The organism is Mesorhizobium koreense, assembly GCF_031656215.1.
Lineage (GTDB): Bacteria > Pseudomonadota > Alphaproteobacteria > Rhizobiales > Rhizobiaceae > Mesorhizobium_L > Mesorhizobium_L koreense.
In genome coordinates this window covers 3,623,683-3,680,156 of the sequence record NZ_CP134228.1, presented here as the reverse complement: position 1 = coordinate 3,680,156, position 56,474 = coordinate 3,623,683, and the positions used below count along the sequence as shown (strand labels likewise).

Genomic DNA, 56,474 nt, shown 5'->3' with positions numbered 1-56,474 from the left:
CACCGGCGTCGATTTCGATATCCTGCCGGACTGAAGCGCCTCGAAGGTGAGATAGAGCGTCATCATCTTGGTCAACGACGCGGGATAGCGCAAAGCATCCGCGTTCGATTCGTAGAGCGTCCGGCCCGTCTTCGCGTCGATGACGATCGCCGCATGGCGCGTCGATGCCTGGGCCACGCCGGACCACGCCATCATCGCGACGATGAAGGAGAGGATGACTGCTTTTGCCGTGAGCGAGGCGAATTTCGACACAAACACAGAAGCCACTACTACCTTGCCCACAGCCTTGCCCTTGGATTTGTTACCGCATTCGGGCCGCCAAAGGCCCACGAGATATCGAGCGGGAAATCTATTGGAGGCGGCGTTACCAATCCGTTTATGGTAACCGTAACGTTCATAAATTCTTTCGCGTTTGAGCCGATCACGGCGGGTGGTCCTGTGGCTCCGGGAGCGCCGCCGGCTCGGATGCATTGACAAATTGTGCAATGCATCTACATTTTGTGCATCGCGAAAATTCCGGACTTTCAGTTGAATGGAAAGGTTCATGGCATGACGCATACATTCGAGGAGGCCGACGCCCTCGGCAAGGAATTCATCGATTCCGGTCTGAAGAGCTTTGCCTCTTGGTCCAAGAGCATCCAGGCGATCGCGCTCGACGCGACCGAGTACACCAAGAAAAGCTACGAGGACGGCAGCGCCGCGTTCCAGAAGCTCGCCGCGGCGAAGTCGCCCGAGGCGGCTTTCGAGGTGCAATCGAGCTACGCTAAGAGCGCATATGAAGGTTTCATCGCCGAAGCCACGAAGATGATCGATCTCTACGCGGAACTGGCACGCGATGCCTACAAGCCGTTCGAAGAGATCGCGCCGAGGGCGAAATAGGCTTTCGACCGGCCTTTCATCTAAAGGTCCACGTGAACCCGGTCGCGATAGCGGCCGGGTTTTTTGTTTTCCCGCCGCATCGCTGACGGAACCGGGGCTGACGAAATACGGGTGCCTCTTGTGAAGACCGTATTGTCAGCGCGCCAGAAGGTCTTAAAATTACGTGATGGATACCTACATGTCGGGCTCTCGATCAAGCTCGGCGAAAGGAAGGCAACGATTGACGATCGGCCGGGAACCAGTGCGGTGTCGCGCCGTTACCATGCAGGCGGGCCAGGACCGAGGAAATGGCACCGGGCGTGGTACGGCTGTCATTGCCCGGCCCAGGCAGAAAACGAAGAAGCCGAGCCTTTACCGCGTACTGATCCTGAACGACGACTACACGCCGATGGAATTTGTCGTCCACGTACTGGAGCGTTTTTTCCAGAAAGACCGCGACGCCGCCACCCGCATCATGCTGCATGTTCACAATCACGGTGTCGGAGAGTGCGGGGTATATACATTCGAGGTCGCCGAGACCAAAGTGACGCAAGTCATGGACTTTGCCCGTCAGCATCAGCACCCGCTGCAATGCGTGATGGAGAAGAAGTGAGGAATGAATGCCGGCTTTCTCCCAAGGCCTAGAACGAGCGCTGCATCAAGCGCTCACCTATGCGAATGAGCGTCACCACGAATACGCGACGCTCGAACATCTTCTGCTCGCCCTGATCGACGATGCCGACGCCGGTGCCGTCATGCGGGCCTGCAATGTCGATCTCGACGAACTGAAGCAGGTTCTCGTCACCTATATCGACACGGAACTGGACAATCTCGTCACGGGGTATGACGAGGATTCCAAGCCGACCGCCGGCTTCCAGCGCGTGATCCAGCGTGCCGTCATCCACGTGCAATCGTCCGGCCGTGAGGAGGTGTCGGGCGCCAACGTGCTCGTCGCCATCTTCGCCGAGCGCGAGAGCCACGCCGCCTATTTCCTGCAGGAACAGCAGATGACCCGTTACGACGCGGTCAACTACATCTCGCACGGCATCGCCAAGCGGCCGGGCGCGGGCGATTCGCGGCCGCCGCGTGGAGCCGAGGAAGATCAGCCCGGAGCGGGTGGTGGCGGCGAACCGGAAGAAGGCGGCAAGAAGAAGCAGCAACAGGATGCGCTGACCGCCTACTGCATCAATCTGAACGACAAGGCGCGGGCTGGCCGTATCGATCCGCTGATCGGCCGCGAATCCGAGATCGCCCGCACCATCCAGGTGCTATGCCGCCGCTCCAAGAACAACCCGCTTTACGTGGGCGATCCCGGCGTCGGCAAGACCGCCATCGCGGAAGGCCTTGCCAAGCGCGTCGTCGAGGGCGACGTGCCGGACGTCCTGATGAACGCGACAATCTTCGCGCTCGACATGGGCACGCTGCTTGCCGGAACCCGCTATCGCGGTGATTTCGAGGAGCGGCTGAAACAGGTCGTCAAGGAACTGGAAGAATATCCGGGTGCGGTCCTGTTCATCGACGAGATCCACACGGTGATCGGAGCCGGCGCCACGTCGGGCGGCGCGATGGACGCTTCGAACCTCTTGAAGCCGGCGCTGTCGTCCGGCGCGATCCGCTGCATCGGCTCGACCACGTACAAGGAGTTCCGCCAATTCTTCGAGAAGGACCGCGCACTGGTGCGGCGCTTCCAGAAGATCGACGTGAACGAGCCTTCGGTGGACGACGCTATCGCCATCATGAAGGGTCTGAAGCCCTATTACGAGGACTTCCACAAGGTCCGCTACACCAATGAGGCGATCAAGGCGGCGGTCGAGCTTTCGGCACGTTACATCAACGACCGGAAGCTGCCCGACAAGGCGATCGACGTGATCGACGAGACGGGCGCCTCGCAGATGCTGCTGCCCGAATCCCGCCGTCGCAAGACCATCAGCGTCAAGGAGATCGAGGCGACCATCGCCACGATGGCGCGCATCCCGCCGAAGACGGTGACGACCGACGACGAGAAGGTGCTGGCGACGCTGGAGGAAGAATTGAAGCGCGTCGTCTACGGGCAGGAGACGGCAATCTCCGCTCTTGCCTCCGCGATCAAGCTGGCCCGGGCCGGCCTGCGCGAGCCGGAAAAGCCGATCGGCAGCTATCTGTTCTCCGGCCCGACCGGCGTCGGCAAGACCGAGGTCGCCAAGCAGCTTGCCGCCTCGCTCGGAGTGGAACTGATCCGCTTCGACATGTCGGAATATATGGAGCGGCACACGGTGAGCCGGCTGATCGGCGCGCCTCCGGGCTATGTCGGCTTCGACCAGGGCGGTCTGCTCACCGACAGCGTCGACCAGCATCCGCATTGCGTGCTGCTTCTCGATGAGGTCGAGAAGGCGCATCCGGACTTGTTCAACATCCTGTTGCAGGTCATGGATCACGGCAAGCTGACCGACCATAACGGCAAGAAGATCGACTTCCGCAACGTCATCCTCATCATGACGACGAATGCGGGTGCGGCCGACATGGCGAAGGCCGCTATCGGCTTCGGCTCCTCCAAGCGCGAAGGAGACGACATGGAGGCGATCAACCGGCTCTTCTCGCCGGAGTTCCGCAACCGCCTCGACGCGATCATCCCGTTCGGCGCATTGCCGGTGCCGGTCGTACATCAGGTCGTGCAGAAATTCGTCATTCAGCTCGAGGCGCAGCTTGCCGAGCGCCGCGTCACCTTCGACCTGTCGCCCGAGGCTATCGCCTGGCTGGCGGACAAGGGCTATGACGAACGCATGGGCGCACGGCCGCTCGGCCGGGTCATCCAGGAGCACGTCAAGAAGCCGCTTGCCGACGAGGTGCTCTTCGGCAAGCTGAAGCGCGGCGGCACGGTCAAGGTCACCGTCGTCAACGACGAAGCCGGCAAGCCGGGCCTGAAGCTCGAAGCCATCAGCGACGAGGTGCCGGTGCACCCCAAGAAGGAAGATCCGAAAAAGGCGCCCGCACCGAAGAAGAAGACGGCGAAGAAACCGTCATCGGTGAAGGCGCAGGCAAAGCCCAGGCCTGCAGGCAAGGGACCTGCCGGCCAACCCGACGCCCCCCCGCAAAAGGGCAGGGGTGCGGCCAAGCGGAGTATTGTCCCGCAGCTGCCGCGCAAGTCCTGATGCTCGACAGGCACTGATCGAGGCTTCTCCCGACGCGTTGGGAGAAGCCTTTTCCTTTTTTGGACCACATCTTTTCGAATTTAGCATGTTAACCGCGCCGTGATGCTGGAGCAGACCGAAATTGTTGCTGGGGGAGGTGCCGCGGCCTGGTTCTTTCGCGGTGTGTTCTCGACCCTTTCGGTCCCCTTGCTCATTCTCATAAGCGCTTTTGTCGGCTTCGCCGGTCTCGCCCATGAATCGGGATTGACCATGGCCGAGACCGTTTTCATGACAGGCATCGTATGGGCGCTGCCGGGGCAGGTGGTGCTGGTCGGTTCCGTCCTGTCCGGCAGCTCGCTGGCGGCAACCGCCTTCGCCGTCGCCTTGTCGTCCATACGGCTGATGCCGATGGTGATGGCGCTAGTTCCGGAAATGCGCACACGGTCGACCCGCAACTGGGTGCTGCTCCTGCTTTCCCACTTTATCGCCGTGACGTCGTGGGTACTGGCGGCTGAACGGCTGCCTGACGTGCCGAGGGAGCGGCGCACCGCCTTCTACGGCGGCCTCGGCTCGACGCTGGTGCTGGTCAACATGGTCGTGGTGGTCGTCATCTATCTGGTGGCGCCGCATCTGCCGACAGCCGTTTCAGCCGGGCTGTTCCTGCTGACGCCAATCTATTTCATCACCTCGCTGTGGGGCTCGGCACGGGAACATGCCGCCTACTACGCCATGGGGCTCGGCGTGGCGTTCGGCCCGATCTTCCACATGATCGTGCCAGGCTTCGATCTCCTCGGCGCGGGGCTTGTGGGCGGTTTAGGCGGCTATGCGCTGCATCGCCTTTTCAGGCGAGAGGCGGCGCGATGACCTTTTCCTCGTATGAGGCATGGTGGTGGCCCTTCGCCTTCATTCTGGTCGGCGGCTGGCTGGCGACGGATAGCTGGCGCTATCTCGGCGTCGTCTTCGGCGGCCGGATGGCGGAGGATTCCGAACTGCTCGTGCTGGTCAGGGCTGTGGCGACCGCGCTCGTCGCCGGCGTTGTCGGCAATCTGATCTTCTTTCCAACCGGCGCGCTCGCCACGACACCGGTATGGATCCGCGTTGCGGCGGTCGCGGTCGGGTTTGCCGCCTATCTGGCTCTCGGACGGAAGATCATCGTCGGCATCGTCGTTGCCGAAGCTCTCTTTGCGGCGTTGCTTCTGGCGATATGAGCGCGGCGCCGCGATTGACCGACGCTGCCCCCGGGCATATCTGACCGTTACCCGCGCGGCCGGTGGCTATGAAGCGGGCATAAAATTCGGTTGCAAGCGTTTGATGCACGAAAAGAAAATAGCCATTGCACCCATGATGGACTGGACGGATCGGCATTGTCGGTTCTTCCATCGGCAATTGACGAGCCGGGCTGTCCTCTACACGGAAATGGTTGTGGCCGATGCCGTGATCCACGGCGATCGCGAACGTCTGCTCGGTTTTTCTGGAGCTGAACAGCCTGTGGCGCTCCAGCTCGGCGGCTCGGATCCGGCAAAACTCGCCGAGGCGGCCAGGATCGGCGCGGAATCCGGCTACACCGAAATCAACCTGAATGTCGGCTGCCCCTCGGATCGCGTCCAGTCCGGCACGTTCGGTGCGTGCCTGATGCGGACGCCCGAACTCGTCGGCGCCTGCGTCGAGGCGATGAAGGCGGCCGTGCCCATCCCCGTGACGGTGAAATGCCGGCTTGGCGTCGACGATCAGGATCCCGAAACGGCGCTCGACGAATTGACCGACGCGGTTTTAGCCACCGGCGCCGATGGGCTTTGGGTCCATGCGCGCAAGGCGTGGCTGGAAGGGTTGAGCCCGAAGGAGAACCGAGAGATCCCGCCGCTCGACTATGGCCGCGTCTATCGCTTGAAGGCGCGCTATCCCGATCGTTTCATCGGCATCAATGGCGGCATACGCACGGTCGCCGAGGCACGGGAACACCTCGCCCATACCGACGGGGTCATGTTCGGCCGTGCCGCCTATCACGAGCCGGGAATGCTTGCCGGTGTCGATGAAATCCTGGGGGAGCGGCCATCCGAACCGGTCGATCTCGCCTGTGTTGTCGAGACGATGGCTGACTATGCCGCGAGGCATATCGAACGGGGAGGGCGTCTCGCCCATGTCACGCGGCACATGACCGGCCTGTTCCACGGTTTGCCCGGCGCGCGACGCTATCGGCAGATCCTTTCGACCGATGCGACGCGCCCCGGCGCAGGGCCCGAAGTGCTTCTTGCCGCTTTTGACGCCGTCCGGCTGGCACCCGCAGAGGAAGCCGCCTGAGTCTTTATTTACGCATGCCTTTATCCCGAAACGGTTCTCCACTTTCGGGAGGACATGCCTTAGTCGTAGAGGGTCATCCGGTCGCCGCGCATGTCGAAGCCGGAGAGCGAGTTGATGAAATTCATGCCGAGCAGGCTTTCACCGAGGCTGCCGGGCGCCGCAACCAGCACGGCCATGTGCCGGCGCTTGATTGAGCCCACCGAAAGCTCGTCAACGGTTACGCTTGCTGCTTGCGCCAGGCCATTGGCGGTCATCACCGGCAGATTATAGTTGAGCTTCGAGATGTCGATGCCGGCACGGCTGGCCGCATCGGCGGTCAGCACGGTCCGTGTCGCGCCGGTATCGACGATCATGGATACGCCAGCGTCGTTGACATCGGCGCGCACGCCGAAATGGCCGTTGTCGAGCTTTTGTAGGGTCACCACATTGCGTCCGTTCCCGTCCACCGACGAGAGGGGGCTTCCCGGAATTAGCCCCGCGGTGACGCGATAGGCGACATCCTGCAGTTCATAACGATATTGGAACCCGGCGACGAGCACGAACACGACCGCGATCCATATCGCGACATCGCGCGCGGCATTTCCCATCAGGCGACGCGAGCCGACCACGCCGGCGGCGATCACCAGGCCCCAGAGCGCGAGATAGATGCCGTGGCCAAATTTTTCGTTGCCGATACCGAACGTCGATCCCGCATCGTTGTTGGTGACGAGGAGGACGAGGGCGACCCCGATGGCGCCCAGTATGAACCAGAGCAGCCGATTACGCATGATGTCACCCGACAGAACCTCTTTCGCGCGCCATGCGGGCGCGGCGCGTTTCACGGCGCGGGCGTCGTTCGACGGTTGCGAGACGGGCCGGCAGTTCCGCCATGATCTCGCGCCGTATCTCAGGCGTCATGGTCAACCAGGCGCCGATCTCATCGCGCGTGCGTCCGCAGCCGAAGCAATAGCCCGTTTTCATGTCAATTGAGCAAACGAGGATGCACGGAGATTCGATTGCGGTCATGGAAGTTCCTGTCGCCTTGAGTCACCACATGATATTCCAATCCGCGCTTTGCAAGTGCGCCGAAAGCGACAGCGCGTCACGGCCGAAACGGCTGACCGACGATTGCGGCCGGTGCCGGCTGCCGCTATGCCGCTTTCAGCCCTTTCCATCCTCTCCGGACGAAATCGAAATCCATGACCAGCGGCCTTCCTTTCGATGATTTTCGCACATTGCTCGCCGCGCCGCGTCCGATAGACCAAAAGGCGGCGGACCACGTTGTGCAGGATTTCCGCCGCTACGCCGGGAAGGGCGGTTCGCTCGGCTGCCTGGAGGAGCTTGCCGTCTGGCTGGCGGGATGGAGCGGCCGACCGCGCCCGATGATCCTTCGCCCGCTGCTTGCGATCTTTGCCGGCAGCCATGGCGTGGCGGCGCGCAACATTTCGGCCCTGCCGATCGGTGCAACGGCCGCTATGGTTGAACGGTGCAGTTCCGGCGCTGCGCCTGCCTGCCAGCTTTGCTCGACTTACGATCTCGGCCTGAAGGTGTTCGACCTCGCGCTCGACCTGCCGACCGGCGATATCGCGATAGAGTCGGCACTCGATGAAAAGGCGACCGCCGCGACCATGGCCTTCGGCATGGAGGCGATCGCGGGTGGCACCGACCTTCTCTGCCTCAGCGCTTTCGGCGTCGGCAATTCGACGGTTGCGGCTGCGATCTGCGCGGCTCTTTTCGGCGGGCGAGGGGCGGATTGGGTCGGAGACGAGCCAGGGGCGGACCGTTCAATAAGAGGGCGCAAGGCCGGAATGGTCGATGCCGCCCTTTCCGTTCATTCAGGACGCCTCGCCGATCCACTGGAAGTGCTGCGCCGCCTCGGCGGCCGCGAATTCGCCGCAATCGCCGGCGCAATTATCGCGGCGCGCTCAGAACATATTCCGGTGGTGCTGGACGGCTATCCCGCCGTTGCCGCCGCCGCCGTTCTCCATGCCGTGAATCCCGATGCCATCGGCCATTGTGTGCTTGCCGGGCTTTCGGCCGACGACGGACAGGCGAAGGCGGCAGCGCGGCTCGGCTTCAAGCCGTTGCTCGATCTCGACATCGGGGAAAGCGGCGTTGCGGCGGTGCTTGCCGCCGGGCTACTGAAGGCTGCATCGACCTGCTACGCTTCGGTTGCCGTCTCAGGCGTGCGCTGATAGTCAGCGGCGGGCGGCGCGCTTCGGTTCGGCCGTCGGCATGGCCGGCAGTTCTTCCATCACGCGCGATGCCGGGAAGACCGCCAGAGCCTCGGTCCCTTCGCGCAACTTCGAGATCAGTTCGAACTCGCCGCCATGCATGTGCATCATGCCCTGAACGATCGGCAGGCCGAGCCCGGTGCCTTGCTCGGCACTCTTGATGGCGATGGAGCCCTGGCCGAAGGCGGAAAGAACAACCGGTATCTCTTCCGGCGGAATACCGGGACCGTTGTCCTTGACGGAGACATACTGGCCGCCGCCGATGGTCCAGCCGACGCGTACGCGGATTTCGCCGTTGCTCGGCGTGAACTTCACCGCGTTGGAGAGAAGATTGAGTGCGATCTGCCTCAGCGCGCGCTCGTCGGCATAGAGCCTCGGCAGGTGTTCTTCATATTGCTGGACGATGCGGAGGCTCTTGTTATGCGCTTTCAGTTCCATCATCCTGCAGCAATCCTCGACGACATGCGCAAGCCTGAGCGGCTCCTCGTTCAGCGCATAGCGGCCCGCCTCGATACGGGAGAGGTCGAGGATCTCGTTGATGAGATCGAGCAGGTGCTGGCCTGAATCGTTGATGTCGCGCGCGTATTGCCGGTAGCTTTCGTTTTCGAGCGGCCCCAGCACTTCCTTCGCCATTACTTCCGAAAAGCCGAGGATCGCGTTGAGCGGCGTCCGCAATTCATGGCTCATCGAGGCAAGGAAACGCGATTTGGCGAGATTGGCTTCCTCCGCGCGACGCCTCGCCTCGTCGGACATGGATTTGGCGGTTTCGAGTTCCGCGATGAGCGCGTCCTTCTCCGAGCGGAAGGAAAGCAGCATGGTGGCGGTGCGGTTAAGATGGCTGGCGATATAGGAGAAAAAGGGCAGGGCGAGGAACAGCAGCCCCGCCATGATCGCCTCGACCGGATTGGAGAGGTTTGCGCCGAAGGCCAGATAGGCGGCGACCGGGAGCGCGAAGGTGACAACCAGTGCGTAACGGAGCGACGAGGCAATCAGCGCGGTGGCCGCGATTGCGATCAGGAGCACCACCGCCTTGATGACGGGGAACTGGTCGACGCGGCATTCCGTGCAGCCGAGCCAGGCGAGATAGGCCCAGCCCAGTCCGCTGAAAAAATGGCCGACAAGGAGGTTGCGCGACGCTGTCGCCGTCTCGATGGCCGAGGTCTCGGCCTGGTCGATGCGCCGGGCGGTGACCGCGAGCACGGCATAGAAGGTCACCGTACAAAAGGCCCAGATCAGGATTTCGCCGCTCATACCGGCGAAGAGGCCGGCGGCGGTGACGAGCAGCACCATCAGCGGAATGGCGGGTGCTCCGCCGACGATCGCATGGGCGTGCAGTTTCAGCAGTTCGCGGTCGAAGATGGGGTTGCCCGCTTGCTGGGACAGGCGCTCACGCGTGCGGCGCACCGCACGAGCCACATCGCTGTGGCGATGCGGTTTCCTGCGGTCGACGATGATCTTGTCCGCTGTTTGCGAGCGCTGCAGCACCGTTCCGTTCTTGCCGGTATGTCAAGCTTCGCAAACTACGGTTGAATGATTAAGAGACCCTTTTGGAAAGGGTCCAAACTCTATCCTTGCGATTGCGGTGGGCACCCCTGTAAGCAGGGAGGGGAAGGAAGGCAGCGATGAAGCTTTATGACGGAGGGCGCGCTCCCAATCCGCGCCGGGTGAGGGTGTTCCTGGCGGAGAAGGGCATCGAGGTGCCGCTCGTCCCGGTCGATATGGGAGCGCTCGGCCACCGTTCCGAGGAAGTCGCCAGCCGCAATCCGCTGAAGCGCCTGCCGGTGCTGGAACTGGATGACGGGACGATCATCACCGAGTCGGTCGCCATCTGCCGCTATTTCGAGGAACTTCATCCCGAACCGCCTCTCTTCGGCAAGGGCGTCCTGGGCAAGACGCTGGTGGAGATGTGGCAGCGGCGCATGGAACTGAACTTCATGTTCTGTGTCGCGCAAGCGTTCCGCCACATCCACCCTGCCATGAAGGATTGGGAGGTGCCGCAGATCCCGGAATGGGGAGAGGCGAACAAGCCGCGCACGCTCGAATTCCTTGCCCTGTTCGACCGCGAACTGGCGAGCCGCGAATTCGCCGCCGGCGACGAATATTCGATTGCCGATATCACCGGCCTGATCGGTGTCGATTTCATGAAGCCCGCGCGCATCGCCATGCCGCCGGAATTCACTAACGTCATCCGCTGGCACGCCGCACTTGCCGCGAGGCCTAGCGCGGAAGCCTGAGGCGCAAAAGTGTCTGAATCGCTCGACCGCCTGCTTCGCGAGATCGAAGCATGCCGGATTTGCCTGGAGCATCCGAAAAGGCCGCTCCCGCATGAACCGCGGCCGGTGCTCGTCGCTTCCGACAGCGCGAAGATCCTGGTCGCCAGCCAGGCGCCCGGCACACGTGTCCACGCAAGCGGGGTGCCTTTCGACGACCGCTCCGGTGACAGGCTGCGCGAATGGCTCGGGATGTCGAGGGAAGAATTCTACGATCCCTCGCGGCTGGCGATCGTGCCGATGGGCTTCTGCTTCCCCGGTCTCGACGCGCATGGCGGCGACCGTCCGCCGCGCGCCGAATGCGCCCCGGCATGGCGCGCGCGCCTTCTGGCGCTCATGCCGCAGGTGGAACTCGTCCTCGTCATCGGTCTTTATGCCCAGGCTTGGCATCTCGGCAAAGACAGGGGCGCGTCGGTCGATGCGACGGTACGCGACTGGCGGCGTATCTTCGAGAGGCCCGGCCTGCCGAAGTGCCTGCCGCTTCCGCATCCGTCCTGGCGCAACACGGGTTGGCTGAAGCGGAATCCGTGGTTCGAGCGCGAGGTTCTGCCGGTCTTGCGGGCAGAGGTGTCGCGCCTTGCTGGGTAGGGAATATAGATGAAAAAATTTTATCTGATGGGCAATATCCGGTAGATATTTGTTGAAGTCTCGGAGAGATGGGCTAAAGGCAGCAATAAATTTCTACAAGGAGCCTGTTCAATGGACCGTCTCGACCGCAAGATCCTGCGCCTCCTGCAGGAAAACGCGACGCTTGCCGTTGCCGATATCGCCAAAAAGGTGGGGCTTTCCACCACGCCCTGCTGGCGCCGCATCCAGAAACTTGAGGAGGAGGGCGTCATCCGCCGCCGGGTCGCGCTGCTCGATCCCGTAAAGATCAATGCCCGCGTCACCGCCTTTGTCTCCATCCGCACCGGCTCGCATTCGCACGAATGGCTGCGCCGCTTTTCCGAGGTGGTGCAGGAGTTCCCCGAGGTCGTCGAATTCTACCGCATGAGCGGCGATGTCGACTATCTCCTGCGCGTCGTGGTGCCGGATATCGCCGCCTACGACTCCTTCTACAAGCGGCTGATTTCGAAGATCGATATCCGCGACGTCTCCTCGGCATTCGCCATGGAGCAGATCAAATACACGACCGAGTTGCCGCTCGACTATCTGATGCTGGAGAAGGAGGCTAGCGCATCCGCCGCATAGCCTCCCGGTCTTGCCGTGGGCGGCGCGGTGGCCGCCGCCTGCCTACCGCTCCAGCCGCGCGAGCAGCGACGAGGTGTCCCAGCGCCGGCCGCCCATCTCCTGGACGTCCTTGTAGAACTGGTCGACGAGCGCGGTCACCGGCAGGCGCGCGCCGTTGCGGTCGGCTTCCGAGAGGCAGATGCCAAGGTCCTTGCGCATCCAGTCGACCGCAAAGCCGTAATCGTACTTGCCGGTGTTCATGGTCTTGTGGCGGTTTTCCATCTGCCACGAACCAGCAGCGCCCTTGGAGATGACGTCGACGACCTTTTCGATATCGAGCCCGGCCTTCTTGCCGAAATGGATGCCTTCGGCGAGGCCCTGGACAAGGCCGGCGATGCAGATCTGGTTGATCATCTTGGTAAGCTGGCCCGCGCCCGCCGGTCCCATGAGGCCGATCATGCGCGCGTAGGCATCGATCACCGGCCGTGTCTTGTCGAAAGTATCCTTGTCGCCGCCGACCATGACGGTGAGGACACCGTTCTCGGCGCCCGCCTGGCCGCCGGACACCGGCGCATCCAGAAAGCCGAAGCCGCCTTTTTCCGCCGCCGCCGCCAGTTCGCGCGCGATCGCGGCCGATGCGGTGGTGTTGTCGATGAAGACGGAACCCTTCTTCATCGACTGGAATGCACCGTCGGGGCCAAGCGTGACGGAGCGCAGATCGTCGTCATTGCCGACGCAGGAGAAGACGAAATCCTGGTCCTTCGCCGCCTCTTTCGGCGTCGATGCGCTTTTGCCGCCATGCTCGGCGACCCACTTTTTCGCGCGTGCGGCGGTGCGGTTATAGACGGTGATCTCGTGGCCGCCCTTGTTCTTCAGGTGCGCGGCCATCGGATAGCCCATCACGCCAAGACCCAGAAACGCAACTTTCGCCATTCTCTCATTTCCTCATTCCAATAGTGACAGATACAAATCCTGCGGCGCCGCTGCCGCGCGATGCCGCGCTCAGTCGCCGTAAATATCGAAATCGAAATATTTGTCGTTGATCCTCTTATACGTTCCGTTGGTGCGGATGGCGGCGATCGCCGCGTTGAACCTGTTGACCAGATCGGTGTCGCCCTTGCGCACCGCGATGCCGGCGCCCTGGCCATGCAACCCGGGGTCGGGCTTGATCATGCCCAGTAGACGGCAGCACTGGCCGGCATCGGTCTTCAGCCATGTGTCGAGCACGATCCGGCCGTCCATCGCCGCGTCGAGTTGGCCTTCCGCAAGGTCGTGCTCGTAGCCCGCAATCGTCGGGTAGGTACGGATATCGCTCTGCTTGTATTTCGCCCTGGCGTATCTGGAATGAATGGTCGATCCCCTGACACCGAGCGTCCGGCCTGTCATATCCTCCGGCGCCACGCCGGCGAGCGTCGAATCCTTCCGTACCACGATTGCCGGCGTCGTCCGGTAATAGGCATGGGTGAAGTCGACCTTCTTTTTGTGTTCGTCGGTGATTGCCATCGATGAAACGATGGCATCGAACCGGCCGGACTGAAGGGCAGGAATGATGCCTTGCCAGTCCTGCGTCACGAAGGTGCAGTCAGCCCCCATCTCCGCGCACAGCGCCTTGGCGATGTCGATGTCGAAGCCGACGAGGCTGCCGTCCGGGCCGACGCTGTTGAAGGGCGGATAGGCGCCTTCCGTGCCGATCGTAAGCTTCAGCTCGGGCGTGGCGGCACTTACCGCGGACGTGAGGGCCGCGATAGCGGCAGCCACCAGACATATGTCTCTGAGGATTCTCATATACGTCCTTTTGAACGCTGCATCGGCACTGGCCGCTCAGGCCGCACCCGGCTAGCGGCGTCACGGTGCGACGGGCGCGGATATTCCCATCGGCTTCGGTGAAAATGCAACCGTAAATCCCTGCATCGAAACGGATTCATGATGCATGGCGGCTCCGCTCATTTGAGCCCAGTCTCCCGTTCGATTAAATCCGCGATCCCGGCGATATCGTGGAGATCGAAAACAGGCACGGTCTCTCCGGGCACAGGATGATCCGCCGCGATCGCCGCGATGTTGGGATCGGTCGCAGTAAGCGGGCTTCTGTCCTTCGCCTCCAGCCGACGGGTCTCGATCTTGCGGTGCGAACCGCGCTTGTAACCCTCGATCAGGACGAGGTCCGCGGGCGAAAGGCGGGAAAGCACGTCTTCGAGCGTCGGTTCTCCTTCCTCTCCCAATTCGTGCATCAGTGCCCAGCGGCGTCCCGAGACGATCGCCACCTCCTTCGCGCCGGCCTTACGATGCCGGAAGGAATCGGTCCCTTCCTTGTCGATGTCGAAATCGTGATGCGCGTGCTTGACGGTCGCCACACGCCAGCCGCGCCCTGTCAATTCGCGCACCAGCGCCTCGACCAGCGTCGTCTTGCCGGAATTCTTCCAGCCGGTGACGCCGAATACGCGCATTGTCATCTCATATTTCCCCTGCCGGCAACTGTTCCGTCTCTTCCATATCCGCCGGTGTGTCGATGTTGAAGAAGGGATCGAGACCGCGCCCGCCGATGTCGGTGGGACCGAAACGAGCCGAACGCCGAAGTCGGGGCTTCCAACTCGGCGAGAGGTGGGTTCGTCATGGTCGTCATACATCCTTCATCGCGTTCGGTTCGCAATACGACGGTTGCCGGCAAACGTCACCCGTTCGGCATAAGCCGGAAGGCTCTCTGCCGCCCGCTTGCGGCAATGCGGGCGAGCGCGTAGCTTGTATTGCCGATTAAAGACAATTGAATTGATGGCCTATCGCCTGCCACCGCTCAACTCGCTTCGCGCTTTCGAGGTCGCGGCGCGGCATATGAGCTTCCAGAAGGCCGCCGAGGAACTCAACGTCACGCCGTCGGCGCTTTCCTACCAGATCAGGCAGCTCGAGGATTTTTTACAGGTTCCGCTCTTCGTGCGCCTGAACCGGGCGGTCAGGCTGACCGATGCGGGCGAGCGCATCGCGCCCGGCGTCCATGACGCCTTCGAGCGCCTCGCCGAGGCCATGGGGCGCCTGAAGGGGCCGGCGCCGGCCAACGTGCTCACCGTATCCACCGGGCCGGCCTTCGCCGCCAAATGGTTGTCGCCAAGACTGCACAAGTTTCTTGAGCGCTACCCGGAGATCGATATCCGTATCTCCGCCAACCTCAAGCTGACCGATTTTCGTTCGGACGAGGTCGATCTGTCCATCCGGTTCGGCGGCGGCAACTATCCCGGCCTCCACGTGGAAAGGCTTGCCGACGAGCATGTCCTGCCGCTCATCAGCCCGCGCCTTCTGGAGCAGTTGGGCGGTCACCTGCGGCCGGAGGATCTGGGCCGTGTCGCGCTGCTTCACGACGATTCGGCAAACTTCATCATCAACGCTGTGAGTTGGGCCGACTGGCTTCGGCGCGCGCGCGTTACCAACGTCGATCCCACGCGGGGGCCGCGCTTCTCTCATGCCGACCATGCGCTCGAAGCAGCGCTCGACGGCGCCGGCATCGTGCTCGGACGGCTGACGCTGTCGATGCGCGACATCGCGTCGGGTCGGCTCGTCGCGCCTTTCGACCTGATGGTGCCGGCCCAGGCCGGCTTCTATTTCTGCTGCCTTCCCGAACGGCTGGCCGAACCCAAGATCCGGGCCTTCCGCGATTTCCTCTTCTCGGAAATCGCGGCCGAACGCGTCATCCTCGACGATTTCAGGCAGGCCAAGCGCAGCGCCTGAAGAAGCATCCCCGCACGGCACCGTCATCCCGATGTAATGCAAACGGCTTATGCGGCGGTCAGTTGGCTGGGCCGGTCGACCGATTGTGGTGCGACCGAGATGCAACACCGGCCTGAAAGAAACCGGTCGTTAATACAACTTCACTAAAAATTAATTCGTGTAATTTGAGTTCATGATAGCGTCCATCAAGGCTTGGGGACGGGAATGTGGTGATTCGGACGCTCAGAGCGGAACTGCATCGGATGCGATCAAAGGGTGGACGGCTATTTGCCTTCGGCGAGAAGTCCGACGCTACTCCTGTATCCTCGATGCGGACGTTCTGGGGGTTGATGCGGGCCTACTGGTTCTCCGACCACTGGAGGGAAGCGTGGACCCTTACCCTGTTCATCGCGGTCCTGACGGCGCTGGTGAGCAAGGCAAGCGTCTGGATCGCCGAATCCTCCGGTGAACTCGTCAACGCCATCGCCTTCTTTCACGACAGGAACAACAGTTCGCCGCTGACCGCGGTCCTTTCCAGTGCGGGCATGCTGCTTCTTCTGGTCGTGATCAAGGATGCCGGTTTCAACGGGGTGCGCGGCTATATTTCCGCGACGCTTCATCGACGCTGGCGCGGCTGGCTCAACGGCCGCTTCAACGAAGCGCTCCTGAGCGACAGCCACACGCATTTCCATGTCCAGCACGGGACGGGCGACGACGACAAGGCGCCGGACAATATCGATCAGCGCGTTCAGGAATCGATCAAGGGTATGACCGGTGGCGCGATCGGCCTCGCCATGGGCGTATTGAGCGTGCTGACGTCGCTGTTCTTCGTCGGCCAGCGCCTGCTCGAAACATCCGCGCCCGTGCACGGGCTCGAATTCCTCGGCATGTATGGCAGCGCAGTCCTCGCCTTCGCCGCCGTCGCCATCTATGTCCCGCTCAACACCTATGTCGCCGTCAGGCTCGGCCGTATCCTCGAATTCATCAACATCGCCATGCAGCAGGCCGAAGGCAGCTATCGCGGCGAGTTGACGACGCTCTTCCGGCGCAGCTTCCAGGTGGCGGCTTCCTGCGGCGAGAAGGTGCAGAAGACGATGCACGACCGGCTCTATGTCGATATCGATCGCAACTGGGCCAAACTCAACAAGGTCAGCGCGGTCTATACCTCCTTCCAGCACGTCTACGACTTTTTCGCCGCGCGCATGGTGGCCTATGCTCCGGGGCTCATCCCGTACATCAACGAGAAGATCAGCCTGCGCTCCTACATCACCGGCGCCGAACTGGTTAATTCGCTGATTTCCCAATGCTCCTGGTTCATCCACGTCATGCCCGCCATCGCCACGCTGCGGGCCAATAGCAGGCGCGTGACGGATCTGGCCGAAGCGATCGAGAAGGTCCGCCATCCTGCCGAGTTCTATCGATCGACGGGGCTTTCGGATTTCCACTACGGCCGCCAGAACGCCCGCTTCGGGCTTACCGTCCGCAAGCTCGAACTCATGCACAAGGGCGACGAGGTAGCGCCGTTCCTGACGGCCACCGGCCTTCGCTTCAAGCCGGGCGAATGGACCTTCATCAAGGGCGATTCGGGTTGCGGCAAGACGAGCCTGCTAAAGGCGCTGAACGGGCTTTGGGCCTACGGGCGAGGGGATATCGTCTACCCGCAGGGCGTCGGCGCCTTCTATGCGTCACAGGACATCAAGCTGCAGGCATTGTCGCTGAAGCAACTCGTCTGCCTGCCGGACGACGACGAACTGTTTTCCGACGCACGCGTCGCAGCCGCGCTCCACAAGGCGGGGATCGGCGACTTCATCGAATTCCTCAGCGACGAGACGTGCGCCGGCAAGCCGTGGGACCAGGTCCTCTCAGGCGGCCAGAAGCAGAAACTGATGCTGGCGCGCATATTGCTGCACAAGCCGGGCCTCCTTTTCCTCGATGAAGCGACCGGCGCGCTCGACCCGGAGGCGCGCATCGCCTTCCATCAGGCGATCAAGGACAATTGCGCCGAGGCGACCGTCATCAGCGTCATGCACGAAAGCGAGCCGCCGCGCTCGCATGGCGGGGTGGAGTTCTACGACAGCGTGCTCCACATCCAGGACGGCACCGCCGTCAAGGCCGGATGGGAAGTGTTCTGGCCGCAGCAGCAGAGCCCGAACCGCGCCGTCGCGCCGGTGCATTGAGACGCGTCGGCCTGAAGGCGCAGCCTGCTCCGAAGAGACATAATGGAGGCTTATTCCAGACCGGCCGCCTTGCGTAGTGCGCTGTTCATGCGCGTTTGCCAGCCTGTGCCGCCGGCCTTGAAGCGTTCGAGCACATCCTCGTCAACGCGCAACTGAATGCGCTGTTTCGGATGGTCGAGCGGCGGCCGGCCGCGCCCACGGCGGGCAATGAGATCATCGGCCGGCGGGTTGTCAGGGTCCGCGTTTGCATCGGCCGTAATCGCCGCGTCCTCTTCCCCGCTCATTTCCGCGAGTGCCTGAAGCGCCTTTCGCCGCGCTTCGTTCCAGTCAGGTCTTTTCGACATATCGCCTGATCTCCCGCTTGTTGGCCTTGCGTAGCGAAATCACGTGGCAGGTACCGCCGCGCATCGTAAAGACGAGGATGTGAAGACGCGGACCGATAAAGCCTGCTGCGACTTCCCTGACCTCGCCATAATCCTTCCGATCATCGACGGCTGAAACCGCCGTTCCAAAATCGAAAGCCTTCGCCCCATGGATCAGATCGATGCCGCGTGCGGTAAGATTGCGAGCGTTCTTGACCGGATCGGCAGTGAAGTGGTGGGGCGCTTTCACGAGGTTTTGTACCCCTATCTAACCGCCTGCACAACAATTTATGTATGTACAGAAATAGGGATTGCGAGGGCCAACGGCGTAAATTCAATTCGCCGCGGGGGAAATGCCGATCAAGCGTGACGCTGTGCCTAGCCGCCGGTGACGCTCATGTGGCGGGCTACTGCGGGGCGGTGCGTATTACGGTCGATGACGAAATCGTGGCCCTTCGGCTTGCGTCCGATCGCCTCGTCGATCGCCCGGGAGAGAAGTTCGTTCCCCTCCGATTGGCGAAGCGGCGTCCTCAGGTCTGCGGCGTCATCCTGGCCGAGGCACATATAAAGGGTTCCCGTACAGGTCAGCCGCACCCGATTGCAGCTTTCGCAGAAATTATGGGTCATCGGTGTGATGAAGCCGAGCCGACCGCCCGTCTCCTTCACCTCGACATAGCGGGCCGGCCCGCCGGTCTTGTAGGGAATGTCGGTGAGCGTGAACCGGCGCTCGAGTTCGGCGCGCAGCAAGGAGAGCGGCAGGTATTGATCGGTGCGGTCGGCGTCGATCTCGCCCATCGGCATGGTCTCGATGACAGTCAAGTCCATGCCGCGTCCGTGCGCCCAGCGCATGAGTTCCGGCAATTCAGCATCGTTGAAGCCCTTGAGAGCGACCGCGTTAAGCTTGATCCTGAGGCCGGCACGGTCCGCGGCCTCGATGCCCTGCATGACCTTGTCTAGATTGCCCCAGCGCGTGACGGCATGAAACTTCGTCGGGTCGAGCGTATCGAGCGAGACATTGATCCGCTTTACCCCACAGCCGGCGAGTTCGTCGGCGAAGCGTGACAGTTGCGAGCCGTTGGTGGTCAGCGTCAATTCGTCCAGCGCGCCGTTTCCGAGGTGCCGGGAAAGCGAGCGCACCAGATGCATCACGTTCTTGCGCACAAGCGGCTCGCCGCCGGTCAGCCTCAGCTTCCTTACGCCCTTCTCGATGAAGACCGTGCAAAGGCGGTCGAGTTCTTCCAGCGAAAGCAGATCCCGCTTCGGCAGGAAGGTCATATCCTCCGCCATGCAATAGGTGCAGCGGAAATCGCAGCGGTCGGTCACGGAGACGCGCAGATAGCTGATGGCGCGCCCGAAGGGATCGATCATGCCGCTCGTGTCGAAACTCATATCCTGCCCCGGTTCTTCACCGACCCGACCGACTTACCATCAGGCCCCATTCCGTTAGGCCCAATTTTGGGGAATGTCGGGCTTCGCCGGAACGGTTTCAAGCCGTACGAAGGTCATGGCCTAGCACCATGTCGGCTGGAAAGGCAACTCGGGCCGTTTATGCCAGAGGATTCGATTACCGCGCCTATTTGGTCGGTACCGCTTCGATCGGCAGGCCGGCCGCCCGCCAGGCGCCGAAGCCGCCTTCTATGTGCTTGACGGGCGTCAGCCCCATGTCCTGGACGGCCTTTGTGGCGAGCGCGGAGCGCAGGCCGCCGGCGCAGAAAAAGATGAAGGTCTTGCCGGAGGAGAATACCTCCTTGTGGTAGGGGCTATCGGGATCGACCCAGAATTCGAGCATGCCGCGCGGCGCATGGATCGCGCCGGGGATCTTGCCTTCTCGCTGCAATTCCCTGACATCGCGTATGTCGACAAGAAGGACGTCGTCGCTCTTGGCGAGGTCGGCCGCTTCGGCGGGCGTTACCGCTTCGATCTCGGCGTTGGCTTCATCGACCAGCGCCTTGGAGCCTTTCTTCATCGTGGGCATATGCGATCCTTTCATTTCGGTTGGCAAAGGATTGCCTGCCTTGATCGCCGAAACAAGGACCATCCTTTCGTTTGTTGGACGGGAACCGCGAAATGCCGCGGGCGGCGTCAACAGATTGTGATCGAAATGGCACGCATCAGGCCCATTGTGGGCCGGGCGCTTAACGTCCCGGCAATGAATCGCTATGCTTAATGGGACGTATCCTGCAATGCTACCCGGACGGATGACGGCCTTGTTTTGTATCGGTGTTCGGGCGGTGACGGGGAGGGCGGGCTTGTGCCCGTTCCGTATCCTTTCAGCCAATTCTGTTCGCGACAGGTGAAATTGTGAAAGTTTTTCGACGCCGCATCGCGGCGCTGCCTTTTCTGGTGCTTGGCGTCACGATTGCGATGGGCACCTCCAGCGCGTCGGCGCAGAATCTTTTCGAGCGGCTTTTCGGCGCTCACCGCTACGAGCGCGGCGAACGTTACGACTCGATGCCCGACCGCGGCCGCTATCAGTGGAACGGCCGCTATGACCGGCGCGATTCCCGGGAGGAGCCCGCCGCTCAGCCGACGGCGCCGCGGAAGCTTGTCAAGATCAGCGGTCCGACCTACCGCGCCTACAAGCCGGATCCGCTTGTCCGCGTCGATTTCACGCCTGTCATCAAGGCGGAGCATGAGACCACGTTCCAGCCTTCCCTCCAGGCAAGCGGGTTCGAGGAGGCGCGTGCGACACTGGCAGACTTCGGTCTTTACGCCACCAAGGACGTAGCCAAGGCGCTGAACGACTACTATTCGAAGAATCCGGATTTCATCTGGGTCAGCGGCTTCGGCCCGAACAGCCGCGCCAAGGAGGCGCTCAGGGTGCTCGGCGAAGCGGCGAGCTACGGGCTCAATCCGGCCGACTATGCCGTCACTGTTCCGTCGACGGCTTTTTCCATCGACGACACGGCCGGCCGCATGCGCGAATTGACGCGCTTCGAGGTGGAATTGTCGGCGCGCGTCCTGCGCTACGTCCATGATGCCTACGACGGCAGGGTCGCTCCTGACCGCATGTCCGAATATTACGACCTGCCGGTAAAGCCGCTCGACATGGTGGCGGTGCTTACCGACCTTTCGCACACCTTCGAGGCGCGCGAATATCTCGAGGCAAAACATCCACAGGCGCCGCAATACCAGCAACTCAGGACCGAGCTTGCCGCGCTTCGCGACAGTTCGGAAAACGACATCGTCGTCCGGCCCGACCTGCTTTTGAAGCCGGGCGGTACCGACCCCGATTTCCCGAAGATCCTGGAACTCATCTCGCAAAAGGCGGATGACGCCTTCAAGACGGAATACGGCACGCTCCTGGAAGAGAACGCGACGAACGAGACCTATTCCGAAGACCTCGTGCCGCTGATCAAGGCGGCGCAGAAGGCCAACGGGCTTGCAGCCGACGGTGTGATCGGTTCGCGCACCGTGAAGGTGCTGGCCGGCGAGACGAAGGCCGACAAGATTGCCAAGGTGACGGTGGCGCTGGAAGAAATGCGCTGGCTGCCGCACACGCTCGGCGATCAATATGTCTTCATCAACGAACCGGCCTATCGCGTGACCTTCACGAAGGATGGCCAGCAACTCCTTTCAATGCGCGCGGTGGTCGGAAGGCCGACCAACCAGACGACTTTCTTCTACGACCAGATCGAGGAAGTCGTCTTCAACCCCTATTGGGGCGTTCCGCAGTCGATCATCGTCAACGAGATGCTGCCCAGGCTCGTCACCGATCCGGGTTACCTCGACCGCGCGGGCTATGAAGTCACCGACATGAAGGGTAATCGCATCCCCTCGGCGGCCATCGACTGGGGCCGCTATGGCACGCACATCCCTTACAACGTCCGCCAGGTGCCGAGCGACGACAATGCGCTCGGCGAATTGAAGATACTCTTCCCGAACAAGCACGCCATCTATATGCATGACACGCCGGCGAAGAGCTTATTCAAGCGGGACATGCGCGCTTTCAGCCATGGCTGCGTGCGCCTGCAGGAGCCGCGCGAGATGGCCGCCGCCGTGCTCGGCACCAGCGTCGATGCGATCGCCGCCAAGCTCAAGCAGGGCCATTCCTCGCAGAAGGTTCCGGTCAAGATACCGGTCTATGTAGCCTATTTCACAGCCTGGCCGGATGCGGACGGCAAGGTGCAATTCTATGACGACGTCTACGGCCGCGACGCGCGGTTGGCCGAGGCCATGCAAAAGACGGACGCCGTGAGGGCTCCGGTTTCGGAGGAAGTGTCCGGCGCCATCGAGAAGGCAGACAGCGGCGCCGATTCGAAATTGTGATATCGACTAGGTCGGAAGGCGCTGAGCCCGGATTGCGGCGCTCTCAGAATGAGCCGTTGCCGTGCGCGCGCTCGGCACGGCGCGCGGCGTCGACCTTGTCCTGCAGAACTTCTTCCTGTGTCTTGGGTGTGCTGTAGCGCTGCTCGACCGTCATGGGCCAACCCCCGCCGCCGCAGGCCGACAGGGCCACGAGCATTCCGCCGAGCATGGACGCGGTAAGAGAGATACCGAGCCCTGCGCGCAGCAGCGCCGCCCATGCTGATCGGTTGCCTGTGCTGATCCTCATCCCATTTCCCCGCCGGCTGCTTCCTTAGGCGATGGTGGGCGATGACGGGCTCGAACCGCCGACATCTTCGGTGTAAACGAAGCGCTCTACCAACTGAGCTAATCGCCCTTCCGGCGCCCGTTTAAGGGTTTCCAGCCTGCCCGGCAAGGGGATTTCCGGCATTGCCTGCCTGCGCGGCAACGCTGAAACGCAATTGCCACATATTGTATGTCGGCTCGATCAACCTCAAGCGGCGCCGTTTCCGCCTCCGGCCAGGCGGCATCTCGCATCGGCCTTGTGCGTCCGCCGTTCCGCACCTTGCCTTACATGCCGGCGCGGTGATCCAGCGTCCGTCGAAGCGCTCCTTTCGAGCATGGTTGGCCGCTTGACACCACATGGGTAACCGCTTAATCACCCGCCACGACGCGGCCGTCTGGCGGCGTCGAAGCGCGGGTGTAGCTCAGTCGGTTAGAGTGCCGGCCTGTCACGCCGGAGGTCGCGGGTTCGAGCCCCGTCACTCGCGCCATATTTCTCAAACACTTGGCGCTTTGTCGCTCTGGAGTTTCAACTTTTCTCCGGGGCCAGTTTCAACTTTTTGTATTTGTTATGTTCATGACCGAGCAATTTCCGCCCCTTGCAGCGTGCTTCGTCGGCAGCGCGATCGGGCAAGGGCAGGGTCGGCCCGGCCGCGAGAACGAACTTCAACGCTTATCATTGCCAGGATTCTGCCAGCCAGATACGCCGAAAGCATAGTGCAATATATACGAAGTGCCGATGGAAGCTTTCTTCCTGAAGCTCGGAATCTATAATAAATATTTGAGCTTAATATTGAATATAATCGTGAGCGAACGGAGCTTGATATCCCCGGGAAATTCTCGGCCTTTCCGAAGGCCGACCGGGGATTTGCGATCCGGGTGTATTCGCGCGAGCTGAAGGGCCAGTCCGCGCATCTTTGGCGACCGTATCGAGAGGTTGAAGGCGAAACCGGGGTTTGACGGGGCGCTGATGGCGCTTAGCCGGAAGCGGTGGGGGCTGTGCTGTCTGCGTTCTACGACAATCTGAAGCAGCATTCCGAAAACGTGGCGCTGGTCGCCGGAGACCGGCAGGTCAGCTACGGCGAGCTCCTGGGGGAGGCGGAAAACTTTGCCGAGCGGCTCGGACCGGCGCGCGCGCTGGTGTTCCTGGAGGCTCTCAACACCGTCGAGTCGATCGCCGCCTATCTCGGCTGTCTGATCGGAGCGCATCCCGTCTATCTTTTTTCAGGGCGCGACTGGCAAAAGACCGCCGCCCTGGCGGAAAGGTACAAACCCAACGTCGTCTGGCGCTGGCGAAGCGGCAGTCTCGAGGAGGATAGGCCTTGCGAAGCGCCTCACGAGCTGCATCCGGACCTGCGCGTGCTTCTGTCGACATCCGGGTCGACCGGAACCCCGAAGTTCGTGAAGTTGTCGGGAAAGAATATCCACGCCAATGCTCTTTCCATCTGCGAATACCTCCGTCTCGATACCCGCGAACGGGCCCTGACGAGCCTGCAGTTCAATTATTCCTATGGGATGTCGGTGGTGAATTCCCATCTGGCATGCGGCGCTTCCCTGGCGCTGACCGATCTATCCGTCATCGAACGCGAATTCTGGGATCTCTTCGGCCAAGTCGGTGCAACCAGTTTCGCGGGCGTTCCCTACACATTCGAAATGCTCGACCGAGCGGCGTTTCCGTGGGCAAAAACGCGGGGGTTGAGATACGCCACGCAGGCGGGCGGCCGGCTCGCGCCGGCGCTCGTCAGCCAGCTTGCCAGGGTCGGCGAAGAGAACGGATGGCGCTTCTATGTGATGTACGGACAGACAGAAGCCTCGCCCCGTATCGCTTATCTTCCCCCGGACCGGGCCGCGGAATTCTCCCATTGCATTGGTATGCCGGTGCCGGGCGGCGAAATCGACTTGATCGACGAGACCGGGAACCCCGTTCTCGTACCCGATATTCCCGGTGAACTGACATATCGCGGCCCGAACGTCATGATGGGGTACGCACACGATAGTTCCGACCTCTCTTCCGACTGCACGCCGGCCCGGCTTTTGACCGACGACATCGCCTGCCGGAACGGAGACGGGCTCTTCTACATCGTCGGCAGGAAATCCCGCTTCGTAAAGCCATTCGGAATCCGGGTGAACCTGGACGAAGTACAGAACCAGGCCAGGCAATGGATACCCGGCTGCGCGCTTGCGGGAACGGATGAAAGGATCGTCGTCGCATTCCCCCGGTCAGTCTCGCCGGTGGAATCCGAGCAGCTCGTGTCAACATTGGCCTCCATGTACCACCTGCCGGCCTTCATGTTCTCAGTGGTCGTTGTTGACGAACTGCCGTTGCTGGAAACAGGCAAGACCGACTACCGACAGCTTTTGGAACTGGCCGCAAGGGACCGGGAGGAGAGTGTCGCGCGCGTTTCAGGAGCCGCGCTGCCCGACTGGCTGTCGGTACTTCTTTCTCCGGATTTCTACAGAGGGGCATTCCTGGAATCCGCACGGATACTCGGCCTCGCCAAGGAGGAATGGGAAGGGGTCGCGCACATTTACCGAACCTTCGTCAGCGCGCAGGGCGTCGATGCCGGCAGCACCTTCTCCTCGTTGTCCGGGGATTCGCTGAGCTATGTACAAACCTATCTTGCGCTCGAGGACTATTTGGGGTGCGTCCCCGACGATTGGGAAAATCTGACGGTGGATGAACTAGAGGGCCGCGCGAATGCATTGGCTCTCTAGGCGCGGCATTTCATCCGACATTGCCCTGAAGGCGATTGCGATTTCCGCTGTCGTCTTCAATCATGCGCATCCCGTGAGGCCATTCGACTATGCCGGCGGGATGACGGTACTCCTGATGCTATCGGGATATTCGTTCGCGCGTTTCGCGCTGCAGAGCGGCGATGCGCAGTCCGTCAGGCGCGCGGTCGCCAGCCTGGCGCTTAAGATATGGTTGCCGTGCGCCGCCATTGTGCTGCTTTCCTTCGTTGTCCGGCAGAAATTCAGCCTTTCCGAGCTCCTTTTTTTCAGCAACCTGTTCTCCAGGGAATTCCTGACTTTCATGTTTGTCTGGTATCCGCAGGTGCTGCTTCAGATCCTTGCTTTTACGTTTCTCCTGTTTTGCATTCCGGCGGCAGCCGACGGCTTCCTGCGAAATCCGCTCCGAGGATCGCTCGTTCTCCTCACTCTGGCGATCGTGACGACGACCTTCTGGCCGGAGGTGCCGCACGCCACATTGCCCTGGCGAGTAGCCTGGAATTTCCTGCTCGGATGGGTCGCTTTCTTTTTGTTGCGCGACCGGAACGCGCATACGCTTGGAATGCGGAAAACTGCTCTTGTCGCGGGAACCGTCGTGTGTGCGGGAGCGGTCTTCGGTCCGGCCGATCCTCAGTTCTGGACCCTTTCGGCGGCCATGACGATACTGGCGCTGAAATCCAGCCTGATCCTGCCCTCCATCGCCGTACGAGTGCTCTACGTCGTCGGTCAGGCATCTTTCACGATCTTCCTGCTGCATACCATCTTCCTGCGGGTACACAGAAAAGTCCTCGGCCTGTATGACCAGGATGGAGCATGGATATTCGCGATGATCGCCAGCACATTGGCCTGGGTTGCCGGGGCGGCGGCCATGAGAGCTTACCGCCGCGTATCGAACGAACGGACGGCAGAATTTGTGGGTGGAGCGAAAAATATGCTCCGGCCCTCGCCGCAAGTCGGGTGACGGCATCGGAGCGGGGAGTTCCAGACAACCTTCGAGGCAAAGGCTGGAGCGGCATGGCGCGTATCGCGACGCGTCATGAGGCAAGCGGGCGCTCAAAAGCGGGCAATGCCCCCTACAAAAATGCCAACCACGAAACCGCGGCTCGCATTCAGCTTCCCCTTGCCGGCTTGGTGGCCCCATCGGCTGGCCACGCACTCAAGACGCGCTTGAGAAAATGCTGCGTTGGCCGCTCAAAGAACGCATATGAAAGTAGTGCAAGCACTACAGCGCCGATCACCGCACATAGATAAACAGCAAATGCCAGCAAGAAGTCCGGCGGGGGGAAGATGTCCAGCAGCCTTTCCACCTTCGAGAGAAAGATAGGATGGATCAGGTAGAGTGAATAGCTGGCGGCGCCGATCGACAAGAGAAGCGGGCCTCTCACGACATATCCGGAGCGCTCCAGCCGCGTCGCGCCATAGACAATGGCAGCGGCCGGAATTCCGTACATAAATACTCTCGCCGACCTGATCTCGCCAAACGCAAGATCTCCGAGGATCAGCCCCACGATGCCGCCGGCGACCATGAAAATCGCCACGCCGACGCTTTCAAGCGGCCACCACCGGAATTTCGGCGGGATGGCTGCGATCGCCATTCCAAAGAGGAATTCGAAGATGATCGGATGATCGTAGTAGCCAAGGTATTGGCTGTGGGTCCAGTCGGCGAGGCTCATCATGACCAGGAAGAACGCGGGCACGACAAGAGGCCAGTATCTGGAGCCACGCCAGTATCTGGAGCCACGGAAGACAAGGGCTAAGGCGAATATCGCGTAGAAGAACATCTCGAAAATAAGAGTCCATCCGACGAAGAGAATGGGAAAATAGGCGCTGGGGAATCTCGCTCCCGCCATGTCTCCTTCGACATGGGGGAGAAAGAGCAATGACTGAACAAGCCACTCCCAGTCAAAATGAGAAGGATTGTGCTCATAGCTCTTGGCCGCCAATGCGATCACCAGGAGCCAATAGAGGGGGGCAATGCGGATCAGCCGCTTGGCAAGAAACGATACGGGACTTGTGTCACGCCCGCGTGTCGTTTCGAACATGATGAAGCCGCTGATCACGAAAAACAGGTCGACGCCGGCCGACCCTACGGTCGTGTTGAACCAATGGGGAAATGTGTTCCCATGACTGTGATGCCAATCGAAGAGGATGTGGTCGCAAACAACCATCAGCGCTGCGACCGCGCGCAATACCTGAATATTAACGATCACGTAAAATGCCCCGCCTGCTAACCCGGTGGAGCAATCATCCGGCAATAGTCAGAGGCAGGACAACATGCACAAAAGGTTGTGATGCGCCATATCGGGCTCCGTGTGAAAGGCTGACCTGAGCGCAATTGTTAGGTCTTCCGCGCTCAAATACCGCTTTCGACCTATGTCCGGCCAACCCGCTTGCCTGACGGGCGCTCGGTTCGACCCGCGCCTTCCTTCCATCTCGAGGAGGACGTATGGCCGCCCTCAGCGGAATGGCGAGGAAAAGTCTTTGCCGGCCACTCGCTCGAGTGAGAATTTGATGTCGTCGGATGAGCACTCGTCAGAGTCGCCGTGCCAGCGGGCTTCGGACCCTGATCCGCCGGTTCACGGTTGCGTGCCATGTCGGGCAGTCGCGAGCTTGCGGCGCTCAACTCAAGCGCATGGATTGAGCCAGGAGGCTTCCGAAGCCCTTCACGCCGGCTGGATATCCAGCAAGCCTGAGCGCATGCCAGAGCGTCATCTGCGATGTCGAAAGCACCGGTTTCCCCAGTTCATCCTCAAGCTCCTGCAGAACCGCCATCGACTGCCAGTTGGTGCAGGCCAGCACCACTGCCTGCGCTTCGGAGTTGTCGACGGCGCGGACCGCGTCGATCGCCGTTTGCGGCGGCAAGCGGCCGACCTGCAGATTGTCCACCATTCCGAGCCCGCTCGAAGCGACGACTTCCAACCCGTTGTCGCTGAGGAACTTGATGGCGATGTCGTTCACTTCCGACTTGAATGCCGTCGATAGCGCCACCTTCTTCAAACCCAACGCGTCCAGCGCCGCCAGGAGGGCTGTTGAAGTTGTCGTTGCGGGTTTTCCGGATGCCTTTGTCAGCCGGGCGATCAGCTCCTGATCGTACCCCTTGCCGCGCAGGAAGCTCGGGGCGGTCGCCCCTAGAACGACGACGTCGACATCCGCGGAAGCCAGATATTCGGCCTCCCGATCGATATCCTCCGTCAGTCTTGCGATCGAGGCGGGCTCGATTTTGGTCAGAAAGCAGCGCGCGACATGGAGCGTCACGTCAGAGGGGAGGGCCCGGTAGAATTCAACCTCGATCGTCGAGTTGGAGGAAGGCACAAGCAATCCGATGCGTTTCGACGTCGGGGGCGACTGATCAGACATGACGGCTCCATTCGGTATGTCGTTAAAGAATCTGATTGAGGAATTCGCGTGTGCGCTCGTGGCGAGGCGAAGCGAAGAATTCATCCGGCGGGCCGTCTTCCACTATCTTGCCGCTATCGGTGAAGTAGATCCTGTTGGCGACCTCGCGGGCAAAGCCCATCTCGTGGGTGACGATCAGGCACGTCATGCCGTCCTCCGCCAGTTCCCGTATGGTGACGAGAACCTCCTTGACGGTCTCCGGATCGAGTGCGGCCGTGACCTCGTCGAACAGCATGACGTTCGGGTTCATCGCGAGTGACCTCGCAATTGCCACCCGCTGCTGCTGGCCGCCGGAGAGCTCTCCCGGATAGGCCATTTCCTTGCCTTCCAGCCGCACCTTTCTGAGCAGCGCGCGGGCCCGCGTCTCGACCGAGGCGCGATCCTGCTTGAGGACATGGATGGGCGCCATCATGACGTTCTGCAGCGCAGTGCGATGCGGAAAGAGATTGTACTGCTGAAACACCATGCCGACCTTGCGGCGGAGAGCCAACTTGTCGAGCCTGGCTCCAGTGACGTCTTGTCCATCGACCATGATCGAACCCTCGTCGACGGGGACAAGCGCGTTTACGCAGCGCAGCAGTGTCGATTTCCCGGAGCCGGAGGGACCGATGATGCAGACGGTGTCTCCGTGCGTTACGTCCATCGAGACACCCCGGAGAACGGGCATGGCTCCGAAGGATTTGTGGATGTCCCTTATGCGAACGATAGGAGGATTTTCTTCGGTCATAAGGCCTCAGTTCCTCACGGCGTATCGACGTTCGAGCCGGATCGTCCAGGCCGATATCGGGTATGAGTAGATAAAGAACAGGGCGAGCAGGAAAAGGTAGAACGGCGTCAGCATGTCGGGACGGCCTACCGCAGAGATCGCGGCACGGGTCAGGGTCAGGCCTTCGTTGACCCCCAGGACGGACGCAAGCGGCGTCGACATGATCATGATCGCGTAGGCGTTCATCCACGGAGGCAGCATCCGCTTGATGCACTGGGGCAGGATGATCATGCGTATCGTCTGCCATCGCGAGAAGGCGAGGGCCTCCGCCGTCTCCCATTGCGCGGACGGGATGGAAGCGAATGCGCCTCTGACGATCTCCGATACGTATGCCATCTTCGACAGCGACAGGCCGAAGATCGCCTTCACCCATGCGGGGAGCGGCACGTCGAACGGGCCGATATGAACCTGGAAGGGTATCAGGTACATGCAGAAAAAGAGCAGCACCAGGGTGGGCGCGTTGCGGAAAAATTCGGTGATCAGCCACGAAATCCGTTTGACCCATAGCGTTTGGGCGCATTGTCCGATGCCGAGCAGCCCGCCCGCCAGGGTGCCCAGCACGACCGCGATGAGGCTCATGGCGACGTTCAGGCAAAACCCGAAAAAGATCAAAGGCGCCCATTTGGCCAGGATATCGAGCCAGCCCTCACTGCCCGGCGCAGCAAGCGCGGCGTCGGCGGTCACCATCAGCGTGAATCCAAGACTGAAGACGAAGAGTACCGCCATCAGGACCTGTGACTTCGACGACGTTGAACCGACGATTTTGTGGGTCAGGTCCAAGACTCAGGCTCCCAGGTTGTAGCCGGGGATGCGCAGGTAGGCCTCGAGCCTATGCATCGCGTAGACCAGCAAACCCACCAGAAAGACGTAGAAGAACAGCACCACGAACATCATCTCGGTGACGTTCAGTTGTTCGCTCCATATCTCGGAGGACACGTAGAGGACTTCTGGAACGGCGATCACATAAGCCAGTGACGTCGACTTCACGAGGCTGACCAGGTTGTTCGCCAATGAGGGCAGGCTGAAGCGTACCGCAAGCGGCAGGACGATATGGAAGTAGATCTGATGCGTGCGATAACCTAGTGCTTCGGCCGCCTGCACCGTGGTATCCGGCACAGCCTCGATGCTGGCCCTGAAGTTCTCGATGTTGAAGCTTCCATAATAGAACGACAGGGAAATGACGGCCCAGGTGAAGTTGCTGAGACGAAATACGCCGCTGTCCGTGTGGATGGTCAGGAACCCGCCCACCACAAAGAAGAAGAAAAAAAGCTGTACGATCGGCGGAGTATTGCGAAACAGGGCGATGTAGGCCCGAATCAACGCATTGGTGATCCGGAACCTCGAGCCTTGGAGCCACGCGCCGATCACGCCGATCGCGATGGAAAGGACGATGCAGGTCAAAGCCAGCTCCAGCGTAAGCTGGATGCCGGCCAAGAATCTCCCACGATCGTAGGAATCGTAGACGAACGACAGATTGATTCCGGTGACGTCATAAAGACGCTCGAACCAACTCGCGATCGTGTCCATCACTATTTCTGGTTCGCCAGCTTCTTATGCTCTTCCTCGAGGAACGTATTGGGGGCAACGCCCCATTTCGCGTTCAGATCGATAAGGAACCCGGATTTGTGCCAATCGGTCACGATGCCCGACAGGGTCTTGCCAAACTCGGTTTCGGCTTCTCCCTTGCGCACTCCGATGGAGTGATACTGGCGGTCTTCGCTGGGGAGAGGCACCTCGTAATCCTTCCACTGAGGCTCCTTGGCAGCCATCTCCAGCAGGAGATCGTTGTATACGAAGGCGACGCAGTTTCCGGCACGGAGCGCCGCGTATCCTTCCTCGATCGTCGGAAGCGACATGGCTTTGGCGCCATATGTCTTCTCGATCCACTTGTTATAGACGCTGCCTTGCTGGCCGCAGACCGGCTTACCGGTAAGGTCCTTCCATTCCTTGAGCTTCGCACTTTTGCGCGCGAGCACATTTGTGGCAGCCGAATAGTAGTGAGGCTGTATCATGTCTATCGCCCGTCGACGCTCCTTGGTGTCGTACATCGTGGCGATAAGCATATCGACCCGGCCCTGGTTCAGGAATTCGATACGGTTCGAGCTCTGGACCACCACGGCTTGCAGTTTCACGCCGAGCCTTTTTGCCACGTCCTGAGCCAGGTCGACTTCCATTCCGATCGGCTTGCCCTGCGGATCGAGATAGCCCCATGGGCGCGAGTCGCCCTTTACGCCGACCACGAGAGTGCCGCGTGACTTGATGTCGGAAAGCTCGTCTGCAAGTGTGGAACCCAAGGTGACGGCTGCGAGCGTCGCCGCGGAAATGGCGGCAGCCGCGAATTTCAGAACAAAACCCTTCATTTCTTCCTCCCTAGCCATTCAATTTATTGGCGAAAGGCATTCCTGACTTCGCCAATTTCGATGACAAGCGGGCAAAATGCCTCGCTGGCGCTGTGTTCCCCACGCAACAAGCATGCCAGCTTGAACGAGCCCGCTCCTCACATGGCCAGCCGGTTGCTGCGATACAGGATACAGTATACGGAAAAGCAGAAGCGCTGGAACCGCAAAATGTCCGGGTTGCTGCTGTGTAGTCCAGACGGACAAAGTGTCTTTCCTATTGCCGTCGATGGCAGCCAGCCATCGGACGGCTCATGGCAAGTTCCAGGAGAAAGATTGCAGACGGATGTTCGCCGGCATTTCCCATGGCATGACATTTGCGTACGAGCGCTTTCAGACACGGTGCCCGTCCGCAAAGGATCCGGCCATGTTCTTGCGCCTCGTGCAGTGAAAGTTGGGCAATCATCGTGAACAGCAGCAGACCCCAGTATGATCTGGTTATCGTCGGTGGAGGTCTTGCCGGCCTCGTGGGGGGAGTGCGCGCGACCGAACTCGGGCTGCGGACGTTGCTGCTGGAGAAGGGAGACGGCGACGATTATCCCTGCAATTCGCGGCAGTCAGGCGGCATTCTTCATATCTTCTTTCACGACCCCTTCCGCCCCGCGCAGGAACTCGTCAATATAGTTGCCAAGGCGACGGATGGCGAGGCAAAGCCGCAATTGGCAGCCGCGCTTGCCGAAAATGGCGGCCGGTTGATTTCCTGGCTGCAGGCAAAGGGCGCGCGCTTCATGCGCTTCAATCCCCAGGAAGGCTATCGCTGGTGCATGGCGCCGCCGCGGGCCCTCCGAGCGGGGATAGACTGGCAGGGGCGCGGTCCGGATGTCGTTCTTCAAGGGCTTGCAAGAGACTTCGTGGCGAGGGGAGGGACGCTCCGCCTGAGGACCCGAGCCACCGCCCTGATCATGGAAGAGGGCGTGTGTGTCGGTGTTCGTGGGCAAAGCGAGAGCGGGGAGGAAGAATGGTATGCCTCGCACTGCCTGATTGCCGATGGCGGATTCCAAGCCGACCCCGAACTGTTCCAGGCCCATATCGGTCCCGGGTTCGATGCCGTTTTCCAACGCGGGGCACGCACGGGGATGGGCGATGGTCTCAAGATGGCCGTGGCGGCCGGCGCGGCGCTCACCGAGACGAACCGATTTTACGGTCATCTGCTTTGCGCGGATGCGCGCAACAACGACAATGTCTGGCCTTACCCGGAACTCGATGCGATCGCGACCGGGGGATTGGTCGTCGACCAGACTGGCCGACGTGTCGTCGATGAAGGACGAAGCGGCGTTTATCTGGCGAATGCCCTGGCAGCGCTGCCCGCGTCATCCAGATTCCATGTCATCTTCGATGGCGCGATCTGGGAAGGGCCCGGCAAATCGGCCCGTATTCCCGCCAATCCACTGCTGGAACGCGCCAACGGCACGGTTCTGCGCGCGGACACATTGGAGGAACTGGCCGGCAAGATCGGCGTGCCGCCGCAGGAACTGCGCGCAACGGTGGAGGGGTATCAGGTGGCACTCGACAATGGCACGCTGGATCGACTGCCGGTGCCGCGCTCCGAGCGCATAAAACCCCATCCAATCGCCAACCCGCCATTCATGGCTATTCCTGCGGTTCCCGGTATCACCTATACGATGGGCGGCATTGCCATCGATGGGCATGCCCAGGTTCTTGACAAACAGGGTTCTCCCATCAGGGGACTTCTGGCTGCCGGCGCCGCGACGGGCGGATTGGAAGGCGGCAGCAACGCCGTCTACATCGGAGGCTTGATCAAGGCCGGTTCCTTCGGCCTGATAGCGGCGGAACGGGTAGCCGAACTGGTAAAAGGTGCCGGCGTTGCCGGAAAGAATCCTCTTTCTTCGGCTACCACGCCAGCTTTGGAGAGTACCGGCGCGCCTGTTCCCCATGGGCTCGACCGTTTCCCGGTGCTTCGGGCCACGATCCGGTTCGGCAACGCGGCCGCGTTGATCGCCGGGTTGCTGGCTGCGGTGCTGACTTTGTGGATTTCCTGGCCATCTTGGGGAACTCCCCAGATCGTACTCGCTGCGGTGTTGGCGCTCGGCGTCGCCTTAGCAATACGCAGCTATACCGAACTGGTCAGGCTGATCACGGAACTTCTGATCCCCGATTGACGCCCAACGAGGGCGACCACCTCGGGAAGCGCAAACCTCCGATCGTGGCTTGCACTCAGGTCGAAAGATAGGTATCCAGTATACAGAATACGAACTGGCAGGAGAGAGCCGTGGGCGGTGCATGGATCGGAATTGACACGGGAGGGACGTTCACCGACCTGACCCTCGCCACGGTGCCGGAAGGGCAATATTGGTTTCACAAGGTGCCCACGACGCCGGATGATGCTTCCGTCGGTATCCTGAAGGGCGTTGGCGAACTTCTGGAGCTTGCCAACATCGAAGCGTCTGATGTGGCTTTCATTTGCCACGGCACGACTCTTGCCACCAACGCCATCCTCGAAGGTAAATGGGCCCGTACAGGGCTGGTCACCACCACAGGATTTCGCGACATACTGGAATTGGCTCGTCAGCGGAGGCCAAGCTTCTTCAACCTGGATATCCCCAAGCCGGTCCCTCCGTCTCTCAGGGAGGATCGCCTGGAAGTGAGGGAGCGCATTGCTGCCGATGGCGAAGTGATCGCGTCCCTGGATGAGGAAGCTGTCAAATGCGCGGTCCGCCGCCTCCGCGATGCGGGATGCGACGCAGTGGCGATCTGTTTCCTCCACTCCTACGCGAATCAGGAACATGAAAAGCGGGCTGCGGACATCGTTCGCGAAGTCTGGCCGGATGCCTATCTGAGTACGTCTTCGGACGTGCTCGCCGAATTCCGTGAGTATGAGCGTTTCGCCACCACCGCGGTAAACGCAAGCCTGCTGCCGGTCATCGATCGCTACCTAGAACGCTTCGAGAAAGGGGTGGAACGCCTCGGCATCAAGGCTGCGCCACGGATCATGCAATCGAACGGCGGTGCGGTCTCACCGGCCGCCGTTCGCGTCAAGCCGGTCAACACCTTCTTCTCGGGTCCCGCCGGCGGCATCATCGGCGCGGCGCAACTCGGTATCGAGGCTGGCTGTCCGGATGTCATCACCCTGGATATGGGCGGCACCTCCACCGATGTCGCGCTCATCAAGAATGGCGTCCCCGGGAAAAAGGACGTGCGGGAGATGGCCGGCTTCCCGGTCCGTACCCGTACGCTCGATATTCATACGATAGGCGCCGGCGGCGGCAGCCTTGCCTGGATCGATCCGGGCGGCCTGCTGAAGGTCGGGCCTCGTAGCGCCGGATCGAAGCCGGGGCCGGCGTCCTATGGCAGCGGCGGCGAACTGCCGACGGTAACGGACGCCAACATGGTCTTGGGGCGCTTGAACCAGAAGGCGTTGCTCGGCGGCCGGATGCCGGTCTACCCCGATCTTGGCCGCAAGGCGATCGAGGAGCATCTGTGCGGCAAGCTCGGGATGAGCCTCGAGCGGGCGGCGGCCGGCATCCTCGAAATCATCAACGTGAACATGATGGGCGCCGTCCGCGTGATCTCGGTGGAGCAAGGGGAGGACCCTCGCCGTTTCGCGCTCATGCCCTTCGGCGGCGCGGGTCCGCTGCATGTGTGTGACATCGCGCGCATCATGGATATCCCGCATGTCTTCGTTCCGCAGCGGCCTGGGATACTCTCCTCGCTCGGACTTCTCCACGCCGACACGCAGGGCGATTTCAGCCTGACAAGGCTCGTCAGGGCAGGGGAAGATTCGCTCGGGAAACTGGACGACGCGATTTCGCAACTCAAGGAACGTGGCCGTGAGTGGTTGAGGACGGAGCGCCTGGACGGAGCGAATGCCGTTTATAGCTGGGCGGTGGACCTGCGTTACCTGGGTCAGAATTTCGAACTCAGCGCGGCGCTCAAATCGGAGCGCATCGACCCGGCGGAATTGAGCAGGCTGGTCGAAGGTTTCCACGCCGCACATGAGCAGGCCTACGGGTATCGCATGGCCGACCAGCCGGTCGAGGTCGTGAACGTCAGGCTGAACCTGAACGTCCCGCGTCCGGTCCCACCAGCCTTGTCGGCAGCCAGCAAAGCCGGAAGCGTCGATGCGGCGGTACTGGATACGCGCCAGGTGTGGTTCCATGAAACGGGCTTTGTCGAGACGCCGGTCTACGATCGCGCCGAAATTCCGCTGGGGGCGGAATTCAGCGGACCGGCGGTGATCGAGCAGATGGACGCCACCACGGTAATCCCGCCCGGGGCAAAGGTGGCGAACGACCGCTTCGGCAATCTCATGGTCCAGATTCCCTCGACGGCCAGCGCGGGAGGAAAAGAATGAACACGACAGTCGATGCAATCACGGCCGAGGTCGTTTCCCGTCATCTCTTCTCGATTTCCGAGGAGATGGGTGCGACGCTGATCCGCGCGTCGTTCTCGCCGAATATCAAGGAACGCGCGGACTGCTCCACGGCCTTGTTCGACCGCGAGGGTCGCGTGATCGCGCAGGCGCAGCGCGTGCCGATCCATCTCGGTTCGATGATCGGCGCGGTCAACGCTATCCGCGCCCGCTTTGACGAGGCCGAGATCAAACCTGGCGATATGTTTGTCGCCAACGATCCTTACAGCGGTGGCGGTTCGCATCTTCCGGACATAAACGTGATCGCCCCCGTCTTCTGGCGGGACCGGCTGGTCGCCTATGTGGCGAACATCGCCCACCATGCGGATGTCGGTGGCATGGTGCCAGGGAGCGAGGCCGCCGTCTGCCGTTCCATCTTCCAGGAAGGCATCCGTATACCGCCGGTTCGCATCATGCGCGGCAACGTCCCTATCAAGGACGTCCTCGACATCATCCTGCTCAATTCGCGCACACCGGACGAAAGAGTGGGGGATCTCAACGCGCAGTTCGCTTCGAACGTCACGGGCATACGCGGCGTGCTGGCGCTGTTCGACCGATATGGCGAGACTACCGAAGCCGCGATCGCGGCCTATCTCGACTACACCAGGCGTCGCTTCATATCGGCGATCAACAGCATCAAGCCGGGCGTCTACAGGTCCGAGGATTTTCTCGACGGCGAGGGACCAGGCGAGACGGCCCGGCTCGCCCTTACCCTGACCGTTGGCGAAGGCCGGCTGGATTTCGACTTCGAGGGTTCGGCGCCACAATTGAGCTGGGCCCGCAATATCCCCGACCAGGCGCTCATCGCGACGATCTATACGGTCACGAAGAGCCTGCTTGACCCCGACGTGCCGGCCAACGCCGGCTATTTCGATACGATCGACGTCAGGGCCCCCAAGGGATCGGTAGTGCAGCCTGTGGCGCCGGCGCCGGTCGGATGTCGTTCGATCTCCTGCGGCGTGCTCGGCGACATGATTGCCGCCGCTCTTTCCCAGGCGATGCCGGGCAAGGCGATTGCAGGCAGCGGCCCGCATCATCTTGCAGTCTTTGCAGGACCTGGGACGCAGGAAGGCTCTTATTTCGTCAACTACGAGACGATCGCCGGAGGAATGGGAGCGCGCGCGTACAGGGACGGTATGGACGCGGTGCGCGTGCACGCGTCCGGAGCCTCCAACCTTCCGATCGAGACCCTCGAACATGCCTATCCGTTGCGCCTCGAACGCTATGCGTTGCGGGACCACTCGGGCGGAGCCGGAAAGTATCGTGGCGGTACCGGCGTGATCCGGGACTACCGCGCGCTGGTGGATGGGATCCACGTGTCGCTTTCGTCGGAACGGCAGCATGTCCCTGCGCCTGGACTCGAAGACGGCGGAAACGGCGAAGTAGGCCGGTTCATCCTCAACCCGGGCCGACCTGACGAACGGGTGCTCTCTTCCGCGGAGGCGGATGTAGCGTTGCCGAAAGGAGCGCTTCTTTCCATCCGTACCCCGGGTGGCGGAGCCTATGGCCCTCCGTCGGAACGTTCTGTGGAAGCACTGGCCCAGGACGTGAGGGAAGGGCGCGGGCCTTCCAAGGATGTCCCCGGCAAAGTCTCGGCGATGTAGGGCAGCCATGAGCAGTTCGATAGACGCGCTTCGGCCGCAATTTCCGGGGGCCACGAAATGGACCTATCTGGACGTGGCGGCGCGAGGCCTTGTCTCACTCCCGGTCAAGGCCGCTGCGGAGCAGTATCTTGAACAACGGATGTTCGATGGGGGCGACAAGGCCTGGATGTTCGAGCGGGTCGAGACGGCGCGGAGCCGGATCGCTGAACTGATTCACGCCTCGGCCGACGAGATAGCCTTCACCCGCAATATCTCGGATGGCATCAACGCCCTTGCACAGGCGCTTCCGTGGCAGGCTGGCGACAATGTGGTCATTTGCGAAGCGCTGGAACATCCCGCCAACATCTTCCCCTGGCACAGCCTGGCGCAGGCGAGGGGCATCGAGATCAAGACGGTAGAGCCGGACAGCGGCGCGATTCCGCTCGAGCGGATCATCAAGACGATCGACGAAAAGACCCGCGTCGTTACGCTCTCGACCATTTCATTTTCGCCGGGGTTCCGCTTTCCGGTCGCCGAACTCGGCCGTCATTGCCGGGAGCGTGGCGTCCTCCTGATTGTCGATGCGGCGCAGTCGATCGGTATTCTCGATACGAATGTGCAGGAACTGCAGATCGACGGGCTGGCCTCGTCGACCCAGAAGGGATTGCTGGGCCTGTACGGGGCGGGGTTTCTCTATGTCCGGCGGGAGATCGCCAATGGGCTCACGCCCCTTTATCTTTCGCGTATGGGGGTAAAGGCCGCGTCGGGGCACGAGGCATCGAGCGGCGACCTGCAAGACTACAGGCTTGCCGACGGCGCGAAACGCTTCGACGTCGGCAATTTCAACTATATCGCGGCGATCGCACTCGAGCGCTCCCTCGAAACCATCCTTGGCGTAGGTACCGCATCCATCGAAAGATACGCTTGCGGATTGGCAGCCAGTCTCGCGGAAGGTCTGGCTGAGTGCGGCTTTCCCGTATTCAGGTGTCCGACCCGTGACGCACGCTCGCATATCGTGTCGGTAGGGCGCGAATTATCGGACGAGCACGATGCGACCCGGGATCGCGAGATGATCCGGTTCTACGAGCATCTCACCGCAAACGGCGTCCGGCTGACGATACGTCGCGGCATGCTGCGCTTTTCGTTCCATGCCTACAACAATGACGCGGACGTCCAGAAGGTGCTGGAACTCGCGCGGGGATTTTGGCGCTGATCCTCTGCGCTGCAGGGGTCAGCGCGCAAGTTCGTTCAACTTTTCCAGCAGCGATGAAGAGATGGCGATCCCTTCTTCCGAATTGCGCTTGAAGGCGTTCATTTCGTTCTCGCCGGGCACGAGCACCGGATGCGCAGGATCGGCCGCCGGCGTGTCTTTCAAAATCCCGACGAAATCCTGCATCGCAGCCCCGAGCCAGGCGCGGCTGCCGAGACGCTTCGTGTCGATGCACAGAATGAAGTGGCCAAGGTTCTGCGGCTCGTCGGGGCTGTCGACCCAGGAACTGACATGGGTGAGATAGGCAGCATCCGACAATAGACCTGTGAGCAGGTCGACCATCAAGGCAAGTCCATATCCCTTGTACCCGCCGATCGGGAGGAGAAATCCGTCGAGGGCGGCCTCGGGACTTTCGGTGGGGCGCCCTTCCTTATCCGTTGCCCAGGTCGAGGGAATGTTCTCGCCACGAGCGGCCGCACGGCGGATCTTGGCGCGAGCGACGACGCTCATCGCCATGTCTAAGATGATCGGATCACCTGCAGGATTGGGAATGCCGATACCGAGAGGATTATTGCCCAGGCGAGCGGCCCGTCCGCCAGTCGGAGCGATTGTCGTTGTGGCGTTGCTCGCTACGATCGAGGCGAAGCCTTGTTGGGCCGCGAGATAAGTGTAGGAGATCGTGGGTCCGAAATGGTTGCTGCCCCGGACGAAGGCCGCGGCAAGGCCGGTGTCGCGCGCAGCGGCAAGGCATGCTTTCAACGCCTTGCGAGCGACCACCGGACCCAGGCCGTTGTTTCCGTCGACCCGAAGAAGCGCGCGAGCCGTGTGATCGATCACCACCGTCGCCCTGGGATCGACGCCGCCGGTGCGCATCCGTTCGGTATAGGAGGGTAGCCTGTCCACCCCATGCGTGGAAATTCCGAAAAGATCGGCCAGGACAAGGATTTCCGCTCCTTCCTCGGCATCTTCCCGGCTCAGCCCGCTTGATTGCAGAACCTTGATCGCAAGGGCCAGAAGGGCATCGCGGCTCAGTCGCTCGGGAAGATCAGCCATCTTCGGATGCTCCTACGCGGATAGCCGTTCGGCGACCGCCGCAGCGAAGGCTTGCGTGCCATGCTTGCCCCCGAGATCCGGAGTGCGAGCGGCACCGCTTGAAATGACCTCATCCAACGCCCGGTCGATCGCGGCGGCGGCGGTCGTGAAACGCGCCGCGTCGCGGGCTTCGCCGAGCCAGGCTATCAGCATCGCCGCGGAGCCGATCAGGGAGGATGGATTGGCGATGTCGCGTCCCGCGATGTCGGGCGCGGAGCCATGCTGGGCTTGGGCAACGGCATGCTCGGTTCCAACGTTGAGCGACGCAGCAAGGCCAAGACTGCCGGACAGTTCCGACGCCTGGTCGGACAGGATGTCGCCGAACATGTTGGTCGTCACGACCACATCGAAACGGCCGGGATCGCGCACCAGAAGCGCCGCCATCGAATCCACAAGCTGTTCCTCGTACTCGACGTCGGGATGGCGTGCGGCTACTCCGCGCGCGCATTCCAGAAACAGGCCGTCGGAGAGTCGCAGCACGTTGCCCTTATGTACGCAGGTGACCTTTTTCCGGGGGCGCGCCTGTGCCTGGGCAAATGCCATCTCCACGATACGGGTCGACCCGCCGCGGCTGATCTTCCGGATCGAGAGCGCGAGGTCCGGTGTCGGCATGATCTCGCCCGGTCCCATATGCATGGAGCGGTCTGAATAGAAACCTTCCGTATTTTCGCGAACGATGACGATGTCGAATTCCTTGCCGCATGGCGGCGGAAAAGCGGGCCGTGTCCGCGCGGGGCGTATGTTGCCGTAGAGGTCGAGCGACTTGCGCAGCACGCCGGAAGGATTGAGGCCGCCTTCGGAAACCGGCGGATAGGAATTGTGGGAGATCGGCCCAAGGATCGTGCCCTGGCTGGCGCGGGCAGCCTCGAGCGATTCAGGCGGCATGGTCGTGCCGGATTTCTTGAGAGCGGAGAGGCCGATCGGAACGCTGCTGAAGGCGAGATCGAGGCCGAACTTCTTGTCCGCCTGCTTGAGCACCGAGAGGGTGGCCCGGACGATCTCCGGTCCGATGCCGTCGCCTTCCATAACAAGGATGTTCATGTGCCTATTCGGGGCTCATGCTCTATGCCCCGCCCTTCGCTCGACCGATCATTGCTCTAACATGATCGCATTTTAGATGTCAAAAATGCAATCCTGAAAGCAGGGTATTCAGTTGAACCCGTATAGCTCAGCCGGATTGTCCACCAGAATCTTCCGGCGGATGGCAGGATCCTCCGCCCAACTCGCGAGCAGGTCGAGGAGGAGGCCATCGTCAAGGGGCCGGTACTCGGTCAGCGGTGCTGCTTCGAGACTGGCATTCGGATGCTTGCCGGTGTGCGGCCAATCCGTTCCCCAGACGACCCGATCCGGGTTGGCGTCGATGAGCGCCTGCGCGATCGGCTTGGCGCCGGGGTAGTCCGGAGCTTCCTCCGACACCCTGTAGGCGCCTGAAATCTTGACCCATGCGCCGTCGGCGACAAGGTCGAGCAGCGATCGAAAGCCTGGCTGCTGCATGCCGAGATGCGCCTTTGCCATTCCCATGTGGTCGATGACGACCGGAACGCCAAGCGATCGCAGAACAGGGGCGAGTTCGGCGACGGCATCAAGCGCCGCGAACAATTGTATATGCCAACCCAGCGGCTTTATGCGGTCCGCCGTCTCCCGAAGGACGCTCTCTATCTCGGATGCCGAACGTATGCCCGCCGAGTGTGCGTTGACGCGAACGCCGCAAACCCCCGCCTTATCCATGGATCGGAGGGCGTCATCGGTCGTTTGGCGATCGATCATGACAACACCGCGTGCGGTCGTTCCGGCCTCGCTCAGCGCATCGAGCAGGCATGCGTTGTCCGCTCCGTAGGCGCTTCCCTGGACGAAGACGTTCCTTTCCAGGCCAAGCGTTCGCGTCATGTCCCGATAGGCGCGCAAACTGGCTTCGGGCGGGGTGTAACTGCGGCCGGGGGCGAATGGGTACCGGTCGGCGGTCCCGAAGATATGCATGTGGCAGTCACAGGCTCCAGCGGGTATCTGGAAGCCGGGTTTGCTGTGATTGACGTTCATTTGCCTGCCTTCCGCTCGTTCCCAACCCGTGCAATTTCCATTGCCAGACCGCGCATGCTTTCAAGCACCTCGAGGAGGTGGCCCCTCATCGTATCGGCGGCTTCCGCATTGCGCCCTTCCGCCAGCAGGTCGAGGATACGCAAGTGAGTGCTGACCTGTCGGTAGTAGCGGTCGCGATTGTCCATCGTGCGGTAGGCGAAGAGCCTCCGCATCCGGTTCACACGCTGCAATGATTCCAGAAAAAACGGGTTGCCCGAGGCTTCTGCGAGCATCTCGTGGAACTGGACGCCTCGTTCGTAGAGGACGTCGGGCGGCAGGGCCTCGATGCCTCCTCTCAGAAGATCCTGCTCGCGTTCGCGCGCAAGCCTTGCAACGTCCTGCGGTAGATTGAAACTCGGCTCCAGCAATCCGGCCGGCTCGATCGCAAGCCTCAGGCGATAGCTTTTCTCGAGGGCTTCGGGCGTGGTGATGACGGAAGCGAGCATCCACCCATAGCCCGGACGTCGCTCCGCCCATCCCTCGCGCACCATCCGGTCCAGCAATTGCGTGACCTGGCCTCTGGTCAGACCGTATCGCATCTGGAGCGAACGCGCCGATATCCGATCGCCCAGTTCACTCTGCAGTCGATCGTTGACGATCGTGAAATAAACCGACGCCAGCGGGTCTGGACCTGCCACGTTCCCATGCTGCCCGGTCTCCGAATGAGCCCCGGCAGCCACCAGGAAGCCCCGTCCGCTTTCATGCGTCACGATTTTGCTCTTGGCCAGCAGGACCAGAGCGCGATTGACCGGCGAGCGCGAGACATGGAAGCGGTCGGCAAGGTGCTGCGCTGGGAGATGGGTGCCGGGCCGCAGGACTTCGGAACGGATGTAGTTGAGGATCTGCCCCGCAAGAGGCTCCGTGATCGCTCTACGGCTGCTTGTGGCGGCTGACGCCGATCCTGCTTTCATGTCCCTGCATCGCGCGGCACTTTCGTCGAAGATTTAGCATTTCGCGCGACAGAAAAGCAAATATGCCAGCATTGGCCGCCGACTGGATGATGTCAGGCGTCGCTCTCCTGCGGCTTTCCGCCGAGCAAGCTTGTTGCAAGGATGCTCATGTCGCCGCTGGTATTCTCGATGTGCTGTTGCATCCGCATGGCAGCCGCCTGCTCCCCTCTTTTCTCTATCGCCTCCAGCACCTCCCGGTGGTCGACCTGGACGCGATGGAGGTGCTTGATGTACGGCTCGGTGAATTGGCGACTGCTTGCCGCGCTCATGAGAGTGGAGCGCGCGAACAGGATCATCCGCCGAAGATCCTTCAGCATTCTCTTGAGATAGGTGTTCTTGGAGCAAGCCAGGATCTGGTCGTGGAACCGCGTGTTCAGCTCGAAGGCGCGGCTGAAATTACCCGTGTCGAGCGCCTTCTGGCTCTCCTCGACGATCGCCCGCAGCTTGCCGAAGTGGGCCGGGGTGCCATTCTGCACCGCATCGCGTGTCGCCAGCGCTTCCAAGGCGGCGCGACAACGATACAGATTGCGCACATCCTCCGCCGTCACGCGCCGGACCTCGTATCCGCCGCGGTTCAGGGGTAGAAGCACCCCGTCCTGCTGAAGCTTCCGCATCGCCTCCCGGACCGGTGTCCTGCTGACGTTCAGTTTGCCGGACCATTCGAGGTCGCTCATGCGCGAACCCGGCTGAATCTCTCCGGAGATGATGTTTGACCAGAGAATCTCGTAAATCTGGTCGAATAGCGGCTCAAGCCGGGTGGGCAAATTCACCGGGCGACCTCCGGAGTTCGATGGTTGGACAGCGGTCCCACGATGCGTTCATCATATCAGTCGTAACCGCCGATTTCGGCGAGTTTTTTGTAGAGATACGACCGAGAGATGCCAAGCTCTTCGGCCACTTTCTTTTTGTTGCCGCGACAGCGGGTCATGGTGGCCTGGATCAGATCATCCTCGACCTTCTGCAGACGATCCTTGAGTGCGAAGCCATCCGATCTCGCGTCAACGGTGAGGGCCGGAATGGCAGCAGCCTGCGGCGAGGGCTCCATACCCTCCAGCGATCGTTGAAGCGTGGCACGGTCGATCGTTCCTCCGCTGTTGAATATCGCCGCCCTTTCCAGCTCATGCTTCAATTGGCGCACATTTCCGGGCCAACCCTGGCTCTGCATATATTCAACAGCCTCGGAACTTAGATGACAGCGCGGGCGGCCGTGCCGTTCGGCGAAATTCTGCAGGAACTCCTCGGCCAGAAGCGGGATGTCTTCACGCCGATCGCGCAAGGGCGGAACCCTCAGCACGACCGGACTGATGCGGTAATAGAGGTCGAGCCGGAACTCGTTGCGCCCCACCATGGCGTCGATATCCCGATTGGTGGCCGATATGAGACGGAAGTCGGCCTTTATCGGTTTGCTGCCGCCGAGCTTCTCGACGGAGCCGTCCTGAAGCACCCTTAGGAGCTTGGCCTGCACCTCCAGCGGCATGTCGCCGATTTCATCGAGAAACAGCGAACTGCCGTTTGCCTGCTCGAATTTTCCCGCGTGCCCTTTCTGATGCGCACCCGTGAATGCTCCGGCGGAATAGCCGAACAACTCGCTCTCCACGAGGGTCGAAGGAAGCGCGGCAGCGTTTATCATGATCATGCTGCGCGTGCGCCTTGAACTGAGCCGGTGCAACGCTTGCGCGACCAGTTCCTTGCCCGACCCGCTCTCGCCTATGATCAGCACCGGAACATCGAGCGGTGCAACGCGGATGATATCCTTTTTCAATTCCTCGATACGGGTGCTCGTGCCGATGATGTTGGAAATGCCGAAGTCCTGACGGCGCATCGCGTCGGCCTCGCGCTTGTAGAATTCCACTTCGTTCTGCAGGGAGTTGATGCGCTGGTTGAGTTCTTCGAGCTGTTCGGGGCCTTTGAACATCACGCGTCCAATCGCACCGACGATCTCATCATTGCGGAAAATCGGCGTCCGGCTGACGACGCGATTGGTGCCGCCCATCCGTTGCGTGAAACCGACCTCGGACTTGCCCGTCTGCACGATCTTGTGGAGGCGGGTGTTCTCGATCACCTTTTGCACCGGTTTGCCTGATGCTTCGCCATGTTGGTGGTTGAAGAATTTCTCGTGTATCGGCGAGATGAAACGCACGATCCCCTTGGCGTCCACCACCGTCATGCCGTCGAAGGGATTGCTCAGCAGATGGTCGAAGATGTCATAGGCGAAGTCCACCGCCGCGATGAATTCGAAGACCGTGTCGCCACTGGCTTCACGGACGGCAAGCAGGCCGCCTTCCGCCAGATCGCACCATAGCAGGACGAGCTTTCGTCCGTTGAATTTCAGGGAGGCAAGCCTGCTCTCCTTGACGGAGCGGACCCATTGCGGGTCACGAACCAGCGCCAGGATGGCCGGCTCCTTGCCGATGCCCACGGCGTGGAGGACGCGTCCATCCGCGCCCGTACAGACGATGCCCATCTTCAAGCGATTGGTGCTTTCCGCAGCTATTGGTGTGGCCAATGTGTTCATCGAGGACACAGCGGTTCCATTCTGACCGTGCGGGATACAGGAAACGCGAAGAACGTACAACCGATCGAAAGCACACAGCATGGGCCCACCAGTTGTATGTCCGTGTTCGAAACGGATTGGTACGGCGCTTGCTTTGGTTCGGACTGGCGGAGAATGGACGAGAGAAAACATGATCCAGCAATCGATGGAACGCTCGGAGTCTACGGAGCGGCTCCCCCTGCGGCACCTTCCCACCGTTGAGCCGGGAGAGGGTTTCAAGCTGTTATCGGGTGTCAAGGTCCTGGACCTGACGACCTCTATCGCCGGCCCCTACGCGACCATGCTGTTGTCGGATTTCGGCGCCGATGTCTTGAAGATCGAAAAGCCCGATGGCGATGATGCGAGAGCATGGGGGCCGCCATTCCTGAACGGTGAATCGCTCTGGTTCACTGCGGTTAACCGGAACAAGAAAAGCATCGTGCTCGACGTGACGGATGCGGCCGACCGCGACACGTTGCTGGAACTAGCCAGGCAAGCAGATGTCGTGGTGACCAATCAGCCGCCCACGGTGCAGAAGAAACTCGGCCTCGGTCATGACGCATTTTCCGCGGTGCGGCCGGATATAATTTTCGTTTCCATAAGCGGCTTCGGCTTGAGTGGCGACCGCGCCGACCTGACCTGTTACGATCTGATCGCCGAAGGCTATTCGGGGATCATGGACCTGACAGGCGAACTGGGAGGAGCGCCGCAGAAGCTTGGTGCGCCTGCCGCGGACATGCTGGCCGGGCAGGATGCCGCGATGGCGACGATGGCTGCTCTGTTCGACAGGCAACGCGGCGGGAAGGGACGGGTGATCGACGTCAGCCTGGTCGAGAGCATGACGCGCTTTCTTTCGTGCCGCATATCGACCTATCTGGGATCGGGCGAGGTGCCGACACGATCCGGGGGCACCGACAGCGTGATCGCGGTCTATCAGAGTTTCGAGACGTCCGACCTGCCAATGACGCTGGGGCTGGGCAATAACGCGATATGGCGCCGCTTCTGGCAGGCCGTCGGAGATACCGACATCGCGGAAATGCCTGAATACGCTACCAATGTTCTAAGGCGCGAACGTCGCCAGGAGATCGTCGAGCGCATCCAGGCCATATTGCTTACGCGTCCGCGGGACTATTGGCTGGAACGGTTTGCCACTGCGAGGGTCCCCGCCGGCCCCATCAACACGATCGATGCGCTGGCCGAAGACCGCGCGCTGCAGCGGCGAGGCCTGTTCTTTGCGCTTGCCGGCGAAGAAACACCGGTGCCGCAGATTGGGCTCGGCATCCATATAGATGGAGCGGCATCAAGGCCGAGATCCGCGCCGCCGCGCCTCGGCCAGCATCAATCCGAGATTTGTCGATAGCGACGCTCAATCCCGCGTTGCGCCAGAAAACCGAGAGGAAACGATGAGTTATAGCGAGATACTGTTCGAAGAGGATGGTCCGATCGCCAGGATCACGCTCAACCGGCCGGACGACGGGAACATGTTCACCGAGACCATGTGCCATGAGATCCGGGAGTGCATCGAAAACATCCGTCGCGAGACGCGCACGCGCGTCGTGGTCCTGACGGGGGCGGGAGACAAATTCTTCTGCGTCGGCGGCCGCAAGGACGGGATGGAGGACAGCAAGCTATACGCCGGCGTGCTTCCGGCGCTCGAAATGTATGAAGCGATCGATCGGCTGCAGAAGCCTGTGATTGCAAGCGTCAATGGCTATGCCGTCGGCGGCGGTCATGTGCTGCACGTCGTCTGTGATCTCACGATCGCCAAGGAAAGCGCCACCTTCCGGCAGGTCGGACCGATGGTCGGCTCCTTCGATGCCGGTTACGGTACCTGGTACCTCGAAGATCTCGTCGGCAAGAAGAAGGCCAAGGAGATATGGTACACCAATCCGAAGATAACGGCTGCGGAAGCCCTGGCGATGGGGCTGATAAACAGGGTGGTGCCCGATGATCAACTCGCAGAGAAGACACGCGAGTTCGCGCTGGAAGTTGCCGATCGGGGCGCGTTTGCCCTTGCCTCGATAAAGGCCGCTTTCAATGCGCGTCATGGCGGCGTGAGCGGCCTTTCGCGCGTCACCCACGACCTGCTCCTGCGCCAGTATCTCGATACCAAAGAATCGAAAGAACTGGCCGCCAGTTTTGCCGAGCGGCGCAAGCCCGACAGTTCGAAATTCGGGCACTGAGGCCGCGATGCGTCCCTTTCTCACCCTGCATGAACCGGCCAAGGCCATGGCGTTCTACAAGGCGGGCCTGTGGAGGGAAGATACGTTCTACTCGCTTCTGGTCAAAGCGTCCGAGGAACGTCCGGGTGAGCCGGCGTTGCGCGATGGAAGAACGACGCTCGATTGGGCCGACCTTCGGCTGCGGGTCGATGCGATGGCCGACGATCTCATCGCGCAGGGGCTGGTCGCCGGGGATCGGGTATCGCTTTGGCTTTCGAACAGGTCGGAGGCGATCATCGCCTTTCTGGCGTGCTCCCGCGAAGGCATCGCCTGCAATCCGTCGCTGCATCGCACCTACACCTGTGCCGAAATCATCGTATTGCTGAAAACGCTCGGCTCCGCAGCCCTCGTGACGGAAGCGGGGTGGGGCGCCGACCGGTCGCAAGCCGATTTCGACGCGATGCTGGGAGAACTGCCATTCCTCAGGAAGGTCTACACGCCGGAAGACTTTCCCAAGCCGGGCGATTTGAGCGAGCGCCCGTATAATCGGAATCCGGACGGCGTCGCCTATCTGGCTTTCACGTCCGGAACGACCGGGCTGCCGAAATGCGTCATGCATTCGTCCAACACGCTTCTCGCCAACGGCCGTGATCTCGTGCGCGATTGGGCGTTGGGGCCGGACGCCGTCCTGCTTACGCTGAGCCCGCTTTCGCATCACATAGCCTGGGTCGCCGTCGCCCAATGGCTGATCGCCCGATGCTTTCTGGTAACGGACGATGCCCCGGTCGGGACCGAGCGGCTGGACTGGATCGTATCCAACGCCGCCACCTACGTCATGGGCGTGCCGACCCATGCCATGGACATCCTTCAGGCGCAGAAGGCGAGGGGACTTTCATCGCTCGGTGCGGTCAAGGTTTTCTACATGGCCGGCGCCCCGATCCCGACGGTCGTGGCTGAAGCCTTCGTGAGACAGGGCATCACGCCACAGAACGTCTATGGCATGACGGAGAATTCCTCCCACCAATACACGCATCCGGACGATGCCGCCGGGATATGGACCACGACCTGCGGTCGGGGAGGGCCGGGCTACGAGGTCCGGATTTTCGACACCGAAGATCCCGACAAGGTTCTTGCCGCGGGTCAGACGGGGCAGATAGGAGGACGTGGCGCCGCCCTCATGCTCGGCTATTTCAGCAATCAGCTAGCGACGGAGAGCAGTTTCAACAAGGACGGATGGTTCCTGTCCGGCGACCTCGGCTCTCTGGACGAGGCCGGCAATCTGACCATCGAAGGGCGGCTCAAGGACCTCGTCATCCGCGGCGGTCACAACATCTACCCTGCGCGGATCGAGGCGCTGTCGCTGACCCATGCTGGCGTGGCCAAGGCCGCCGCCTTCGCCATTCCGGATGAACGCCTTGGCGAGCGCGTCTGCATTGCAATCATAGGCGATATCGGTGGCGAGGAAATGCTCGACCATCTGGCTCGCGAGGGGCTGTCGAAATTCGACATGCCGGAATGGTTTCTGCGACTGGAGAGCTTCCCTCTCACGCCGAGCGGCAAAATCCTGAAACGCGAATTGAGCGCCATGGTCGCCAAGGGCGAATTGCAGCCGACCGCTATCCGCTACCAGGAACGGAAGGCGGCTGCGCAATGACCGTCGAACTAGCGGTTCATGGCGATTTCGCCACGATCACACTCAACCGGCCGGAGGTGCTCAACGCGCTTTCCTTCACGATCATCCGGAAGATCGGAGAAGCGATAGACGCGGTGGCGGCCAGGCCTGAAATTCGCGCGCTCTTCTTCACCGGTGCGGGCGAAAAGGCTTTCTGCGCGGGCGCGGATATCAAGGAGTTGCGCAATCGTTCCCTGTCTGAACAGAAGCGGGGAGCCGAGCTCGGCCAGTCGGTCTTCGCCAAGCTCGATGATCTTCCGGTAACTTCGATCGCGCTCGTCAATGGCTATGCGTTCGGCGGAGGTCTCGAACTGGCTCTTGCCTGCACGTTCCGGCTGGCCTCCCGGAAGGCGAAATTCGGACTCCCGGAGATCAAACTCGGCCTTGTTCCCGGATACGGCGGAACACAAAGGCTGCCAAGGCTGGTCGGAGAAAGCCGCGCGCTGGAGATGATCATGACCGGCCGTACGGTGGATGCGGAGGAGGCGCTGGGCATCGGCCTCGTCAACCGAGTGGTGGACGGATCACTGACGGACGCGGGGGCCGAGTTCGCGCAATCTTTCTGCGGGTACAGCCTTCCTGTCCTGAACCTTGCGCGCCGGGCCGTACAGAGAGCGTGGGAGAATCCGCTCCATGCCGGACTAAGGATCGAGGCCGACCTTTCCACGCTGGCCTACCAGACGGCGGATGCCGAGGAGGGCATGGCCGCCTTCGAGCAGAAGAGAAAGGCCAAATTCCAGGATGGCTGAGGAACGCATCATCGTCACCGGCGCGAGCAAAGGTATCGGCGCAGCCATCGCCGCGGATCTCGACAGGCGCGGCTTCGATGTCGTCTGCCTTTCCCGTTCGGGGGCGACGACGGTGGGGGAGGGCGTGGCTTGCGACCTGACCGATGAAAAAGCCGTGGCCGCAACGTTCGCGGAGATCGGCCGTTCGGCTACGCTGATCGGCCTTGTCAACAATGCGGGGCTGCACATGGGTGGCCCGACGGCTTCGCTCAAAACCACGGACTTCGAGTCGGTCATGTCGCTCAATGCGACTTCCGTCATGGTGACCGCGCGAGAGGCCTATCCCTTCCTGGGCCGGAAGGGAGGCACGATCGTCAATATCGGCTCCTTCTTCGACAAGCTGGGCGTACCGGACAATCTCGCCTATTGCGCATCCAAGGCGGCCGTCGCCGCCATGACACGCTGCATGGCGGTCGAATGGGCGGATGACGGCATATCCGTGGTCAATGTCGCGCCGGGATATATCGAGACCGATCTCAACAAGGAGTTCCTTGCCCGACCGAAGGTGCGCCAGTGGCTCGAGCGACGTGTGCCGTTGCATCGGGCCGGAACGGTCGACGAAGTCGCCAGATTGGTCGGGGCAATCTTTTCGGAAAAGATCGCCTTCCTCACGGGCGAGACGATCTATGTCGACGGCGGCCAGGGGATGAAGCACTGATGAAGCTTCTTGAACGCATTCATGCCAGCCGCAGGTGGAACGAGGAAGAGCGGCTTGTGCTCGACCAGGTGAGGCGGGTAGCCGAACAGGTGATCGCTCCAAACGCCGGGCGCTATGACGAAAGCGCGGAATTTCCGTGGGCCAATGTCGAGGCGCTCAATTCGATCGGGCTGAATGCGATTTTCGTGCCCGAAGCATATGGGGGCGCGCCGATGAGCTTTCGCCTCTATCTCGAAACGGTCTCGATCATCTCGGAGGCGTGTGCCTCCACCGGCATCATATATGCCACCAGCTTCCATGGCATGAAGCCGCTCATCGACTTCGGAACGAACGAGCAGCGCGCAAGGCTCCTTCCCCGTATCGCCGAGGGCGGGCTGGGAGCGCTGGCCATTACCGAACCCACCGCGGGCTCGGATGCAACCGGCATGAAGACGAGCTTCACGCCGGAAGGGGACGAGATCGTCGTCAAAGGCTCGAAGACCTTCATCACAAACGGCGATGTCGCCGATCGCATTCTGCTTTTCGGGAAATGGTCGGAGATCGACGACCCGAAGAAGGCGATATCCGTCCTTGTCATGGAAAAGGATACGCCCGGTCTCAAAGTGATCGGCAAGGAGCGGAAAATGGGGCACAGCGCCTCATCGACCTGCGCCCTGGCGTTCGAGAGGGCTCGAGTGCCGCGCGCCAATCTTATCGGCAATCCGGGCGACGGCCTCGGAATTCTGCTGGCTTCGCTCAACAAGTCGCGCCCTTCCGTTGCGGCCCACGCCAGGGGGATAGCGCGGGCAGCGTTCAACGACATGGTCGCCTATGCGAACGACCGTTCGCAGTCAGGTCGCCGCATCCTGGAATTTCAAGGCAACCAGTTCACGCTGGCGGATCTCGCCACGGAACTGGCCCTGGTGGAACGCTGGATCGATTATGTGGCCGACCTGGTGGAGGCCGGCGAACCCGATTTCGGCCTGGAAGCGTCGATGGCGAAACTGAGGGCGTCCGATCTCGCCATGCGGATGGCCACCGAATGCGTCCAGTTTCATGGCGGCTACGGCTATTGCCGCGACTATCGCGCCGAGCGGTTGATGCGCGATGCCAAGATCACGCAGATCTGGGAAGGCACCAACCAGATTCACCGGCAGTTGATCGGACGGAGTTTCTTGACAAGATGAATGCCACCATCAGGAAAGTCGCGATCTGCGGAGCAGGCGGTACGATGGGCGCAGGCATCGCGTTGGTGGCGGCGCGAGCGGGCTTCCAAACGGTTTGCCACGACGTTGCCCGGCAAGGCCTTGATCGCAGTCGTGATCAGGCGGCTATGTTCTTTTCGAAGTCGGTCGAGCGCGGGCGGATGACGGAGGAGGGGCGCCAGGAAGCCTTGGCGCGCATGCTGCCCACCGTCGATCTCGGCGACCTTGCCGATGCGGATCTCGTGATCGAAGCGGTTTATGAGGACCTCGCCACGAAGCAAGACCTGCTGCGTCAACTGAACGGGATCTGCGGCGAGCAGACGATTTTCGCCTCCAACACATCGACCCTGTCGATCACCGAGATCGCATCCGGCTGCGGCCGCGAGGATCGTGTCGTCGGAATGCATTTCTGCCTTCCCGCGCAGCTCATGAAGCTGATCGAGATGTCGCGCGGCATCAACACGTCCCATGAAACGTTCGACGCGGCGTGGGCCTGGACGCTGAAAGCGGGTCAGCATCCCGTCGAGACCCAGGACAAGCCCGGCTTCATCCTCAACGCGCTTCTCGTGCCGTTCAACAACGACGTCATCCGAGCGGTCGAGGCGGGCCTTGCCAGCGCTGCCGATATCGACAAGGCGATCAAGACCGGGCTCGGCTACAAGATGGGGCCGTGCGAACTGATCGACCTTATCGGACTCGATACGCAGGTCCGTCTCTGCGAGGCCTTCTATCCCATTACGCTCGATCCACGAGCATCCGCCCCGCCGCTCCTGCGGCGCATGGTGGCCGCGGGCCATCTCGGCCGCAAGTCCGGCAGGGGCTTTTATGACTATTCCCGGCAGGGGTGAGGATATGAGGGATTACGAAATCATCCAGACTGGGCCGAGCAGGTCCTTTCCTCCGGGCGACGAGTTCCTTTCCAGATCCGTTCATGGCGCGGAGGTCCTGATCCATCTCGGCGGCGAACCGTGTGAGGATTCAAGCCGTGCGGCCGTCCTTGTCGAACTCGACGCGGAGTGTCTCGGCGTCCATACGGGCGAGCAATCCGGCAACGAAGGCTCGAACGTGCTGGGGTTCTCGCGTTACCGCAATGGTCTGGACGCACCGACCAATCTGGTAGAGCTGGTCCGCCAGCCGAAGAGTTCCGAAGAGGCCATTGAAGCGGCGCGGTTGATGTTCGAGGCCGCGGGCTTCGAGGTGGTGGTATGCGCGGATCAGCCCGGCCGTATCATCGACCGGTTGGTCCGCCCGAAATACAATGCTGCGCTGCGCTTCCTCGATGAAGGTCTCGCCACCGCCGAGGCGATGGACATGACTTGCCGGATGGGACTTGGCTATCCTGACGGCCTGATCGAGCGGGTCGTGCGGGGTGATCTTGCGCGCCATCATGACATAAGTCTCGCCATTCACGAGATGACCGGTCAGGCCGCCTATATGCCGGCGCGGCGTGCAGTGGTCGCCAAGAAGCGGAGCGAGGCGTGACCGAAGGCGTCCTGGCAGGGCTGGGCGCCCCCGACTCCTCCACCCTCTTGCCTGTTCCAGCCGCATCTTCCTTCCGCGTAAATAGAGCAAGCGCGATCGCTCCGCGCCTGGGCCGGCACAATTCGGAACTGCTCGGCGACAACATCCTCGAGACAAAGAAGACGGGAGAGTGACGATGAAGGCCGTGCTGGTCGAGAGGTTTGCGCCGCTGCAACAGGCGAAGATCGTCGAAGTCGACGACCCGGTTCCCGGAGAGGGCGAAGTGGTTGTCGAGATTGCCGCAAGCGAGGCGAATTTTCCGGACATCCTGGTGATGGAAGGCAAATACCAGGTCAAACCGCCTTTGCCGTTTTCGCCGGGAAAGGCGGCAGCCGGCAGGATTTCGGCTGTCGGCGCCGGCGTAAACGAACTGAAGATCGATGATCCCGTTTCCGTCCAGGTGGAGTATGGCGCATATGCTCAGAAACTCCGGGTTTCCGCCCTCTCCTGCTTCCGGATGCCTTCTTCCATGCCGTTCGAGGTCGGCGCGGCCCTCGGGCTGGTCTACCAAACGTCCCATTTCGCACTGATCGAAAGAGCGGGCTTCGTCCCCGGCCAGTCGGTGCTCGTGCTGGGGGCATCGGGCGGCATAGGGTCGGCGGCGGTCCAGCTTGCCAAGGCGTTGGGCGCGTCCGTTGTCATAGGAGGTGCTCTCGGCGCGGACAATGTCGATGCGGCCAAACGGATCGGCTGCGATCATGTGATCGACATGGCGATGGAGGACCTTCACAACGGCCTGCGCGAGGCCGTTTATGCGGTCACGGGCGGCAAGGGCTGCGATATCGTGATCGATCCCGTCGGAGGCGACGCCAATGCCGCCGCACTGCGTGCGATGGCCTGGCGTGGACGCATGGTGATCATCGGCTTCGCGTCCGGGACGATCCCCACCATCAAGGCCAACTACCTTCTGGTCAAGAACATCGCGGTTTCCGGCCTTCAATGGTCGGACTATCGCGAGCGCACGCCGGAACTGGTCCGTGCCGCCCAGGAGGAGATATTCCATCTTTGGGAGGAGGGTAAACTGAACCCATTGATTTCCCAGGTGCTACCCTTGTCTCGTTTCGCGGAAGCGCTGGAGGCGCTTCGTCATGGCCGCGTTCAGGGCAAGATCGTCCTGACTCCTCGAGATTGAGGTGCACATCATGGACGGAAACAGCATCCTTCAACTGGCGACGCCTTGTCTGCTCCTCGATCTCGAGAGGTTGGACAGGAATGTTCGTCGCCTCAACGAGACGATCGGCGCCAAGGGCGTTACCTACCGCCCGCATCTGAAAACGGCCAAGTCCGTAGACGTCACAAGGCGCGTGTTGCCGTCGCTGGCCCATCCCGTAACTGTCTCGACGCTCAAGGAAGCGGAGGTCTTCGCGGCGGCCGGGTTGACGGACATCCTCTATGCAGTTGGCATCGCACCTGCAAAGCTCGGTAGGGTGGTCGAATTGCGCAGGAAAGGTGCCGACCTCTCCGTGATCCTAGATTCCGTCGAGCAGGGGAGGACGGTGGCTAAAGCCTCGGCGGTATCGAAAGAGCGCATTCCAGCCCTCATTGAGATCGACAGCGATGGCCACAGGGGCGGGGTCGCGCCGGAGGACGGGGAGACGCTTGCGGCGATCGCCGCTGTCCTTGCTGCGGACGCGAAATTACGCGGCGTCCTGACCCACGCCGGGTCGAGCTATTCGAGCCGCAATCGCGAGGAGATCAACGCCTGGGCCGTGCGCGAGCGGGACGCTGTCGTGTCCGCGGCAAGCCGGCTCAGAAAGGCGGGCTACGAAGTGCCCGTAGTCAGCGTTGGTTCCACTCCTACCGCACTGTCCGATATCGATCTGCCTGGCGTAACGGAGGTGCGTGCGGGCGTCTCGATGTTCTTTGACCTGGTGCAGGCCGGGGTCGGAGTCTGCACCCCGGACGATATCGCCCTTTCCGTGCTGACCACCGTCATCGGTCACCAGAAGGAGAGGGGGCTGATGATCGTCGACGCAGGCTGGATGGCGCTATCCCGCGACCGGGGAACCGCTGCTCAACCGATCGACCAGAAATACGGCCTTGTGTGCGATATCGAGGGAAATGTGCTGGAAGGTCTCCTGGTGCTCGATGCCAACCAGGAGCACGGGATCGTCGGAATGTGCGAAGGTTCGGCGGCCCGGTTGCCCGAGCTTCCTGTCGGAACCAGGCTGCGCATCCTGCCCAATCATGCCTGCGCCACCGCAGCCCAGCATTCCGCCTATCACGTCGTCCAGGGCGGCGATCCGAGCATCCGGGCACTCTGGCCCCGTTTCGGCGGCTGGTAATCGATGGGAGACAGCGAATGCGCACAATAACGGCGCCGGGAGCGCCCCGGCCGGCTGGTCACTACGCCCAGGCCGTCGAGCATGACGGCATCGTCTATGTATCGGGGCAATTGCCGGTGCTGCCGGACGGCACGCACCAGCCCGCGCTCGGTTTCGAAGACCAGGCGCGTCAAGCACTAGGCAATTTGCTGGCGATCATCCGCGAGGCCGGCGCCGCCCCGCACACCGTCCTGCGCATCACCGCGTATATCGTCGGCGTAGAGAATTGGCCGCTCTTCAACAGCATTTACGCCGAATTGTTAGGTGATGCGCGGCCCGCGCGCACCGTCGTGCCGGTGCCCGAACTCCACTACGGCTATAAAATTGAAGTCGATGCGGTCGCCCTC

The 56,474-nt window shown here is 61.6% G+C and carries 55 protein-coding genes and 2 tRNA genes (2 of these 57 only partly in view); 32 read left to right on the top strand and 25 right to left on the bottom strand.

The window, feature by feature from the left end; genetic code table 11:
- Nucleotides 1-267: the beginning of an SPOR domain-containing protein gene (locus RBH77_RS17505; RefSeq protein ID WP_311028859.1), read on the bottom strand. The gene continues 1,062 nt to the left of window position 1, outside the view; the window shows 267 of its 1,329 coding nt (coding positions 1-267); the start codon lies at nt 265-267; the stop codon falls past the left edge of the window.
- 282 nt (nt 268-549) lie between these two features.
- Here RBH77_RS17505 and RBH77_RS17500 point away from each other — a divergent pair, with 282 nt between their 5' ends.
- The 6 genes from RBH77_RS17500 to dusA all read left to right on the top strand — a co-directional run bounded on the left by RBH77_RS17500 (nt 550) and on the right by dusA (nt 6,263).
- Nucleotides 550-879, top strand: coding sequence for a phasin family protein (locus tag RBH77_RS17500; protein ID WP_311028858.1), 330 nt, complete (start codon nt 550-552; stop codon nt 877-879).
- A gap of 262 nt (nt 880-1,141) precedes the next feature.
- The gene (gene clpS / locus RBH77_RS17495) at nt 1,142-1,471 is read left to right on the top strand and encodes an ATP-dependent Clp protease adapter ClpS (RefSeq protein WP_311032589.1); all 330 of its coding nucleotides are present in this window, start codon (nt 1,142-1,144) and stop codon (nt 1,469-1,471) included.
- A 7-nt stretch (nt 1,472-1,478) separates the two neighbouring features.
- Entirely contained in the window at nt 1,479-3,986 is a 2,508-nt protein-coding gene (gene clpA / locus RBH77_RS17490) for an ATP-dependent Clp protease ATP-binding subunit ClpA (protein ID WP_311028857.1), read from the top strand.
- Between the two features lie 249 nt (nt 3,987-4,235).
- Entirely contained in the window at nt 4,236-4,829 is a 594-nt protein-coding gene (locus RBH77_RS17485) for an AzlC family ABC transporter permease (RefSeq protein ID WP_311028856.1), read from the top strand.
- A complete protein-coding gene (locus RBH77_RS17480; protein WP_311028855.1) occupies nt 4,826-5,173 on the top strand; it encodes an AzlD domain-containing protein in 348 nt (115 codons plus the stop codon). The genes RBH77_RS17485 and RBH77_RS17480 overlap by 4 nt, the downstream gene beginning before the upstream one ends.
- Nucleotides 5,174-5,276: 103 nt before the next feature.
- Entirely contained in the window at nt 5,277-6,263 is a 987-nt protein-coding gene (gene dusA, locus RBH77_RS17475) for a tRNA dihydrouridine(20/20a) synthase DusA (RefSeq protein WP_311028854.1), read from the top strand.
- A gap of 59 nt (nt 6,264-6,322) precedes the next feature.
- Here dusA and RBH77_RS17470 read toward each other — a convergent pair whose 3' ends face one another.
- Nucleotides 6,323-7,030: a TIGR02281 family clan AA aspartic protease gene (locus RBH77_RS17470; protein ID WP_311028853.1), complete on the bottom strand. Its 708-nt coding sequence runs from the start codon at nt 7,028-7,030 to the stop codon at nt 6,323-6,325.
- 4 nt (nt 7,031-7,034) lie between these two features.
- Nucleotides 7,035-7,268, bottom strand: coding sequence for a DUF1289 domain-containing protein (locus RBH77_RS17465; protein WP_311028852.1), 234 nt, complete (start codon nt 7,266-7,268; stop codon nt 7,035-7,037).
- Between the two features lie 173 nt (nt 7,269-7,441).
- Here RBH77_RS17465 and RBH77_RS17460 point away from each other — a divergent pair, with 173 nt between their 5' ends.
- Nucleotides 7,442-8,437, top strand: a complete 996-nt coding sequence (locus RBH77_RS17460) for a nicotinate-nucleotide--dimethylbenzimidazole phosphoribosyltransferase (protein WP_311028851.1) — start codon at nt 7,442-7,444, stop codon at nt 8,435-8,437.
- Nucleotides 8,438-8,440: 3 nt separating this feature from the next.
- Here RBH77_RS17460 and RBH77_RS17455 read toward each other — a convergent pair whose 3' ends face one another.
- A complete protein-coding gene (locus RBH77_RS17455; protein WP_311028850.1) occupies nt 8,441-9,961 on the bottom strand; it encodes a sensor histidine kinase in 1,521 nt (506 codons plus the stop codon).
- 137 nt (nt 9,962-10,098) lie between these two features.
- On the opposite strand from RBH77_RS17455, the gene RBH77_RS17450 reads away from it, so the two are divergent.
- The 3 genes from RBH77_RS17450 (at nt 10,099) to RBH77_RS17440 (ending at nt 11,937) form a co-directional block, all read left to right on the top strand.
- Nucleotides 10,099-10,710 (top strand): glutathione S-transferase, encoded by a 612-nt coding sequence (locus tag RBH77_RS17450; RefSeq protein WP_311028849.1) that lies wholly within the window; start codon nt 10,099-10,101, stop codon nt 10,708-10,710.
- 9 nt (nt 10,711-10,719) lie between these two features.
- Nucleotides 10,720-11,334: a uracil-DNA glycosylase family protein gene (locus RBH77_RS17445; RefSeq protein WP_311028848.1), complete on the top strand. Its 615-nt coding sequence runs from the start codon at nt 10,720-10,722 to the stop codon at nt 11,332-11,334.
- Between the two features lie 111 nt (nt 11,335-11,445).
- Nucleotides 11,446-11,937: an Lrp/AsnC family transcriptional regulator gene (locus RBH77_RS17440; protein WP_311028847.1), complete on the top strand. Its 492-nt coding sequence runs from the start codon at nt 11,446-11,448 to the stop codon at nt 11,935-11,937.
- Between the two features lie 42 nt (nt 11,938-11,979).
- Here RBH77_RS17440 and RBH77_RS17435 read toward each other — a convergent pair whose 3' ends face one another.
- From RBH77_RS17435 to mobB, 3 genes are all read right to left on the bottom strand, one after another.
- Entirely contained in the window at nt 11,980-12,849 is an 870-nt protein-coding gene (locus tag RBH77_RS17435; RefSeq protein WP_311028846.1) for an NAD(P)-dependent oxidoreductase, read from the bottom strand.
- 69 nt (nt 12,850-12,918) lie between these two features.
- Complete coding sequence (locus RBH77_RS17430; protein WP_311028845.1) at nt 12,919-13,701, bottom strand: transporter substrate-binding domain-containing protein; 783 nt, start codon at nt 13,699-13,701, stop codon at nt 12,919-12,921.
- Nucleotides 13,702-13,859: 158 nt separating this feature from the next.
- A complete protein-coding gene (mobB, locus tag RBH77_RS17425) occupies nt 13,860-14,366 on the bottom strand; it encodes a molybdopterin-guanine dinucleotide biosynthesis protein B (RefSeq protein ID WP_311028844.1) in 507 nt (168 codons plus the stop codon).
- A gap of 316 nt (nt 14,367-14,682) precedes the next feature.
- Here mobB and RBH77_RS17420 point away from each other — a divergent pair, with 316 nt between their 5' ends.
- Both RBH77_RS17420 and RBH77_RS17415 read left to right on the top strand, forming a co-directional pair.
- Nucleotides 14,683-15,630 carry a transcriptional regulator GcvA gene (locus tag RBH77_RS17420; protein ID WP_311028843.1) on the top strand — a complete coding sequence of 316 codons (948 nt, stop codon included), beginning with the start codon at nt 14,683-14,685 and terminating at the stop codon, nt 15,628-15,630.
- A gap of 308 nt (nt 15,631-15,938) precedes the next feature.
- A complete protein-coding gene (locus tag RBH77_RS17415; protein WP_311032588.1) occupies nt 15,939-17,786 on the top strand; it encodes an ABC transporter ATP-binding protein/permease in 1,848 nt (615 codons plus the stop codon).
- 50 nt (nt 17,787-17,836) lie between these two features.
- Here RBH77_RS17415 and RBH77_RS17410 read toward each other — a convergent pair whose 3' ends face one another.
- The 4 genes from RBH77_RS17410 to RBH77_RS17395 all read right to left on the bottom strand — a co-directional run bounded on the left by RBH77_RS17410 (nt 17,837) and on the right by RBH77_RS17395 (nt 20,114).
- Nucleotides 17,837-18,130 carry a BrnA antitoxin family protein gene (locus RBH77_RS17410; protein WP_311028842.1) on the bottom strand — a complete coding sequence of 98 codons (294 nt, stop codon included), beginning with the start codon at nt 18,128-18,130 and terminating at the stop codon, nt 17,837-17,839.
- On the bottom strand, nt 18,114-18,398 hold the full coding sequence (locus tag RBH77_RS17405) for a BrnT family toxin (protein ID WP_311028841.1): 285 nt from the start codon (nt 18,396-18,398) through the stop codon (nt 18,114-18,116). Before RBH77_RS17405 ends, RBH77_RS17410 begins: the two co-directional genes overlap by 17 nt.
- Nucleotides 18,399-18,526: 128 nt before the next feature.
- Nucleotides 18,527-19,537: a GTP 3',8-cyclase MoaA gene (gene moaA / locus RBH77_RS17400; RefSeq protein ID WP_311028840.1), complete on the bottom strand. Its 1,011-nt coding sequence runs from the start codon at nt 19,535-19,537 to the stop codon at nt 18,527-18,529.
- Between the two features lie 184 nt (nt 19,538-19,721).
- Complete coding sequence (locus RBH77_RS17395) at nt 19,722-20,114, bottom strand: rhodanese-like domain-containing protein (protein WP_371832881.1); 393 nt, start codon at nt 20,112-20,114, stop codon at nt 19,722-19,724.
- A 335-nt stretch (nt 20,115-20,449) separates the two neighbouring features.
- Here RBH77_RS17395 and RBH77_RS17390 point away from each other — a divergent pair, with 335 nt between their 5' ends.
- Nucleotides 20,450-22,417 (top strand): L,D-transpeptidase family protein, encoded by a 1,968-nt coding sequence (locus RBH77_RS17390; protein WP_311028838.1) that lies wholly within the window; start codon nt 20,450-20,452, stop codon nt 22,415-22,417.
- A 43-nt stretch (nt 22,418-22,460) separates the two neighbouring features.
- Here the strand turns inward: RBH77_RS17390 and RBH77_RS17385 are convergent, their stop codons facing one another.
- Nucleotides 22,461-22,703, bottom strand: a complete 243-nt coding sequence (locus RBH77_RS17385; RefSeq protein WP_311028837.1) for a hypothetical protein — start codon at nt 22,701-22,703, stop codon at nt 22,461-22,463.
- 32 nt (nt 22,704-22,735) lie between these two features.
- Nucleotides 22,736-22,811, bottom strand: a tRNA-Val gene (locus tag RBH77_RS17380).
- A 320-nt stretch (nt 22,812-23,131) separates the two neighbouring features.
- On the opposite strand from RBH77_RS17380, the gene RBH77_RS17375 reads away from it, so the two are divergent.
- The 3 genes from RBH77_RS17375 (at nt 23,132) to RBH77_RS17365 (ending at nt 26,408) form a co-directional block, all read left to right on the top strand.
- A tRNA-Asp gene (locus RBH77_RS17375) sits at nt 23,132-23,208 on the top strand.
- A 553-nt stretch (nt 23,209-23,761) separates the two neighbouring features.
- Nucleotides 23,762-25,432 carry an AMP-binding protein gene (locus tag RBH77_RS17370; protein ID WP_311028836.1) on the top strand — a complete coding sequence of 557 codons (1,671 nt, stop codon included), beginning with the start codon at nt 23,762-23,764 and terminating at the stop codon, nt 25,430-25,432.
- Nucleotides 25,416-26,408, top strand: coding sequence for an acyltransferase family protein (locus tag RBH77_RS17365; RefSeq protein ID WP_311028835.1), 993 nt, complete (start codon nt 25,416-25,418; stop codon nt 26,406-26,408). Before RBH77_RS17370 ends, RBH77_RS17365 begins: the two co-directional genes overlap by 17 nt.
- Before the next feature lie 148 nt (nt 26,409-26,556).
- Here RBH77_RS17365 and RBH77_RS17360 read toward each other — a convergent pair whose 3' ends face one another.
- The 6 genes from RBH77_RS17360 to RBH77_RS17335 all read right to left on the bottom strand — a co-directional run bounded on the left by RBH77_RS17360 (nt 26,557) and on the right by RBH77_RS17335 (nt 31,969).
- The gene (locus RBH77_RS17360; protein ID WP_311028834.1) at nt 26,557-27,657 is read right to left on the bottom strand and encodes an acyltransferase family protein; all 1,101 of its coding nucleotides are present in this window, start codon (nt 27,655-27,657) and stop codon (nt 26,557-26,559) included.
- Nucleotides 27,658-28,066: 409 nt separating this feature from the next.
- Nucleotides 28,067-28,804, bottom strand: coding sequence for a maleate cis-trans isomerase family protein (locus RBH77_RS17355; protein WP_311028833.1), 738 nt, complete (start codon nt 28,802-28,804; stop codon nt 28,067-28,069).
- Between the two features lie 22 nt (nt 28,805-28,826).
- Nucleotides 28,827-29,570 carry an amino acid ABC transporter ATP-binding protein gene (locus RBH77_RS17350; RefSeq protein ID WP_311028832.1) on the bottom strand — a complete coding sequence of 248 codons (744 nt, stop codon included), beginning with the start codon at nt 29,568-29,570 and terminating at the stop codon, nt 28,827-28,829.
- Between the two features lie 6 nt (nt 29,571-29,576).
- Nucleotides 29,577-30,389, bottom strand: a complete 813-nt coding sequence (locus RBH77_RS17345) for an amino acid ABC transporter permease (protein WP_311028831.1) — start codon at nt 30,387-30,389, stop codon at nt 29,577-29,579.
- Between the two features lie 3 nt (nt 30,390-30,392).
- Complete coding sequence (locus tag RBH77_RS17340; protein ID WP_311028830.1) at nt 30,393-31,136, bottom strand: amino acid ABC transporter permease; 744 nt, start codon at nt 31,134-31,136, stop codon at nt 30,393-30,395.
- Between the two features lie 2 nt (nt 31,137-31,138).
- A complete protein-coding gene (locus RBH77_RS17335) occupies nt 31,139-31,969 on the bottom strand; it encodes a transporter substrate-binding domain-containing protein (protein ID WP_311028829.1) in 831 nt (276 codons plus the stop codon).
- A 443-nt stretch (nt 31,970-32,412) separates the two neighbouring features.
- Here RBH77_RS17335 and RBH77_RS17330 point away from each other — a divergent pair, with 443 nt between their 5' ends.
- The 4 genes from RBH77_RS17330 (at nt 32,413) to RBH77_RS17315 (ending at nt 39,170) form a co-directional block, all read left to right on the top strand.
- On the top strand, nt 32,413-34,125 hold the full coding sequence (locus RBH77_RS17330) for an FAD-dependent oxidoreductase (protein ID WP_311028828.1): 1,713 nt from the start codon (nt 32,413-32,415) through the stop codon (nt 34,123-34,125).
- A gap of 110 nt (nt 34,126-34,235) precedes the next feature.
- Complete coding sequence (locus tag RBH77_RS17325; protein WP_311028827.1) at nt 34,236-36,317, top strand: hydantoinase/oxoprolinase family protein; 2,082 nt, start codon at nt 34,236-34,238, stop codon at nt 36,315-36,317.
- Nucleotides 36,314-37,978 carry a hydantoinase B/oxoprolinase family protein gene (locus tag RBH77_RS17320; protein WP_311028826.1) on the top strand — a complete coding sequence of 555 codons (1,665 nt, stop codon included), beginning with the start codon at nt 36,314-36,316 and terminating at the stop codon, nt 37,976-37,978. Before RBH77_RS17325 ends, RBH77_RS17320 begins: the two co-directional genes overlap by 4 nt.
- 7 nt (nt 37,979-37,985) lie before the next feature.
- Entirely contained in the window at nt 37,986-39,170 is a 1,185-nt protein-coding gene (locus tag RBH77_RS17315; RefSeq protein ID WP_311028825.1) for an aminotransferase class V-fold PLP-dependent enzyme, read from the top strand.
- Between the two features lie 18 nt (nt 39,171-39,188).
- Here RBH77_RS17315 and RBH77_RS17310 read toward each other — a convergent pair whose 3' ends face one another.
- From RBH77_RS17310 to RBH77_RS17285, 6 genes are all read right to left on the bottom strand, one after another.
- Entirely contained in the window at nt 39,189-40,220 is a 1,032-nt protein-coding gene (locus RBH77_RS17310; RefSeq protein ID WP_311028824.1) for an Ldh family oxidoreductase, read from the bottom strand.
- Nucleotides 40,221-40,232: 12 nt separating this feature from the next.
- On the bottom strand, nt 40,233-41,300 hold the full coding sequence (locus RBH77_RS17305; protein WP_311028823.1) for an isocitrate/isopropylmalate dehydrogenase family protein: 1,068 nt from the start codon (nt 41,298-41,300) through the stop codon (nt 40,233-40,235).
- A 108-nt stretch (nt 41,301-41,408) separates the two neighbouring features.
- Nucleotides 41,409-42,296 carry an amidohydrolase family protein gene (locus RBH77_RS17300; protein WP_311028822.1) on the bottom strand — a complete coding sequence of 296 codons (888 nt, stop codon included), beginning with the start codon at nt 42,294-42,296 and terminating at the stop codon, nt 41,409-41,411.
- On the bottom strand, nt 42,293-43,246 hold the full coding sequence (locus RBH77_RS17295; RefSeq protein WP_311028821.1) for a GntR family transcriptional regulator: 954 nt from the start codon (nt 43,244-43,246) through the stop codon (nt 42,293-42,295). Before RBH77_RS17295 ends, RBH77_RS17300 begins: the two co-directional genes overlap by 4 nt.
- 92 nt (nt 43,247-43,338) lie before the next feature.
- Nucleotides 43,339-44,055 carry a GntR family transcriptional regulator gene (locus tag RBH77_RS17290; RefSeq protein ID WP_311028820.1) on the bottom strand — a complete coding sequence of 239 codons (717 nt, stop codon included), beginning with the start codon at nt 44,053-44,055 and terminating at the stop codon, nt 43,339-43,341.
- 56 nt (nt 44,056-44,111) lie between these two features.
- A complete protein-coding gene (locus tag RBH77_RS17285; RefSeq protein WP_311032587.1) occupies nt 44,112-45,749 on the bottom strand; it encodes a sigma-54 interaction domain-containing protein in 1,638 nt (545 codons plus the stop codon).
- Nucleotides 45,750-45,969: 220 nt separating this feature from the next.
- Here RBH77_RS17285 and RBH77_RS17280 point away from each other — a divergent pair, with 220 nt between their 5' ends.
- The 12 genes in view from RBH77_RS17280 to RBH77_RS17225 are tightly spaced (at most 43 nt apart) and all read left to right on the top strand, a layout consistent with a single transcriptional unit that may run on beyond the window.
- On the top strand, nt 45,970-47,178 hold the full coding sequence (locus RBH77_RS17280; RefSeq protein ID WP_311028819.1) for a CaiB/BaiF CoA transferase family protein: 1,209 nt from the start codon (nt 45,970-45,972) through the stop codon (nt 47,176-47,178).
- A 43-nt stretch (nt 47,179-47,221) separates the two neighbouring features.
- Nucleotides 47,222-48,001 (top strand): enoyl-CoA hydratase-related protein, encoded by a 780-nt coding sequence (locus tag RBH77_RS17275; protein WP_311028818.1) that lies wholly within the window; start codon nt 47,222-47,224, stop codon nt 47,999-48,001.
- Nucleotides 48,002-48,008: 7 nt separating this feature from the next.
- Nucleotides 48,009-49,634, top strand: coding sequence for a class I adenylate-forming enzyme family protein (locus tag RBH77_RS17270; RefSeq protein ID WP_311028817.1), 1,626 nt, complete (start codon nt 48,009-48,011; stop codon nt 49,632-49,634).
- Nucleotides 49,631-50,401 (top strand): enoyl-CoA hydratase/isomerase family protein, encoded by a 771-nt coding sequence (locus tag RBH77_RS17265; protein WP_311028816.1) that lies wholly within the window; start codon nt 49,631-49,633, stop codon nt 50,399-50,401. Before RBH77_RS17270 ends, RBH77_RS17265 begins: the two co-directional genes overlap by 4 nt.
- Nucleotides 50,394-51,098, top strand: coding sequence for an SDR family NAD(P)-dependent oxidoreductase (locus RBH77_RS17260; protein ID WP_311028815.1), 705 nt, complete (start codon nt 50,394-50,396; stop codon nt 51,096-51,098). Before RBH77_RS17265 ends, RBH77_RS17260 begins: the two co-directional genes overlap by 8 nt.
- The gene (locus tag RBH77_RS17255) at nt 51,098-52,264 is read left to right on the top strand and encodes an acyl-CoA dehydrogenase family protein (RefSeq protein WP_311028814.1); all 1,167 of its coding nucleotides are present in this window, start codon (nt 51,098-51,100) and stop codon (nt 52,262-52,264) included. The genes RBH77_RS17260 and RBH77_RS17255 overlap by 1 nt, the downstream gene beginning before the upstream one ends.
- Nucleotides 52,261-53,130, top strand: coding sequence for a 3-hydroxyacyl-CoA dehydrogenase family protein (locus RBH77_RS17250; RefSeq protein WP_311028813.1), 870 nt, complete (start codon nt 52,261-52,263; stop codon nt 53,128-53,130). Before RBH77_RS17255 ends, RBH77_RS17250 begins: the two co-directional genes overlap by 4 nt.
- A gap of 4 nt (nt 53,131-53,134) precedes the next feature.
- Nucleotides 53,135-53,764, top strand: a complete 630-nt coding sequence (locus RBH77_RS17245) for a 3-hydroxyacyl-CoA dehydrogenase family protein (RefSeq protein ID WP_311028812.1) — start codon at nt 53,135-53,137, stop codon at nt 53,762-53,764.
- Entirely contained in the window at nt 53,761-53,937 is a 177-nt protein-coding gene (locus RBH77_RS17240) for a hypothetical protein (RefSeq protein ID WP_311028811.1), read from the top strand. The genes RBH77_RS17245 and RBH77_RS17240 overlap by 4 nt, the downstream gene beginning before the upstream one ends.
- Before the next feature lie 2 nt (nt 53,938-53,939).
- Entirely contained in the window at nt 53,940-54,935 is a 996-nt protein-coding gene (locus tag RBH77_RS17235; RefSeq protein ID WP_311032586.1) for an NADPH:quinone oxidoreductase family protein, read from the top strand.
- 10 nt (nt 54,936-54,945) lie between these two features.
- The gene (locus tag RBH77_RS17230) at nt 54,946-56,088 is read left to right on the top strand and encodes an alanine racemase (RefSeq protein ID WP_311028810.1); all 1,143 of its coding nucleotides are present in this window, start codon (nt 54,946-54,948) and stop codon (nt 56,086-56,088) included.
- A gap of 17 nt (nt 56,089-56,105) precedes the next feature.
- A protein-coding gene (locus RBH77_RS17225) for a RidA family protein (protein ID WP_311028809.1) crosses the window boundary here: on the top strand, nt 56,106-56,474 show its 5' portion. 33 nt of this gene lie beyond the right edge of the window; the window shows 369 of its 402 coding nt (coding positions 1-369); it begins with the start codon at nt 56,106-56,108; its stop codon lies off the right edge, out of view.

Excerpts from the sequence above, each read along its gene's own strand:
- RBH77_RS17500 (WP_311028858.1), top strand. The coding sequence starts at position 550 with ATGACGCATACATTCGAGGAGGCCGACGCCCTCGGCAAGGAATTCATC.
- clpS (WP_311032589.1), top strand. The coding sequence starts at position 1,142 with ATGCAGGCGGGCCAGGACCGAGGAAATGGCACCGGGCGTGGTACGGCT.
- clpA (WP_311028857.1), top strand. The coding sequence starts at position 1,479 with ATGCCGGCTTTCTCCCAAGGCCTAGAACGAGCGCTGCATCAAGCGCTC.
- RBH77_RS17485 (WP_311028856.1), top strand. The coding sequence starts at position 4,236 with ATGGCCGAGACCGTTTTCATGACAGGCATCGTATGGGCGCTGCCGGGG.
- RBH77_RS17480 (WP_311028855.1), top strand. The coding sequence starts at position 4,826 with ATGACCTTTTCCTCGTATGAGGCATGGTGGTGGCCCTTCGCCTTCATT.
- dusA (WP_311028854.1), top strand. The coding sequence starts at position 5,277 with ATGCACGAAAAGAAAATAGCCATTGCACCCATGATGGACTGGACGGAT.
- RBH77_RS17470 (WP_311028853.1), bottom strand. The coding sequence starts at position 7,030 with ATGCGTAATCGGCTGCTCTGGTTCATACTGGGCGCCATCGGGGTCGCC.
- RBH77_RS17465 (WP_311028852.1), bottom strand. The coding sequence starts at position 7,268 with ATGACCGCAATCGAATCTCCGTGCATCCTCGTTTGCTCAATTGACATG.
- RBH77_RS17460 (WP_311028851.1), top strand. The coding sequence starts at position 7,442 with ATGACCAGCGGCCTTCCTTTCGATGATTTTCGCACATTGCTCGCCGCG.
- RBH77_RS17450 (WP_311028849.1), top strand. The coding sequence starts at position 10,099 with ATGAAGCTTTATGACGGAGGGCGCGCTCCCAATCCGCGCCGGGTGAGG.
- RBH77_RS17440 (WP_311028847.1), top strand. The coding sequence starts at position 11,446 with ATGGACCGTCTCGACCGCAAGATCCTGCGCCTCCTGCAGGAAAACGCG.
- RBH77_RS17435 (WP_311028846.1), bottom strand. The coding sequence starts at position 12,849 with ATGGCGAAAGTTGCGTTTCTGGGTCTTGGCGTGATGGGCTATCCGATG.
- RBH77_RS17430 (WP_311028845.1), bottom strand. The coding sequence starts at position 13,701 with ATGAGAATCCTCAGAGACATATGTCTGGTGGCTGCCGCTATCGCGGCC.
- mobB (WP_311028844.1), bottom strand. The coding sequence starts at position 14,366 with ATGACAATGCGCGTATTCGGCGTCACCGGCTGGAAGAATTCCGGCAAG.
- RBH77_RS17420 (WP_311028843.1), top strand. The coding sequence starts at position 14,683 with ATGGCCTATCGCCTGCCACCGCTCAACTCGCTTCGCGCTTTCGAGGTC.
- RBH77_RS17415 (WP_311032588.1), top strand. The coding sequence starts at position 15,939 with ATGCGGACGTTCTGGGGGTTGATGCGGGCCTACTGGTTCTCCGACCAC.
- RBH77_RS17410 (WP_311028842.1), bottom strand. The coding sequence starts at position 18,130 with ATGTCGAAAAGACCTGACTGGAACGAAGCGCGGCGAAAGGCGCTTCAG.
- moaA (WP_311028840.1), bottom strand. The coding sequence starts at position 19,537 with ATGAGTTTCGACACGAGCGGCATGATCGATCCCTTCGGGCGCGCCATC.
- RBH77_RS17395 (WP_371832881.1), bottom strand. The coding sequence starts at position 20,114 with ATGAAGAAAGGCTCCAAGGCGCTGGTCGATGAAGCCAACGCCGAGATC.
- RBH77_RS17385 (WP_311028837.1), bottom strand. The coding sequence starts at position 22,703 with ATGAGGATCAGCACAGGCAACCGATCAGCATGGGCGGCGCTGCTGCGC.
- RBH77_RS17365 (WP_311028835.1), top strand. The coding sequence starts at position 25,416 with ATGCATTGGCTCTCTAGGCGCGGCATTTCATCCGACATTGCCCTGAAG.
- RBH77_RS17355 (WP_311028833.1), bottom strand. The coding sequence starts at position 28,804 with ATGTCTGATCAGTCGCCCCCGACGTCGAAACGCATCGGATTGCTTGTG.
- RBH77_RS17350 (WP_311028832.1), bottom strand. The coding sequence starts at position 29,570 with ATGACCGAAGAAAATCCTCCTATCGTTCGCATAAGGGACATCCACAAA.
- RBH77_RS17340 (WP_311028830.1), bottom strand. The coding sequence starts at position 31,136 with ATGGACACGATCGCGAGTTGGTTCGAGCGTCTTTATGACGTCACCGGA.
- RBH77_RS17335 (WP_311028829.1), bottom strand. The coding sequence starts at position 31,969 with ATGAAGGGTTTTGTTCTGAAATTCGCGGCTGCCGCCATTTCCGCGGCG.
- RBH77_RS17320 (WP_311028826.1), top strand. The coding sequence starts at position 36,314 with ATGAACACGACAGTCGATGCAATCACGGCCGAGGTCGTTTCCCGTCAT.
- RBH77_RS17315 (WP_311028825.1), top strand. The coding sequence starts at position 37,986 with ATGAGCAGTTCGATAGACGCGCTTCGGCCGCAATTTCCGGGGGCCACG.
- RBH77_RS17310 (WP_311028824.1), bottom strand. The coding sequence starts at position 40,220 with ATGGCTGATCTTCCCGAGCGACTGAGCCGCGATGCCCTTCTGGCCCTT.
- RBH77_RS17305 (WP_311028823.1), bottom strand. The coding sequence starts at position 41,300 with ATGAACATCCTTGTTATGGAAGGCGACGGCATCGGACCGGAGATCGTC.
- RBH77_RS17300 (WP_311028822.1), bottom strand. The coding sequence starts at position 42,296 with ATGAACGTCAATCACAGCAAACCCGGCTTCCAGATACCCGCTGGAGCC.
- RBH77_RS17295 (WP_311028821.1), bottom strand. The coding sequence starts at position 43,246 with ATGAAAGCAGGATCGGCGTCAGCCGCCACAAGCAGCCGTAGAGCGATC.
- RBH77_RS17285 (WP_311032587.1), bottom strand. The coding sequence starts at position 45,749 with ATGGGCATCGTCTGTACGGGCGCGGATGGACGCGTCCTCCACGCCGTG.
- RBH77_RS17280 (WP_311028819.1), top strand. The coding sequence starts at position 45,970 with ATGATCCAGCAATCGATGGAACGCTCGGAGTCTACGGAGCGGCTCCCC.
- RBH77_RS17275 (WP_311028818.1), top strand. The coding sequence starts at position 47,222 with ATGAGTTATAGCGAGATACTGTTCGAAGAGGATGGTCCGATCGCCAGG.
- RBH77_RS17270 (WP_311028817.1), top strand. The coding sequence starts at position 48,009 with ATGCGTCCCTTTCTCACCCTGCATGAACCGGCCAAGGCCATGGCGTTC.
- RBH77_RS17265 (WP_311028816.1), top strand. The coding sequence starts at position 49,631 with ATGACCGTCGAACTAGCGGTTCATGGCGATTTCGCCACGATCACACTC.
- RBH77_RS17260 (WP_311028815.1), top strand. The coding sequence starts at position 50,394 with ATGGCTGAGGAACGCATCATCGTCACCGGCGCGAGCAAAGGTATCGGC.
- RBH77_RS17255 (WP_311028814.1), top strand. The coding sequence starts at position 51,098 with ATGAAGCTTCTTGAACGCATTCATGCCAGCCGCAGGTGGAACGAGGAA.
- RBH77_RS17250 (WP_311028813.1), top strand. The coding sequence starts at position 52,261 with ATGAATGCCACCATCAGGAAAGTCGCGATCTGCGGAGCAGGCGGTACG.
- RBH77_RS17245 (WP_311028812.1), top strand. The coding sequence starts at position 53,135 with ATGAGGGATTACGAAATCATCCAGACTGGGCCGAGCAGGTCCTTTCCT.
- RBH77_RS17235 (WP_311032586.1), top strand. The coding sequence starts at position 53,940 with ATGAAGGCCGTGCTGGTCGAGAGGTTTGCGCCGCTGCAACAGGCGAAG.
- RBH77_RS17230 (WP_311028810.1), top strand. The coding sequence starts at position 54,946 with ATGGACGGAAACAGCATCCTTCAACTGGCGACGCCTTGTCTGCTCCTC.